Annotated in this window: 45 protein-coding genes (1 of these 45 running past the window's edge); 28 read left to right on the top strand and 17 right to left on the bottom strand. The window is 40.8% G+C overall.

Annotated elements, in window-relative coordinates; all coding sequences use genetic code 11:
- Positions 1-834: transcriptional regulator HexR (gene hexR / locus MED121_RS06155; RefSeq protein ID WP_009832768.1), on the bottom strand; the 834-nt coding region annotated here is incomplete at its 3' end.
- A gap of 88 nt (positions 835-922) precedes the next feature.
- On the opposite strand from hexR, the gene MED121_RS06150 reads away from it, so the two are divergent.
- Positions 923-1,819 carry a choline kinase family protein gene (locus MED121_RS06150; RefSeq protein ID WP_009832767.1) on the top strand — a complete coding sequence of 299 codons (897 nt, stop codon included), beginning with the start codon at positions 923-925 and terminating at the stop codon, positions 1,817-1,819.
- 37 nt (positions 1,820-1,856) lie between these two features.
- Positions 1,857-2,564 carry a uracil-DNA glycosylase gene (gene ung / locus MED121_RS06145; RefSeq protein WP_009832766.1) on the top strand — a complete coding sequence of 236 codons (708 nt, stop codon included), beginning with the start codon at positions 1,857-1,859 and terminating at the stop codon, positions 2,562-2,564.
- 15 nt (positions 2,565-2,579) lie between these two features.
- Here the strand turns inward: ung and MED121_RS06140 are convergent, their stop codons facing one another.
- From MED121_RS06140 to MED121_RS06130, 3 genes are all read right to left on the bottom strand, one after another.
- Entirely contained in the window at positions 2,580-3,485 is a 906-nt protein-coding gene (locus tag MED121_RS06140) for a folate-binding protein YgfZ (protein ID WP_009832765.1), read from the bottom strand.
- Positions 3,486-3,630: 145 nt separating this feature from the next.
- Positions 3,631-6,135 carry an EAL domain-containing protein gene (locus MED121_RS06135; RefSeq protein WP_009832764.1) on the bottom strand — a complete coding sequence of 835 codons (2,505 nt, stop codon included), beginning with the start codon at positions 6,133-6,135 and terminating at the stop codon, positions 3,631-3,633.
- 12 nt (positions 6,136-6,147) lie between these two features.
- Positions 6,148-7,257 (bottom strand): substrate-binding domain-containing protein, encoded by a 1,110-nt coding sequence (locus MED121_RS06130; protein WP_009832763.1) that lies wholly within the window; start codon positions 7,255-7,257, stop codon positions 6,148-6,150.
- A 587-nt stretch (positions 7,258-7,844) separates the two neighbouring features.
- Between MED121_RS06130 and MED121_RS06125 the strand changes: the two genes are divergently transcribed.
- Genes MED121_RS06125 through MED121_RS06110 form a run of 4 tightly spaced genes read left to right on the top strand, consistent with a single transcriptional unit; the run spans position 7,845 to position 10,553 of the window.
- Entirely contained in the window at positions 7,845-8,708 is an 864-nt protein-coding gene (locus MED121_RS06125) for a MotA/TolQ/ExbB proton channel family protein (protein ID WP_242603180.1), read from the top strand.
- Positions 8,698-9,099, top strand: a complete 402-nt coding sequence (locus tag MED121_RS06120) for a biopolymer transporter ExbD (RefSeq protein ID WP_009832761.1) — start codon at positions 8,698-8,700, stop codon at positions 9,097-9,099. The genes MED121_RS06125 and MED121_RS06120 overlap by 11 nt, the downstream gene beginning before the upstream one ends.
- 1 nt (position 9,100) lies before the next feature.
- Positions 9,101-9,523 carry a biopolymer transporter ExbD gene (locus tag MED121_RS23625; RefSeq protein WP_009832760.1) on the top strand — a complete coding sequence of 141 codons (423 nt, stop codon included), beginning with the start codon at positions 9,101-9,103 and terminating at the stop codon, positions 9,521-9,523.
- A gap of 7 nt (positions 9,524-9,530) precedes the next feature.
- Positions 9,531-10,553, top strand: coding sequence for an energy transducer TonB (locus MED121_RS06110; RefSeq protein ID WP_009832759.1), 1,023 nt, complete (start codon positions 9,531-9,533; stop codon positions 10,551-10,553).
- Positions 10,554-10,674: 121 nt separating this feature from the next.
- Here MED121_RS06110 and MED121_RS06105 read toward each other — a convergent pair whose 3' ends face one another.
- Both MED121_RS06105 and epmB read right to left on the bottom strand, forming a co-directional pair.
- Entirely contained in the window at positions 10,675-11,070 is a 396-nt protein-coding gene (locus tag MED121_RS06105) for a carboxymuconolactone decarboxylase family protein (RefSeq protein ID WP_009832758.1), read from the bottom strand.
- 160 nt (positions 11,071-11,230) lie between these two features.
- Complete coding sequence (gene epmB, locus MED121_RS06100; RefSeq protein ID WP_009832757.1) at positions 11,231-12,286, bottom strand: EF-P beta-lysylation protein EpmB; 1,056 nt, start codon at positions 12,284-12,286, stop codon at positions 11,231-11,233.
- Positions 12,287-12,554: 268 nt separating this feature from the next.
- Here epmB and efp point away from each other — a divergent pair, with 268 nt between their 5' ends.
- Together efp and epmA are read left to right on the top strand one after the other, a co-directional pair.
- Complete coding sequence (gene efp / locus MED121_RS06095; RefSeq protein ID WP_009832756.1) at positions 12,555-13,127, top strand: elongation factor P; 573 nt, start codon at positions 12,555-12,557, stop codon at positions 13,125-13,127.
- An 898-nt stretch (positions 13,128-14,025) separates the two neighbouring features.
- Complete coding sequence (epmA, locus tag MED121_RS06090) at positions 14,026-15,003, top strand: EF-P lysine aminoacylase EpmA (RefSeq protein ID WP_009832755.1); 978 nt, start codon at positions 14,026-14,028, stop codon at positions 15,001-15,003.
- Between the two features lie 14 nt (positions 15,004-15,017).
- Here epmA and MED121_RS06085 read toward each other — a convergent pair whose 3' ends face one another.
- Complete coding sequence (locus tag MED121_RS06085) at positions 15,018-17,564, bottom strand: EAL domain-containing protein (RefSeq protein ID WP_009832754.1); 2,547 nt, start codon at positions 17,562-17,564, stop codon at positions 15,018-15,020.
- 212 nt (positions 17,565-17,776) lie between these two features.
- On the opposite strand from MED121_RS06085, the gene MED121_RS06080 reads away from it, so the two are divergent.
- From MED121_RS06080 to MED121_RS06065, 4 genes are read left to right on the top strand one after another with little or no spacing between them, the layout of a single operon-like run.
- The gene (locus tag MED121_RS06080; RefSeq protein WP_009832753.1) at positions 17,777-20,014 is read left to right on the top strand and encodes an ATP-binding protein; all 2,238 of its coding nucleotides are present in this window, start codon (positions 17,777-17,779) and stop codon (positions 20,012-20,014) included.
- Positions 20,015-20,016: 2 nt separating this feature from the next.
- A complete protein-coding gene (locus MED121_RS06075; RefSeq protein ID WP_009832752.1) occupies positions 20,017-21,375 on the top strand; it encodes a sigma-54 dependent transcriptional regulator in 1,359 nt (452 codons plus the stop codon).
- Between the two features lie 17 nt (positions 21,376-21,392).
- Positions 21,393-21,893 carry an ATP-binding protein gene (locus MED121_RS06070; protein WP_009832751.1) on the top strand — a complete coding sequence of 167 codons (501 nt, stop codon included), beginning with the start codon at positions 21,393-21,395 and terminating at the stop codon, positions 21,891-21,893.
- A gap of 32 nt (positions 21,894-21,925) precedes the next feature.
- The gene (locus MED121_RS06065) at positions 21,926-22,705 is read left to right on the top strand and encodes a sulfite exporter TauE/SafE family protein (protein ID WP_009832750.1); all 780 of its coding nucleotides are present in this window, start codon (positions 21,926-21,928) and stop codon (positions 22,703-22,705) included.
- 57 nt (positions 22,706-22,762) lie between these two features.
- On the opposite strand, the gene MED121_RS06060 is transcribed toward MED121_RS06065, so the two are convergent.
- The 3 genes from MED121_RS06060 to nhaC form a co-directional block, all read right to left on the bottom strand.
- Positions 22,763-23,023 carry a hypothetical protein gene (locus MED121_RS06060; RefSeq protein ID WP_009832749.1) on the bottom strand — a complete coding sequence of 87 codons (261 nt, stop codon included), beginning with the start codon at positions 23,021-23,023 and terminating at the stop codon, positions 22,763-22,765.
- A 213-nt stretch (positions 23,024-23,236) separates the two neighbouring features.
- Positions 23,237-24,058, bottom strand: coding sequence for a hypothetical protein (locus tag MED121_RS06055; RefSeq protein WP_009832748.1), 822 nt, complete (start codon positions 24,056-24,058; stop codon positions 23,237-23,239).
- A 77-nt stretch (positions 24,059-24,135) separates the two neighbouring features.
- Entirely contained in the window at positions 24,136-25,584 is a 1,449-nt protein-coding gene (nhaC, locus tag MED121_RS06050) for a Na+/H+ antiporter NhaC (RefSeq protein ID WP_009832747.1), read from the bottom strand.
- 109 nt (positions 25,585-25,693) lie between these two features.
- Between nhaC and MED121_RS06045 the strand changes: the two genes are divergently transcribed.
- On the top strand, positions 25,694-26,629 hold the full coding sequence (locus MED121_RS06045) for a LysR family transcriptional regulator (RefSeq protein WP_009832746.1): 936 nt from the start codon (positions 25,694-25,696) through the stop codon (positions 26,627-26,629).
- A gap of 128 nt (positions 26,630-26,757) precedes the next feature.
- Here MED121_RS06045 and MED121_RS06040 read toward each other — a convergent pair whose 3' ends face one another.
- The 3 genes from MED121_RS06040 to MED121_RS06030 all read right to left on the bottom strand — a co-directional run bounded on the left by MED121_RS06040 (position 26,758) and on the right by MED121_RS06030 (position 30,250).
- Entirely contained in the window at positions 26,758-28,371 is a 1,614-nt protein-coding gene (locus tag MED121_RS06040) for a TRAP transporter large permease (protein ID WP_009832745.1), read from the bottom strand.
- Positions 28,372-28,401: 30 nt separating this feature from the next.
- Complete coding sequence (locus MED121_RS06035; protein WP_009832744.1) at positions 28,402-29,079, bottom strand: TRAP transporter small permease; 678 nt, start codon at positions 29,077-29,079, stop codon at positions 28,402-28,404.
- A 178-nt stretch (positions 29,080-29,257) separates the two neighbouring features.
- Positions 29,258-30,250, bottom strand: a complete 993-nt coding sequence (locus tag MED121_RS06030; RefSeq protein ID WP_009832743.1) for a TRAP transporter substrate-binding protein — start codon at positions 30,248-30,250, stop codon at positions 29,258-29,260.
- Between the two features lie 632 nt (positions 30,251-30,882).
- Between MED121_RS06030 and MED121_RS06025 the strand changes: the two genes are divergently transcribed.
- On the top strand, positions 30,883-31,668 hold the full coding sequence (locus tag MED121_RS06025) for a transporter substrate-binding domain-containing protein (RefSeq protein WP_009832742.1): 786 nt from the start codon (positions 30,883-30,885) through the stop codon (positions 31,666-31,668).
- A gap of 66 nt (positions 31,669-31,734) precedes the next feature.
- Here MED121_RS06025 and MED121_RS06020 read toward each other — a convergent pair whose 3' ends face one another.
- The 3 genes from MED121_RS06020 to MED121_RS06010 form a co-directional block, all read right to left on the bottom strand.
- Complete coding sequence (locus tag MED121_RS06020) at positions 31,735-33,861, bottom strand: GNAT family N-acetyltransferase (protein ID WP_009832741.1); 2,127 nt, start codon at positions 33,859-33,861, stop codon at positions 31,735-31,737.
- 135 nt (positions 33,862-33,996) lie between these two features.
- Entirely contained in the window at positions 33,997-36,036 is a 2,040-nt protein-coding gene (locus MED121_RS06015; RefSeq protein WP_009832740.1) for a methyl-accepting chemotaxis protein, read from the bottom strand.
- Positions 36,037-36,331: 295 nt separating this feature from the next.
- Positions 36,332-38,335 carry a methyl-accepting chemotaxis protein gene (locus MED121_RS06010; protein WP_036178820.1) on the bottom strand — a complete coding sequence of 668 codons (2,004 nt, stop codon included), beginning with the start codon at positions 38,333-38,335 and terminating at the stop codon, positions 36,332-36,334.
- Between the two features lie 687 nt (positions 38,336-39,022).
- Between MED121_RS06010 and MED121_RS06005 the strand changes: the two genes are divergently transcribed.
- The 14 genes from MED121_RS06005 (at position 39,023) to MED121_RS05940 (ending at position 53,138) form a co-directional block, all read left to right on the top strand.
- The gene (locus MED121_RS06005) at positions 39,023-39,772 is read left to right on the top strand and encodes a transporter substrate-binding domain-containing protein (RefSeq protein ID WP_009832738.1); all 750 of its coding nucleotides are present in this window, start codon (positions 39,023-39,025) and stop codon (positions 39,770-39,772) included.
- 86 nt (positions 39,773-39,858) lie between these two features.
- A complete protein-coding gene (locus MED121_RS06000) occupies positions 39,859-40,647 on the top strand; it encodes a transporter substrate-binding domain-containing protein (RefSeq protein WP_009832737.1) in 789 nt (262 codons plus the stop codon).
- 193 nt (positions 40,648-40,840) lie between these two features.
- Positions 40,841-41,101, top strand: coding sequence for a DUF5062 family protein (locus MED121_RS05995; protein ID WP_009832736.1), 261 nt, complete (start codon positions 40,841-40,843; stop codon positions 41,099-41,101).
- A gap of 189 nt (positions 41,102-41,290) precedes the next feature.
- The gene (locus MED121_RS05990; protein ID WP_009832735.1) at positions 41,291-41,644 is read left to right on the top strand and encodes a metalloregulator ArsR/SmtB family transcription factor; all 354 of its coding nucleotides are present in this window, start codon (positions 41,291-41,293) and stop codon (positions 41,642-41,644) included.
- A 19-nt stretch (positions 41,645-41,663) separates the two neighbouring features.
- The gene (locus tag MED121_RS05985) at positions 41,664-42,674 is read left to right on the top strand and encodes an ArsJ-associated glyceraldehyde-3-phosphate dehydrogenase (protein ID WP_009832734.1); all 1,011 of its coding nucleotides are present in this window, start codon (positions 41,664-41,666) and stop codon (positions 42,672-42,674) included.
- A 22-nt stretch (positions 42,675-42,696) separates the two neighbouring features.
- Positions 42,697-43,998, top strand: coding sequence for an organoarsenical effux MFS transporter ArsJ (gene arsJ, locus MED121_RS05980; protein WP_009832733.1), 1,302 nt, complete (start codon positions 42,697-42,699; stop codon positions 43,996-43,998).
- 300 nt (positions 43,999-44,298) lie between these two features.
- Positions 44,299-45,426 carry an ABC transporter ATP-binding protein gene (locus MED121_RS05975; RefSeq protein WP_009832732.1) on the top strand — a complete coding sequence of 376 codons (1,128 nt, stop codon included), beginning with the start codon at positions 44,299-44,301 and terminating at the stop codon, positions 45,424-45,426.
- Positions 45,419-46,567 carry an ABC transporter ATP-binding protein gene (locus tag MED121_RS05970; RefSeq protein ID WP_009832731.1) on the top strand — a complete coding sequence of 383 codons (1,149 nt, stop codon included), beginning with the start codon at positions 45,419-45,421 and terminating at the stop codon, positions 46,565-46,567. The genes MED121_RS05975 and MED121_RS05970 overlap by 8 nt, the downstream gene beginning before the upstream one ends.
- Positions 46,568-46,624: 57 nt before the next feature.
- Positions 46,625-47,491 carry a sugar ABC transporter permease gene (locus tag MED121_RS05965; protein ID WP_009832730.1) on the top strand — a complete coding sequence of 289 codons (867 nt, stop codon included), beginning with the start codon at positions 46,625-46,627 and terminating at the stop codon, positions 47,489-47,491.
- A gap of 97 nt (positions 47,492-47,588) precedes the next feature.
- Positions 47,589-48,365, top strand: coding sequence for a carbohydrate ABC transporter permease (locus tag MED121_RS05960; protein ID WP_036179483.1), 777 nt, complete (start codon positions 47,589-47,591; stop codon positions 48,363-48,365).
- Between the two features lie 9 nt (positions 48,366-48,374).
- Positions 48,375-48,647 carry a DUF2160 domain-containing protein gene (locus MED121_RS05955; protein ID WP_009832728.1) on the top strand — a complete coding sequence of 91 codons (273 nt, stop codon included), beginning with the start codon at positions 48,375-48,377 and terminating at the stop codon, positions 48,645-48,647.
- Between the two features lie 97 nt (positions 48,648-48,744).
- Positions 48,745-50,490 (top strand): ABC transporter substrate-binding protein, encoded by a 1,746-nt coding sequence (locus MED121_RS05950; RefSeq protein ID WP_036178813.1) that lies wholly within the window; start codon positions 48,745-48,747, stop codon positions 50,488-50,490.
- 255 nt (positions 50,491-50,745) lie between these two features.
- On the top strand, positions 50,746-52,122 hold the full coding sequence (locus MED121_RS05945) for a glycine--tRNA ligase (protein ID WP_009832726.1): 1,377 nt from the start codon (positions 50,746-50,748) through the stop codon (positions 52,120-52,122).
- Between the two features lie 455 nt (positions 52,123-52,577).
- Positions 52,578-53,138, top strand: a complete 561-nt coding sequence (locus MED121_RS05940) for an outer membrane beta-barrel protein (RefSeq protein WP_009832725.1) — start codon at positions 52,578-52,580, stop codon at positions 53,136-53,138.
- A 307-nt stretch (positions 53,139-53,445) separates the two neighbouring features.
- Here the strand turns inward: MED121_RS05940 and MED121_RS05935 are convergent, their stop codons facing one another.
- A protein-coding gene (locus tag MED121_RS05935; RefSeq protein WP_009832724.1) for a methyl-accepting chemotaxis protein crosses the window boundary here: on the bottom strand, positions 53,446-54,270 show its 3' end. The gene runs 1,296 nt beyond the window's last position; the window shows 825 of its 2,121 coding nt (coding positions 1,297-2,121); its start codon lies off the right edge, out of view; it ends in the stop codon at positions 53,446-53,448.

Raw genomic sequence — 54,270 nt, 5'->3', positions numbered from 1 at the left:
CTTTACGCTAGATTTTAACTTACGTAGGTGAGCGTTAAACTCTGGTCCACGTTTTAGTAATACACCCGTTGCAAGTGCGTCTATCAAGGTGAGATAGACAATGCGAGAACTCATCGGAGTATAAATATCCGTATCTTCAGTTTCTTCAATTGGCAATACAATGGAGCAGTGCTCAGTCAAAGGTGAGTTCGGGTTAGTTAATCCTATTACTGTTGCCCCAGCTTCACGAGCAACGCGCGCGGTTTCGATCAGAGGTAAAGTACGACCGGTATAAGAAATAACGACGACAGCATCCCCTGGGTGAGTTCCTGCTGCTGCCATACGTTGCACCAAAATATCTATGTAGGCGACAACTGGCATGTTTAATCTGAAAAACTTATGGTGAGCGTCTTGCGCTACAGGACCTGATGCACCTAACCCATAGAATTCAATGCGACGTGCTTGAGCTAGAATATCTACCGCTCGGCTAATTAGCGAGGGCGGCAAAAGTTCTTGAGCACGTGTTAGATTGCTTTTCGCAGCTTCGAAAATTTTATTAGTCACCGCCCCTGGTGCATCGTCTGGCTCAACGTTTAGGTTCACATAAGGTGTACCTGTTGCCAAACTTTGTGCTAATGCGACTTTAAAGTCAGGGAAACCACTACCGATTAAGCTTCGACAGAAACGGTTTACAGTAGGCTCACTCACTTCTGCTCGCGCAGCCAGTTTTGCAATACTGGAGTGAATGGTCGATTTAGGATCTGATAAAATTGCTTCTGCAACTTTGCGTTCAGATTTACTTAAGGTGTCCAGTTTTTCCTGGATTTTACGAATTATGTCTTCGTGTTTATTCATTGCTCTGTTTAGGCCTGTCTATTGACTCAGATACGACTATTAGTCATTCTGACAGCCGTATCTAAATCTGGCAATAAAATGATTGAAAATGACAACATTATTAGAACATTTAGATAAAATTAAACATCTTATTCCGCCTGCAGCTGAACTTAGCATTGATGTTCTTGAGGGTGGCTACTCAAATAAGGCTTATTGCTTGTCATGGCAAGGACAAGCTAGGTGGGTGTTACGCGTACCTGGCCTTGATGCTGACGATTTTCAAATATCTCGAATTTCTGAAAAAATTGCCTTAACTAAGGCTCAAGAAGCGGTTATTTCACCTTCTTGTCTTTATTTTGAGGAAAAAACGGGATTGATGGTGAGCCAGTTTGTCTCGCAAAAGCCATTTGAATGGCAGGTTAATCATCAGGATTTTGATGTTTTACGCTTAGCAAAAACAACTCGCTTGATTCATGAAATGCCTTCTAATCAAAAGCATTATGACCTTAAAAAAGTGCTATTGACCTATCTTTTAAATTGCAAAAAAAAGTTATCAAAAGATAGTTTATTACGACAAGAAGTGGATTTTTTAGAAGAATTGTCATTTTCTTACCTTGAAAATATCTCTGCTTATGACCCTGTTATGTGCCATAACGATATCAATCCTAAAAACTGTTTAGCAGATGATTTGCATTTTTGGGTGATTGATTGGGAGTATGCGGGTTTAGGGGATGCTCTTTTTGATATTGCTCTTATATTCTCTTCACACAATTTAAATCATGATCAACAAGTGCTTTTCTTAAAGCATTATGATGCTTCTCTTGATGCGAACCAGCTCAAAAATGATTTAATCAATTATCAATTGCTTTATAAAATGAGAGAAATGGCTTGGCTGTTACTAAAGCATCTAACAACCGCTCAGGATGTGGAAGCGATACAGTGTTATCATGCTTTTAAGCAGGAAGTCTTGTCGGATATTGAGCAGATTAACCAAGCTCAGTCATAAGGTTTTATTCGTTTTAGTTGTTTTAGTAGGTTTGATTATGCAATTGGCAGCAAAATGGCAGGCCAAACTCGCATCTGAATTAGATGCTGGGTATATGCAAAAGTTACTGAGCTTTATCGCTCAGCAAAGAGCAAAAGGCATTGAAGTATTTCCTCAAGAAGAAGAGTGTTTTAGTGCATTTAAGTTAACTGATTTTGATCAGGTGAAGGTGGTTATTCTTGGTCAAGATCCTTATCACGGGCCGGGTCAAGCCCATGGTTTATCTTTCTCGGTAAAGCCTGGGGTAAAAATTCCCCCTTCTTTAATGAATATGTATAAAGAGCTTAATCAGGATCTTAATATCCCCATTGCTGATCATGGTAATTTGCAGGCCTGGGCGCAACAGGGCGTGCTTTTATTAAATAGTGTGATGACTGTTGAGCGGTCTAAACCAAATTCGCATCAGAAAAAAGGCTGGGAAACTTTTACCGATAAAGTGGTTGAATTGCTAAGTCAGGAGCATGAGGGCTTAGTTTTTATGCTTTGGGGAAGTTATGCTCAGAAAAAGGGCAAGGCCATCGATCGAGATAAACATCTGGTGCTGGAGGCTGTTCATCCCTCCCCATTATCCGTTTATCGTGGCTTTTTTGGCTGCCAGCATTTCTCTCTTGCTAATCATTATTTGAAGCAACAGGGTAAAACAGAGATAGACTGGCTGATTCCGACACAAACGCCACAACAGGGACAGACATTATCCCTGTTCTAGCGGTTTGTATACAGGTTAAGCGTAAGGAAGCGGTTCTAATGTGAGAGGCGTATCTTGCCAAAACAGTTGGGTTTGAGCCGACTCATCCCCAACAATGGCATAGATTAGGTAAGCCTTTCCAAGTTTGCTGCTCGTGATGACCTCAGCTACTTCTTTTCCATCTTGATTAGTCAGTTTAGCTAACACTGGAATATCCAATGTATTTGCTGCGCTAAATAGATATAGATGCTTTTTTAGGTTACCGCGATATTGCATGCGAGCCACAATTTCTTGCCCTGTATAGCATCCCTTTTTGAAATTAACCCCATGAGTAAACTGCATATTCAGCATCTGCGGGATAAACTTTTCGCTGGTTTCTTTGTTGATGATGGCATGCCCAGAAATTAAGTTTAAACCTATTAGTTCATCATTTAGATCTGGAAGACCTAAGGCTCTAGAGGATTGCGTTGGGCGAATACTGAGATATTGATTAACATTAGCCTCACAAATCTGTATGAGAGAGTGATTATGTTCTAATTCCTGGCATGGATAGGGAAAATCCTCTTGCGGTATTAATTTGTCTTGGCTGAAAATATACTCAATTTGATAGTCTTGAGTTGCATTTACCAGTGCTGTCTTAAAAAATACCGCATATTTTTTTAAATGAGATTGCAGTGTTTCAACAAGGTCAGAGGCCAATATTAATAAAATATCATCAGCTTGTTGTAGCGCATAGAAGTTAGCAATCACACGGCCTTTTATATTGCAGACAGCACCTTGTAACCCTTGCGTTTGGGATAAGGCGCTAAAGTCACAGCTTGTTTGACCTTGTAAAAACTTGACGGTATCTGCTCCCGAAAGCTTAAGACAAGCGAGATCATTCGCTTGTGACGCTGCAGGAAGCTTAGGGGTGATATCAGATAGGAAAGAAACTGAGTGCATAAAAGTCGCCAATATTAATCCCGTAAAACGCCACTAATAAAGCAAATTTCAACTCTCTATTAAGGCTGAGTAAGGTGAGTGGATTGTTGATTTATATCAAATAATCCACCGACCTTAGACTATATGTGGCATGTTAAGCACTTTTTCAAGCGCTTTTTACATTATTTCCCATTAGCTCGCTTAGTTCGCTGGCTGAAATTGGGTAGCTCAAATGATAACCTTGCCCCCTTGAACAGTCCTGTTGAATCAGCATCTTTTGTTGGCGCTCATTTTCAATGCCCTCTGCAATGACGGTGAGCGACATATTGTTGGCAAGGTTTATGATGGCGCTAATGATGGCGGAACCTGAATTAGAGTCATCTGCATCAAGGTCTGCTACAAAGGATTTATCTATTTTCAAGCACTGAGCAGGTAAATTTTTCAAATAATTTAATGAAGAATATCCCACGCCAAAGTCATCTATCGCCACCTTAAATCCATGGTATTGCAACTCAACAATAGCCTCTGAGCATAATTCCAGATTAGTGATTAGATCTTGCTCTGTAATCTCAATAATGATGCAGTTAGACGGACAGTTACTCTCTTGTAAAATATGACTGAGTTCTTCTGCTAGGTGGGGGCTTAAAAACTTACGAGCAGAGAAATTAATTGAAAACTCTTTACCTTTGAGTTCAACGCCTTGCTCTTTCCATTGGCTAATTTGTTGGGTTACATGTTTAAAAACCCAAGTATCAATATCAGTAATTATGCCCGTTTTTTCAGCAATGGGTAAAAAGTTATCTGGTTGGATGAGGCCCATTTCAGGGTGTTCCCACCGGATAAGGGCTTCGGCGCCAGTTATCTCATTGGTGCTAATATCGTATTGCGGCTGATATTGAATAAAGAATTCATTTTTATCCATTGCTTTGCGCAGGCCAGCGCTTAATTGCAGTAGCTTATGTGCATCGGATGACATTTTACTTTCATAAACGCTATAGGCATTTGGTCCTTTACGTTTTGAGTGATACATGGCTACGTCAGCATTACTGACCAAGGTTTCAAGTGTGTCGCCATGTTGAGGATAGAGACAAACCCCTATGCTACTACCTGCTAACACGCTCGTCATATTAAGCTCAAATGGCTGATTTAAAATGTCATTTAGTTCTTCGGCTCTGTCTTGTAGTGTTCCTAGGTGGTCTTCATCAGGGTAAATAATCATGAATTCATCCCCCCCAAGACGGGCAACGATGCCATCAGATGCGACAGTTTCTCGTAAACGTTTGGCGATTTGTTTAAGCAATTGATCGCCCATGGCATGGCCTAGGTTGTCATTAACATTTTTAAACTGGTCGACATCTAAGAAAAGTAAGCCGAATTTACCTTTATCTTGTTTGGCCTTATTGATGCAATGCTCTATGTCTTGGTAGATTTGCAGACGGTTTGCCAAGCCTGTAAGTACATCGTGATGAGCTAAATGATTAAGCTTTATTCTTTCTGCTTGAAGCTCTTGATAAGTTTCATCCAAGCGCTTACTCATCTTATTGAAGGCTTTTTCTATCGTGTTCCACTCATCATTTCGTTTGAGTTGAATTACCTGGTTAAACTGATCGGCTTCAACCTCATTGAATCGAGTAATGATGGTTTTGATTGGTGTCTTGATATGTTTGTGTATTTGGCGAACAAATATGATGCCACTAAAAATGAGAATGAAGCCTGCAAAGTAAATAACTTCCAGTCTTAGTGTTTGGATTTCAGTTTTTAGCTGATTTTTTAATAGGATAGCACTGAATTTAACACTGCCTTCTGTTTTCTCGACCTGAGCTAGTAGTTCATTTTCTGATTTTGCTAAGGAAGATAAAATGCGCCAGCGTTGAGCGAGTTTATTTTGAAGCTTGCTAAGAATTTCTCGGTATTCTTCTAGGCTTTGCCTAGTTTTTAATTTGTTTTCTATGATAGGAGAATATAAGCCATTTAAGTTAGATAAATGAAGTTCAAAGATATCAAGCTGATTTTCAATTTCAATAATCAGCACTTCTTCAGTATCAGGAGTAATGCGGCTACGTATTGTTGCTGTCAATTTACCTATAGTGAGATAGGTGACCTTTAACCGTGTAATGGCACCTTCAAGAACATTGTTGCTGGTATGAAAACTATCATCAGGGTTGGGCACATGCGTGCTCTCATGCTTAAGTACTTGTTGTAGGTGATTTTGACTAACAGATAAATCTAGCGCTTCTAGTATGTTTAATAATTCTTTATCTGCTGCTTTTAACTCTCTTAGAATTTGGTTTAAAGATAATGAGTTATCAATAAACCTGTGAAAGTTTCTTATAAAAACATCCGTTAATTGAGAGAAATTTGTAGAGTCAGATAGGGCTCGAATTTCGTTCAGTTTTTGCTCAATAAACACCCCTTCCTTATTTAAAATTTCTTTGTCATAAAGCAGTGATTGTTCAAGCAGTTGTACTCGGTTAGACAGTAAAAACATTTCACGGCTAACGGATGAGTTAATGGCGAGTTTATTAATGTGCTGATTGGATTGGTAATCAATAATTCCTTGAATATTTGCTAAAGAATTAATGACATAAAAGCCAAGCGAACATAGTAGTGCGAGTATCACCATTGCTGAGGTGATAAATCTAAAACCAAGCGTAATTTTAGGTGTATTCATAAATCGTAAGCCTTAGTGCCAAAGCTGCAAATATGCTTTGCGATATTGCTGGTCAGGATCATAATTGTTGCTTTTATCTACATGCTTTTTGATATTTTGACGATTAATTATTTGAGCTTTTTCAATATAGCCACTTGGTTGTGCGTGGTTAAAAGCTCTATTTAGCTCATCTACGATTTGCCAACCTTGCAAGGTTAAAGGCTCAGGGACTGTCGCTATTTGCAATGTATTTGTGCTTATCCTCTTATACGCTGCTTTACTGCCATCACCCGCTGAGATACTTCTTGGTAGGTATTGAGCAGATAATTTAGATGATAATAAAGAGGGAAGAGCGTAATCGATATAAAGGTCGTTAATGACAATGAAGTGGGTAATCTTATTATTGTACTCTTTTATCAAGCGTCCAATGGTTCTTGGCATTTGCTGAGGAATTTCAGCAATCGGCATATCCTCAATAGATAAAATATTACAGCTGGCACAATAATCTTCTATTGTGCTGATAATGGCATCGGACTTAGTTTTAGCAATGCTAAAGCTAGTATCGGTAAAAACGACAATATTTGATTGGCCGTTTCCGTCAATGATGGCGTAGTGGGCGGCTAATTCTGCTACTTCAACGGGCTCTGTTGAAACATTATAAAAAATATTTTCATTATCAGCGCCTGCTTCATCGCCAATGTGCCAACCGACAATTGGAATATTAAGCTTATTTGCTGCTTCTAAAAGTGCTTGGCGTTGTTGCGTATCAACACCACCTAAGATTATGCCATCCGGTTTGCTGGAAATGGCTTTTGTTAACATGCTCGCTTGACCATTCTCTGAGCCATAACCGTCAAGAAACCGCACATTCCATCCAATGCTATCAATCGCATCAATAACTCCGTGGGCTAAACTTTTAATACTGTCATTTCTAAGATCTGCAGCGACAAAAATAATATCTTTATCCGGGATGGCTTTAGGGCCTGAAGTAGGTCCTTGCCAATATTGGCTAGCAAGTTGGCTGGCTTGGTTAACTCTCTCTCTGGAATCTTTGAGGGAGTCAGGCATCTCTGTCTCATCAGCTTGAGAAAGGCTGCTAACAATAAAGATGAAGGCTAAAAATAGTGTTTTCACTAAAATCATAAGTTCTCATTTAACGTATTTTGAAACGCCCCAACGAATGTAAATCTCCTTATTACCATCTCGTTTTTTAATCCTATGAATCGAGAGTAGGGGGTTAATTTTTATGGTATTTACGTCTTCGGGTTAAGTTTAAATATAATAAAAGTCTACTCTTTTGCCTTGGTTATTATGTATCTTTGCTTTTTTAGCTGAAATTTGGCAATGCAAATAAACTTACATACTGTTATTAAATGTAATTATCGGCTAAATAACCATAGGTATTAACACTTTAGCTAACCTCATTTGAAAGCTAACTGTTAAGTTTTTGTAACAAAACTTAATAATTGCACATTATCTTCATATTGTAATGGAATTAAATGTTCGATTTATAGTGGATTTTTCTAAAAGATATAAATCTTCACATTTGCAGTTGGAAAATAAAAAACGCTCTTTGTTTCCCTTTAGATAACTGAGTGCGCCTCATTAAAAATGACTTATAAAATATAGGGTTATGTTTTCTTTGCTTTCATCTTGTATATTTGATATTGCAAATCTAGGTGATAACGGTTATCGTTTGCGTAATTGTTATCATAATGGAACCCTTAAGTATGGCTGATTCAGTTCTAGAGTCCGAACCACAATCTGATATGACAGCTAGTGTGTCTGAAATACCTGCTAATACCACAGAATCAGTGATACAAAATGTAAATGAAGTCGCTCCTGAAGCAGGCGGATCTTTGTTAAATGAGTCCTTAGCTAGCTTTCAAATTCTGCTTCAACATGAAGCGTTAACGCCAGTGATCGATTTTCTTCAAACAGGTGGGCCTGTTGTTTGGATTCTTTGTCTTTTTTCTGCTTTTGCATTAACTATCATTTTTCTAAAAAGCTGGCAGTTTGTTAGTCTTAGGGCCGAGTCGAACAAAGATGTAAAGTTGGCCTTGTCTCATTGGCGGAAAGTTCATCCAGAGCAGGCTATCGAGTCACTAAAAACTAAGCGTCCTGTTTCCGATGTTGTGGCTTATGCTATGACTGAGTTGTCTAAGAGTGACTATGATTTAGCCTTAGTTAAAGAGGAAATAGAGCGTCTAGCAGATGAAAAAATCCAAGCACTAAAAGCCTATTTAAGACCGTTGGAAGTGGTCGCCACACTGAGTCCATTACTAGGTTTGTTAGGGACTGTATTGGGTATGATAGTGGCCTTTCAAAATATGGAATCAGCAGGAAGTCAGGTTGATCCTTCTGTTTTATCTGGTGGTATTTGGCAAGCATTATTAACCACTGCAGTTGGTCTGGCCGTTGCTATTCCTGTTGTGGCTATGCATGCTTTGTTTGAGCGTAAGGTTGAACGTATTATTTTTCTCATGAGTGACTCTGTGACTCAAGTCTTTACCCATAAAGGTGAAATAGAGGAAGCCAAACTTAACCTACTTGAACAGCCTGAAATCATGCCAGAGCAAGATTGTGCGGCTTAATCAGTCTCATTCAAAACGTCGTCAAGCCATTAGTCTTACCCCTTTGATTGATGTGGTATTTATTCTTCTGCTTTTTTTTATGTTGTCGTCGAGCTTTATACCATGGCGACAAATCAATGTGTCTATGCCAACGGCAAGTGGCCAATCACAAACCGATGTAATGCGTTTAGAAATTTTGGATAACAAGGGTCACTTTGTTGCGGGTAATAAAGACTTCTTCATGTCTGACCGAGCCAGTCTTAAAGTGTTAGTCACGGAAAACCCTGATGTAGTCTTTTTGATTAAAGCGAAGCCTGAAATAGAAACAGGCATCTTGGTCGGCTTACTGGATCAATTAACCTTGGCTGGCGCGAAATATGTGTCCATTGCTGCCGCGTTAAAAGGACATTAGCGTGAAATTCAACCGCCTTGATACGGACAAAAAAAACTCAGACGATAATCTGGTCCCCCTGATTAATGTGGTTTTTCTCATGTTGATTTTCTTCATGGTAGCAGGCCAGATACGTGCGACAGATGCTGTACCTATTACCCCGCCAGACTCTTTAAGCGAAATCAAACAAGCTGAATCCCCTGCTAAAATTCTTGTGAGTACAGAACTTGGTATCTTCCTAAATGGGGAAGAATTAAATCAAGAAGCATTATCTAAACGTCTAAAGCAGCTGTACCTTGAATCTCAATCTCAGGATGACTTTTTAGTGCAGATTAGTGCGGATCAAGATTTACCCGTGGTTCGTTTACAGCAAGTATTTAAACAAGTTGAGTTAGCTGGATTAACGCGAGTTTACCTTGTAACTAAACTGAAGCAGGCTGGTTAGTGTAAAGATGATGACATGGAAACATATTTTCAGTGCCTCTTTTTTTGCTTTAATCTGCCATGTTTTAATCTTGGCGCTTATTTTGAGGCCGACCACACAAGGTGTTCAAGCGGCCGGTGAGGTGGGGGTTTTAATCGATATTGGCATGTTGGGTGATTTAGGTGAAAGCGAAGTAACAAGTCTTGCCAAAGCTGAAACCAGTCTAATTGAAACTCAACCTAAAGAGCTTCAGCCAAAGGCAGACATTAATTCGCAACTTGAAAATGAAATTCCAAGTGTGAGTGAGGTGATCCAGCTTGCACAAGTGGAAGTTAAACCAGAGCCAGAACCAGAACCAGAGCCAGAGCCAGAGCCAGAGCCAGAGCCAGAGCCAGAGCCAGAGCCAGAGCCAGAGCCAGAGCCAGAGCCAGAGCCAGAACCAGAACCAGAACCAGAACCAGAACCAGAACCAGAACCAGAACCAGAACCAGAACCAGAACCAGAACCAGAACCAGAACCAGAGCCAGAACCAGAACCAGAGCCAGAGCCAGAGCCAGAGCCAGAGCCAGAGCCAGAGCCAGAGCCAGAGCCAGAGCCAGAGCCAGAGCCAGAACCAGAAGAGAAGTCAGAGGTCAGTACAAGTCAAACGCAAAACCCGCTGTTAGATACGAGTCCAGATGGCAACGCCAGTTTGACTCAAAGTAAGATGACTACAGGAATCAGTAGTAATAGTTTTGCCGCAGGGGGTGGCAGGGGGGCTAAAGGTGATGTTTCTTATGGCAGTCTCGTAAAGGCTAAAATTGCCAGTAAAAAAGTTTACCCTAGGGCATCTAAGAAACGAAACGAAACAGGTTTAGTCTTGGTACAAGTGACGATTTCACATAAAGGTGATTTAGTCGAAGTGAAGATATTAAAAAGCTCAGGGTTAAAGCGTTTAGATAGGGCAACATTGAAAGCTGTAAAAAGAGCGGCACCTTTCCCTGCGCCAACACACCTAGCCTCAGGTCAGAACTTTATTAGCAGAATTCCAATAGAGTTCTTATTAAAATAGTGAGTAAGTGCTAACCTGTTGTTCACTTTAATATCTTTTAACTGGTTTTTGTTAAGACATAAAAAAAGCACTTGTTTGTAAGATGTTAACAAGTGCTTTTTAAGAATGCTAAAGCGTGAGTTTATGGCGAATCATGATTAGTCATGTCTTTTGGAATCAAGTCCATTTCGGTCAAGACTTCGTTAGCCGCACGAAATGCCTGTTGCAACGCAGGTGCGCCACAATACACACCTGTGTGTAGTAGGGCTTCTTTAATTTCGATTAGGGTACAGCCATTATTAATTGCGCCACGAATGTGACCTTTAAGTTCTTCTGGTGCTTTTAAGGCGACTAAACAAGACAAGGTCAACAAACTTCTCGTTTTACGATTAATCGCGTTGCTTTGCCACACACTGCCCCAGCAATGTTCATTGATATAGCTCTGCATATCTTCAGTGAACAAATTGCTTTGATTCATTGCTTTATCGACAAAAGCATCACCCATTACTTCACGACGTGTTTGTTCACCTGAATTCATTCTAGCCACCACTTCTACTTAATTAATTTCGTTCTGTTATAAGTATTAATAGCATTAATGTTGTGGTGTTTGATAATAGATATTTGTGATGTTTAAAATAATTAAAATTCATGTTGCTGATAAGTGTTCATTCGTTTTTGGTATGTGAAATACAAACAGTCTAATTCGAATTAGCTAAGGTTGGTGCAAACAGGGTTTTAGCCGTTTTTCCTGGAATCTCTTTGGCTAATTTTGGCACGAGATAGCCAGGTAGGTTTGCCGCAACTTGGCCCATCAATTGTTGGGCTTGATCAATGGTGATATCAAAATGAGATGCCCCTTCGACAGGGTCTAAAGTGAACATATAATAAGGTAGGATATCTGCATCAAATAAGGCTTCACTGAGTGCGATTTGGGCCTCTGCTGTATCATTGACATTTTTTAGTATCACGCCTTGATTTAATAGTCTGACCCCTATTTTTGCTAGCTTAGAGCAGGCTTCGATTACCTTACCATCAATTTCATTTGCATGGTTGATGTGTAAAACCATGATAACTTTTAGGCGAGTTTGAGAAGCCCAATTGAGTAATTCATTATTGATTCTAGAAGGAATGACAATAGGGAGACGAGTGTGGATGCGCAAACGTTTTAATTGAGGGAGTGCCTCTAAACGTGAGATGAGCTGACTTAACTGTTTGTCTTTCATCATTAATGGATCGCCGCCACTTAATATCACTTCATTTATTTGAGGGTGAGTTTGAATGTAACTCAATAAGGAATCCCATTCTGCAGGAGCTAAATGATTGTTTGCATATGGGAAATGGCGACGAAAGCAGTAGCGACAATTAATAGCACAACTACCTGAAGTAATAACCAATATACGGCTGCTGTATTTATGAACTAATGCTTTTTTAGGGTTGTGATCAAGTTCTGCTAATGGGTCAGTGACATAGCCTTTAACTTGTTTCATCTCTTCATCAATGGGCAGTATTTGACGTAATAGGGGGTCATTTAAATTCCCTTTTTCAATGCGCTCCAAATAGGGCATTGGCACCATAAGCTGAAATGCCTTGTGTGCATGCTTACCGGTTAATACAGAAGTAAGATTAAGGTTTAATTTTTTTGCTAGCGTATCTAGGTCTTTAATTGCATGTTTAATTTCTAATAGCCAATCATTATCGTTGGTGATTGAGGTGGCAGGGATCTTATTAGTAACAAGATTGGATGAGTTAAACATAATTAAGCATTGCTTCTTGGTTAGATGGCGGAATTATCCCCGTAGTAAGAGTAAAGAGGCAAGCAGAAGTTAGAATTGCTAGATGAAAGAGGCTGATTTATCTATTGCTTATCTCATTTATAGGAGTAAACCTAGGGTTATCTATAGCCTGTTATCTAATGTATAATCGCCATCAACTTGTATGTGGTGCCTTTCGTTTTGCTAAGGTGGCCCATCTTAATATTAACTGCCAGCAGTAACAGCTGGGTAATAGAGAGAAGAGAACCTAATGGGAATTTCTGCCAGTGATATGCGTAGCGGTACTAAAGTCATGGTTGATGGCGATCCATGTGCTGTTTTAGATAATGAACATGTTAAGCCTGGTAAAGGCCAAGCTTTTAACCGCTTAAAGTTACGTAACCTTAAGTCAGGGCGCGTTTGGGAGCGTACCTTTAAATCAGGTGACTCTTTAGATTCTGCTGATGTGATGGATACTGATATGGAATATCTATACACAGATGGTGAGTTCTGGCACTTCATGGCGACAGATGGTTCTTTTGAGCAGCATGCTGCCGATCAAACTGCGGTAGGTGAGAATGTTAAGTGGCTGAAAGAACAAGAAAAGTATGTCGTTACTCTTTATAACGGCGCGCCTTTGGCGATTACGCCACCAAACTTTATTGAGCTTGAAGTAACGGAAACTGATCCAGGCCTTAAAGGTGATACTGCCAATGGTGGCTCTAAACCTGCTTATTTAACAACGGGTGCTATGGTTCGTGTCCCATTATTTATCAATATCGGTGAAGTGCTAAGAGTAGATACACGTACGGGTGAATATGTTTCTCGTGCAACAGGTAAATAAGATATTTTTACCTTAGTAACAGACAAAAAGAACGAGTGTATAAACACTCGTTCTGGATGTTTAATTTAGTAGTTCAGCAATGCATCCCTATCTATTAATACATCGTGATTGATAACTTATTTAGGTGATAGACGATCTTTTTTAATCGCCTTTTAAAACAATACACATCTAGTATTGTTCTTTCGTTTTTTCAACTTTGTTTGGCATGGCCATATCTTTTAAAACGCTATCAAGCTTGGCTTATTTAGCCTTATGCTTGCTGTCTCTGAAGGCGTGCCTATTAAAATTATTTTGGATGGTTAAACCTCACTGTTTTTATTTACTTGATCGTTGCTCAAGTAGTTTATGGTCCATCAGCAAAATTTATTATATTCACGACTTACTGGATAAATTCTTGCTGAAAATTTGTTATTCGCAAACTTTATTTACCCGACTTGTTTGCATAAAAGTAAGTTAACTAACCTTACTTTTCTTAGACGATAAAACAAGCTTAGTTAGCCTTGTTTTAGTATTCCCCTGTCAATCGATTTAATGATGTTAACAGGGTGTCAACGCATCATGTGAACCAAGCTACTCCTAAGATGCGTCTAATTTTTAAATAAAAAAGCAAAGCTCTGAATTAACCAGAGCTTCGCTGGGGGGAAAAGCATAGAGCGGTCAATAGGCCATCGACCCTATGTGCTTTTCAATGCACAATTTGTCGCTGTGCAACTTCAGTATAAAGGATTATTCAATTTTTGCAGCTATAAGAATGTGAATTTCTATAAATTCATAGGCTAACAAGCTAGCCTTATCTCTTTTGTATAAACTTAAGCCTCATAAGTTTTTGTTTTCGATGATTAAAAAATAGATGTTATAATTTTTGACACTCCTAATAGCTTATTTAAGAAGTGTCTTTATGTCTCAGCCTACTCTTTGGCAGCCTAGTGCCAATATGCAAATGTTACAAGTTAGAGCAAAACTGCTGCGTGATATACGAGAGTTTTTCTGGCAAAGAGACATAATGGAAGCAGATACCCAAGTTTTGTCCTTATCCTCTATCAGTGATCCTTATATTGAAGTCTTATCTACCCAAGCAAAATGCCTAGGCCTGGAGCACACTTATTATTTACAGACTTCTCCTGAATTCGCCATGAAACGGTTATTAGCGTCAGGTTCAGGTTGTATTTATCAAGTTTCAAAAGCCTTTAGAAAGGAAGAGCAGAGCAAACAACATAGCATAGAGTTTACTATGCTTGAATGGTATCGAGTTGGACTTGATGATTGGCAGCTAATGGCAGAGGTGGAAGAATTTTTAATTAATGTCAGTCAAGATCCGAGCCTTAGGTGTGACTACAAAAGTTATCAAGAAGCGTTTTTAACTTATGCTGATATTGACCCCTTTAATGTCACCTTAAATGAATTGCAAACCCTCGCGGTAGAAACCTCAGGTTACGGCCAAGAAGAAACAGATAAAGATATCTTACTCGATGTGCTTTTTAGCAATCTGATTGAACCAAAAATAGGTCAAGATCGACCCTGTTTTATTCACAGTTACCCCGCCTCCCAAGCTGCGCTAGCAAAAATTAAACACAGCTTTGAAGGACATGAAACAGCAAAACGTTTTGAGTTATATTGGCGTGGAATGGAATTAGCGAATGGGTATCATGAGCTAACGGATCCTATAGAGCAGGCTCGTCGTTTTGAAAAAGATAATGCCTTAAGGTCAGCTCAAGGAAAAGAGGTTAGGGCGTTAGATAAAAACTTACTTGCGGCACTGGAATCTGGATTACCCAACTGTGCGGGTGTGGCGCTAGGAGTTGATAGGCTACTTATGGCGCTTAACCAAGTGGATGACATTGAAATGGTCATGCCTTTTGCTAAGCAGAGAGTGTAAATTTCATTGTTGATTTAGGGTTTAATAAGGGAATCAGTAGAATACTGATTCCAAGCTTGTATCGAAATCGGCTTGCTTAAATGGAAGCCTTGTAAATAATCAACTCCCATATCTACCAATATATCTTGCACCGCTTGGTTATGTACAAATTCTGCCTGTGTTTTTATGCCAAGTGAGTGAGCTAGGCTATTAATATGTCGCACTAGAATTTGTAGTTTAGGGTCGACATCTATGGTGCGTATGATACTGCCATCAAGCTTTAAAACATCGGGCTGAAGCTCAATCAACTTTTCCAGATTAGAATAACCTGAGCCAAAATCATCGATAGCCAGTAAGGCGCCCGCTTCTCTAAACTCAGAGACAATGGAGGTAATCCATTGATAATCATGAATACTTTCAGATTCTGTAATTTCTAAAATTAGTCGACCTTTAACATCATTTTCTCTAAAGAATTGCCTGAGTGCCTTTAAAGTGCTGACGTGTTTAAAGTCCATTACCGAAAGGTTAAGTGCAAGATGGCTATTTGGGTCTCTTCTAAGCAACTGACCACAAGTTTCTAAAACCTTAATGGTTAATTTGGGATAAAGTTGGGTTTGTTTAATCAAGTCAAGAAAGCTTGCTGGTCCGATGATTTCATTATCAATCTTGGCTCGAATTAGGGCTTCTCCTCCAACGCACTTGCCTGTTTTAGCGTCAAAATAGGGCTGAATATAGGGGAAAATATTGCCCTCATCTAAGGCTTGCTTGATTTTAACAATCCAATTTAAATTGTCTTTTTGCTGATCAACAAGATCCAAGTCCCCGTTCCAAAAAGTCAGATGGTTGGTTTCATGGGCCTGTCTTCTTGCCTCATTTGCTTTTATTAACAGATGCTCTTTTTTACAAAGTAAGTTGCCTGTACTGCTAAAAATAGAGGCAAGACCGACTGATAAGCTGATACTGATTTCGTCTGTTGCTTGGCTAGTGGTGAAAAAAGGGCTGCTCTCTACATCTTCACTGAGCTTTTCCATAAACTTATTTACTTTTCGCGGCGGCATATCTGTTTGTAGAAGTACGGCGACTTCATTGGCGGATACCCGATAACATGAAAAGTCGAGTGATAAGAAGGTGTCGCCCATGCGATTTTTTAAATAGAGGGAAAGCTGGGCTAATAAATCATCGGCAACATCATAGCCATATTGTTCGTTAATGAGGCGAAAGTTACGAATCCTAAAGAGAGTGAGATGCGTTTTATGGTCATTCTCTTCTGCGGACTGTAGACGGCTTAATAATGCAAAGCGATTCATAAGACCTGTTTGAGGATCATATAACCAATCATTTGAATCACTGTCTGTGTGTTTTGATAAATGGATTAATGCATCTCTTTCTTGTGACAGATCATTAAAAACATTGTTCATCAAATTAAAGATAGCGCTTAAAGAGTCGTCGCTGGCTTGTGCTTTGATACTGCCTTGTTTTTGCCTAACTTCATTAGGTGTTTCGCTTAACCCGATATAAGTTAGGGCATGTTGTAAGCTTTTGGTGCTGGTGTCGGATGTAAAAAACTCCCCATAACAGTAGGTGCCATTCAGTTCTTGAACTTGTGACAGTAACTTGAGTTTGCTGTTTTCGTTAAGTATTGGATCCTGATCACGACTGATGCAGTTAAAGGTAAAAATGCTTTCAGGTGGGTGCTGATATAATAGGTTCAACTTTTCCAGTGAGCCCTGCAAAGAGGGCCAAGGGTGGAAATAGACGAACTTTATTTGAGCCCCTACGGGTAGAGGTTCACTCATAATAATGCCACCATTCTCAGCGAAACTTAAAGGCACTGAATGGGTTTCTTTATGGCTTGTTTTGTATTTTAGTGCAAAGAGGTTCATCACCTTAATATCGGTACTTGAGCCATTACCAAGATAACGATTAAAAACTTGTTGGGCTGGCAGGTGATCAATTTGCTGTAGAATATTATCTTGCATAGCGGTCACCCGCATTTTTTTGCCGATATCTATGCTATCAACAAAAGCATCATTTTCAATAACAAGCTTGTCAGAAGCAAAAGCCACTAGTACGGCGTGTTCTTGCAATAATTGATCTTGATACAGTACCCAAGTCTGATTGCTACTATGAAGACCAGAAAGGCCGCCACAAAATTTAGTTTTATGGGTATTTACTTGGCTAAAAAGGCTTGAGGAGCTGATGGATAAGTCATCGGCTAAAACTATCCCTGCGGGAATGGCTTCACCCTTATGTTCATTTACAGGCTCAAATAAGGTGTGACAAGATTGATTAAGTTGGTCTTTACCAATAGGGGCGCAATTGTGAATCAGTGTTGTTGCGTTAAAATAGCTGCAAATCAAAGTCACCCCTTTAGTTTGAGGTTGACCGTTGAAAATCTGTTTTTCACTGGACATGCCAATACGACAAGCATTTGGGCAATAGTGAGTTAAAAGGTTAACCCAGTCTCTTGTTTCGATAATATCTGTATTCGCATAAAACTGTATTAAATCAGGCTGCTCTAGGCCTGTTAAAACAGTCTCAAGTTGTTGAATTGAGATACAATGAAAACTCTTACTATGCATGTTTTCTCTATTAGCTAAGTGTGAAATTTGTTTTAGGGTTAATGGCTATACAATCACAATATAAAAAAGAGCGCTAAGTTTTAATATAAGCGTTTAGTTGAACATGAATCTAATCGAGTTGTCTATTTATGTCCTACCTCAATCATAAAAATTCAAAATTTACCTTATTGCGCTGGTTATATTTTGTTCTTTTTTTCCTCAGTTTAGTCCTTATGTGGAAGGGTGGTGAGGTATTAAAGCAGAAGCAAATTGAAAACTTAAAGCAGTCTTCCAGTGCTGAATTAGCACAATTAACCAAGGTAATTGTTAGTGCGATTGAAAAGTATCAACATATGCCAACATTACTGGCAAGCAACAGTCGTGTCATTCGAGTGCTTGAACAGAGAAGCCCCCTAGATATTCAACAACTTAATGCTGAATTGGCGCAAATAAGTCGTATTACAGAGGCTTCCGAGAGTTATATTATTGCGCCCACAGGCGTCACTATTGCAGCCTCTAACTTTGATCAAGACACCAGTTTTATTGGTAAAGACTTTTCTTTTCGGCCGTATTTTAAACAGGCAATGGCTGGCTTATCAGGTCGCTATTATGCTTTAGGTACCACAACGAATAGGCGTGGATATTACTTTTCATACCCAGTAAAAAGTAAGCAAAGTATTATTGGAGTCGCTGTTGTAAAAGTGGATTTGAGTCAGTTTGAGTCTCGCTTGAAGAACAATAAATTTAACTTTTTGCTACTAGATCCTGATGGCATTGTCTTTAGTAGTTCACGTAAAGAATGGCTATATAAAACCATTAATCAGCTATCCCATGAAGAGCTTCAGCGTATTGTTGAGAGTCGTCGATATAAAACCCAAGCATTTGAAAAACTACCTATTGTTGCCGAAGAAGCGTTTGATGATGACTCAGACTTACTACAGCTATTAGATGTAAAAGAGACCCTAAAAGGTGAGGAGAAAATCGATAGAATCAGTTATTTACATCTTTCAAGTTCAATCTACTCGTTAGGCTTTAAAGTTGATTTATTGATTCCAATAACCCTAATTGAAGAAGAGATTGCTCTTTGGCGTACCATATTTATGGCCTGCTTAATGATCTTGATTTTGGTGTTAATTACCGCAAGATTAAGGCGTCGAATGCTAAGTGAGCGCTCACAAGCATTGGAAATGAGCCGACATAATCAAGCTTATATCCGTGAAATTATTAACAACACTCAAGCTGGCCTTATTACCTTAGACGCAGAGCAAAAAGTAGAATCCTATAATCCTGCGATGGAAACACTGATAGGTCACTCTTTAACAGACTTAATTGGAGTGCCTTTTCATCATTTGTATCAACCATTTTCAGGTGAACCTGGGCGGCAAACTCAACCTTTATTTGACAATGTCTCAGGGCCTCTTAATGTGACCGCTTCAGAAGGCGTGCTAAACCTTTATAGCGATGAAGGTGTTCATGACTTTAAGCAGGTTCCGGTTGAAATGACCCTGTGTAAGATGAACTTGCCCAATAGCCTTAAATATCTCGTGACTTTCCATGATATGACAGAAAGAAAGCAGTATGAGCAGGAGCTAATGCTGGCACGAAATGCCCTTGAGCATAGGGTTGTTGAACGTACCTCTGAACTAGAGCTTGCTAACCAAAGGTTGAGGGATGAAATTCAACACCATAAGGAAACCCAACAAGAGTTGATACAAACGGCAAAGTTGGCTGTGTTGGGGCAATTAAGTGCGGGCATTAACCATGAACTAAATCAGCCTTTAACAGCAATGCGTGCTTTTGCTGAAAATGGACTGACTTTTATAGAGCGAGAGAATATTCCTCAAGCTAAGGGGAATTTGAGCAAGATAGTTGGCCTTTGTAGTCATATGTCAGACATTATTTCACGGTTTAAGGTTTTTGCGCGTAAAGGTAAGTTTCAGCATTCAGCTGTCTCGTTAGATACTGTGTTGCAAGGGGCCATGACCATTATGATGCAGCGTCTTAAAGAATGTGAGATTGAGTGTATTTTGCCTGATATAGGTGAAGAAAAAGTAATGGGTGATGTGGTCTTGTTAGAACAAGTCTTGGTTAATCTGATTGCAAATGCAATCGATGCCATCATGGAGTCTGAGCATACTCAAAACCGCATTGAGTTGGTCATTGAAGCCCTTGATAGTGATAAAGGCAAATCTGCCTCATGGTTAACAATTAAAGTACGTGATACTGGTAATGGTATGGATGATCAAGTGCTGGCATCCTTATTTGAACCCTTTTTTACCTCCAAGGCAGATGGGGTTGGTTTAGGCTTAGGTTTATCAATCAGTCAACGAATTGTTGAGTCTATGGGTGGCAGAATAAGTGCCTGTAACATTACCCAGCGTCCGCATTCAGTGGGCCACAAAGATGTTAATATAGGCGCCGAATTTAGTGTGACGTTAAAGGCAGTATCATTCATTAAGGGGATAAGCTAGGCATGAGCAGTTCAGGTACAGTGTTATTAATTGATGACGAAGCAATGGTGCGATCTGCTATTTCACAAACATTAGAGCTTGAGTTATTTGAGGTGCTTGAATATGCCAATAGCAAGGGGGTGATTGAAGCGCTCTCAGTGGACTGGCCCGGCGTTATTGTTTGTGACATTAACCTTCCTGGGTTAAATGGTTTGGACTTGTTTGAGTTAGTTAAACAGGTCGATGACAGTATCCCCGTTATCTTTATTACCGGCCATGGCGATATCAGTATGGCGGTAAGTGCGATGCGTGATGGGGCCTATGACTTCATTGCAAAGCCTTTTTCAAATGACGATTTTTTAGATGTGATTCGCCACGCCATGGAAAAGCGTAAACTCACCCTAGAGAACCGCCGTCTGAGGCAAGAGTTGCAAGCGCAAAATGCGCCAGGACCTCGTATTATTGGCAATACGTCAGGCGTTAACCGTCTGCGACAAACTCTGATTCATGTGGCAGATACAGCGGCAGACATACTTATTAATGGTGAAACAGGTACAGGTAAAGAGCTGGTGGCCCGTTATATACATGAGCATAGCGGTCGTCAGGGAAAGCCTTTTGTTGCTATCAACTGTGGAGCGGTACCAGAGTCCATCATGGAAAGTGAACTGTTTGGCCATGAAAAAGGGGCTTTTACTGATGCTAAAACCCAGCGTATTGGTAAATTGGAGCACTCAAATGGTGGCACACTCTTTTTAGATGAAATAGAAAGCATGCCCATGTCCATGCAGGTGCGTTTATTAAGGGTGCTAGAGGAGCGTAAGGTTGAACGTCTTGGTTCTAACAAAGGTATCGATCTTGATCTGAGAATTCTTGCGGCCACCAAGGTGGACTTAAAAGAATTAAGTGAAACCGGGGTGTTTCGACAGGACCTTTATTATCGCCTAAATGTCGTGAGAGTGGATATTCCAAGCCTGAGGGATAGAACAGAAGATATCCCTCTTTTATGGCAGCATTTTTGTTTGGTGGCAACTGCCCAATATAAGCGTGAGTCTGAACCCGTGACGGCCTCGCGCATGCATAGCCTGATTAGTTATGAGTGGCCTGGCAATGTGAGAGAGTTGCGAAATCTGGCTGAAAGGTATGTACTGATGGGGGAGACTTGCACCTTTGAATTTGATCAAATTATTACGACCAATGAGCATAACCCTGGTGTCATGACCTTGCCTGAGCAGGTGGAAAGGTTTGAGAAAACACTTTTAGAACAAGAATTAACTCACCAGAAAGGCTCAATCAAAGGGACTATGGATGCTTTAGGGCTACCAAGGAAAACCCTATACGATAAAATGAGAAAATATGGTTTAGATAAGGACTTTTATAAATAAACCATCAGGAGTTATGAATGGTTAGCATTGTAACATTAGATGATATTGCCAAGCTTAGGGAGTCCTCTGAAGTGGAATGCAAACTTGCTCAAGGAAGAGACGGCAAAGGGCAATTACCCGATGATATTTGGGAAAGCTACAGTGCGTTTGCTAACACAGAAGGTGGCGACATCTTACTTGGGTTGAAAGAGCTAGAAGACGAAAGTTATCAACTTGCTGGTATTGAAAATACTGAAAAAGTAATCGATGAATTATGGCAAGGGCTAAATAATAAAACGGTCACTAATGCGAATCTCATTCCTAAAAACTGGATAAAAGTCGTTACCATTGCGGGTAAAAATATTATACATATTTTGGTTCCAAAAGCGGCGCCATCTCAAAAACCCATTTATATTAAATCAGACCCGCTTAAAGGCACTTATGTCCGCTTAGGCAGTGCCGATATGCAGCAAGATGCCATCACTGTGAGTCGTTTGTTAGCTGAACAAGGTCAAATTATCGACGCAGGGTTAGTGTAAAACTCAGTTGAATTTATCGCTTTAGGACACCTATGGATCTTGTTTCACATTTTCACTCTCTTGGGCAGCTTATTAGCGCGACAGCGTCAGTTCAGTTGTCGATTTTTCTCATATTAATCGCTTCTTTTACTTCATTTGTTACCGCAGTATTTGGTGCGGGTGGAGGGGTAATGATGTTAGGGGTGATGGCTCAGGTATTGCCACCTCAGGTGATTATTCCTTTACATGGTGTCGTGCAGCTTGGTTCAAATAGTGGGCGTGCATTAATGAGTTGGCGCTATATTGATTGGCGCCTCATGACACGTTTTTTACCCGGTGCAATATTAGGTATTGTGTTGGGCAGTCTCTTGCTAGTGAGTCTCTCACCCGCCGTGATTTATCTTACTATTGCGATATTTATTCTTTACCTTTGCTGGGGCCCCAAGTTACCTAAGTTGATTTTAGGCAGTTTAGGAACAGGCATTGCAGCGGCGGTCACCAGTTTTATTACCTTGTTTGTAGGAGCATCTGGCCCCTTGGTCGGTGCTTTTATCAAGCAATTACATACCTGTAAGTTCACCACAGTCGCCACCTTTGCTGCCGCAATGAGCTGCCAACACCTATTAAAAATTTCTGTGTTTCATCAAGCTGGATTTCCGTTACTTGAATGGCTTCCTTTGCTGGTATGCATGATATTAAGTGGCGCTATTGGCACCTTTATTGGCTTGAGAATATTGCAATATATTTCAGATAAAAGCTTTGAATTAACCTTTAATTTAATATTAACGGCTTTAGCTTTAAGAATGGTTTGGCAAGCTTGGGAGGCTTTTTAAGTGGGTTTGTGCTGCTTTTTTTTGGATTTACTTTAATAAGTAAAACCCTAACCTGAACTACCTCTCTTTAATCAATAGCTGCAGAATATAGTTAGGCTTAAACAGTAACATCCAATAATTAAATGCCAAGCTCGCAAAGCCAATTAAAATCAGGTGGTATTGCATATTTTGCCAAAGCGCTGCTTGTTCAATTGAAACGGCACTAAAGCCTATGTAAATGAAGCTAAATGGAAGAACACAACAGATAAGAAACATAAGCGCGCTTCTGCTTTTACATATATGAGTCGCTTGCTTTTGTGATGTTAGTGTATTTTGCATATTCAAACCTTCTCTTCATTTCAGGCACTCTACCTGCTCTTTATGACGACTCCATCCGTTGGACACTTAATGTGTTTTAGTCTTAATGAATATAACGGCAGCTTATGTCGTTACTTTATTAATCAGTGTGATATTTATAAATAAAAATAAAGGAGAAAAAATGGAGCCATTGTTGAATTAGGGTGATTCCACTCTTTCTCCACTTTTTGGATATTAGGGGGAAGCGGTAAATTCTATGTTAGCCAGCTCTCCATTCTCCTGTCTGACGATAACGGTTGAGAACTCTGGTGTGGCTGAGTAAATCACCATAAAGCGACCCGTAATATAGGCATCAGCGTGAATCGCCCAAGGGGCCATGTGAATCCCATAACCAAATGGCACCTGAAAGGCGGATACTTCATCAAGGCCTTCTTCATTGCGTTTTCCAATAATGAGATAGCCTCCACAGGTTTCATCTAAGGGCATATGAAAGTGAGGTCTATCATGGACTTCAAGGTAGGCACCACCACCCAACTCAGGTTTAAGCAAATAGTCTTGAGGATAATCTTTACCAACAGAAGTGACGGTTAAAGGAAGGTTGCCACTGGCATTAAACTGGATAGCGTCGCCAATTTTTACTAGACGAGAATGATAATAAGCCAGATGCTCTGGCGTCGCTTTCGCTATGGCAATGTTAAGGCTCTTCTCACCTTTGTTTAATAAATATCGTCCATTACCGCCTAAGATATTGGCATCATCTATGGTGAGGTCGACTTTTGTTTGCCAGTCACCCGTAAGCTTGCTTCTAGGGGGAGCAATAGGGCTAGGTAAAGGCATAACGGCAAGTTCTTCGGTTTCATACATGCCATCAAGTTGTAATTGATAAATCTTGTTAGGCTGCACATATCCAAGGTAATTCTCTGTTCGCATATAAGATTCAGGGCTAGCCCCTTGGCGATTTACCGTCAAAATAGGTACATCTTTTTGTAGGTCTTCAGGTAATGATCTTAAACCTGATAAGACATCTTCTTGAACAGTCCAATGGGCTGTTTTCATATGGAGGCTCCTTGGGAAATAAAGTGGCGCAACTGATGCGCCACCTGAGTAAAGACATTAAACCTTTACGAGTCGTTTTAGTTTGCCGCTTGTTTTAACTGGTCATCCGCTGTTTGAACTTGGCTTTTGGTCTCTGTGGTGCTGGTTTTAGCTCTGAATAGCGCAATCCCTAAATAGGCCAGCAGAATAGAAAGTAGTGGGTTAAACCAGTTAAGTAGGGCGTAGGGCGCGTAATCCAATACACTCACACCTAGAGTAGAAGCAAAGAAAGCGCCGCCTGTGGTCCAAGGAATCAAGGCCGTCGTTAAGGTTGCTCCTTCTTCTAGAGAGCGTGACATCAGGCTTCTATCCAGCTTATGTTTATCATAGGCATCACCGAATAACTGGCCGCCTAGAATGATAGACATATAGGCTTCACCCATACTCATATTGCCAAGGAAGCAAGCGAGAATGGTGGTTGTGACTAGACTGGCAGCCCGTTTCACTCGGCTTAGGATGCTGGAGATAAGCACGCGTAAAAATCCGAACTGATTTAATATGCCACCCAGTGCTAACGCCATAAGCGCCAAAGATAAAGTCCACATCATGGACGAGATGCCACCACGACTAAATAATTTGTCTAATGTACTAATACCCGTTTCAAAGGAACCGCCAGAAAAAAGTGAGTTTAAAACCGTCGTAAACTGAGCACCTTGCATCAAGATAGCAATCAAAACAGCAACTACGGCAGCGCTCATCATGGCTACTTCGGCGCTGATTTTTTTAAGGCTCATCACTAGCATTACCACAAAAGGCAGTAGGCAAATTAGGTTAATGCTGTAGGTGCTTTCTATGCCAGCTAACATTGCATTAAGTTCTGACGCCGGTAGACCATGCTCGGCATAGCTCATTCCCATGAAAGAAAAGACGACAAGGCAAACAAGGTAGGCGGGGCCTGTGGTGTAGAGCATGCCTTTAATATGGGTATATAAATCTGTACCAGAAGACATGGCAGCTAGATTGGTTGTATCAGAAACGGGTGACATCTTATCGCCAAAACAAGCACCAGAGACAACAACACCCGCCACTAGCGGTAGTGGAATCCCCATGGCTTCACCTATTCCCATAAGCACCACACCAGCAGTGCCCACAGTGCCCCAGCTAGTGCCAGTCGCAACCGACATAAAACTGCATAGAATCAGGCCTGCGGGTAAGAAGAGCGCGGGAGATATGATTTCAAGGCCATAGTAAATAAGCGCTGCGACTGTGCCGCTTTGAATAAAGGCAGCAATCAGGACGCCGATGAGAATGAAAATATAGATGGCGGATAGGGCGCCTTGTATGCCTGAGTTCATGGCATTACGAATAGACTTAAAGCCATCTTGGCTGAGTTTAAGTGCGCTAATACCTGCGATTAAAAGACAGATAAGCATTAAGCTGTGCAAACTGGTCTTTAAATAAAACAAACCTACCCCTATGACGCAAATAATTGCGCCAAAGGTTAAAAAGGATTGCCTAAAACTTGGACTTTGTAGCTGGTTAGACATCTGGGTTCTCCCACATTATTTTTATATTTAGAGCGCTAAGGCTAGCAAAAGAAAATGCTATCCCCTATCCTAATTTGCTAAACAACCTATTAGAAAAAACTAATGCCTTATGTTTATTTTACCTTCATTTCAATCCTTAAAAATATTTGAATCTGCCGCTAGGTTAGCCAGTTTTACAAAGGCGGCGGATGAGCTGGGAATCAGTCAAGGTGCGGTGAGCCAGCATATTAAGAACTTAGAAGTTCGAGCAGGTTTTGAGGTGTTTGAACGAACTGGACGACGGGTTATTCTCACCTCATCTGGGCAAGTATTATTAGATGCCGTAAAGCATGGATTAGGGCATATTCAACAGACTATTGAAGTTGAAAAGCGCAAAAAACAAACGAATGAAATCGTCATATCAAGCCAACCAGGTTTTGCGATTCGCTGGCTGTTACCGCGTATTATGGCGTTTAATCAGGCTCATCCTAAACTAAAAATCAGTGTGAATACGGTCACTAGCCCACTGGATTTTTCTTTGTATCATGCTCAAGCTGGGCTTTATTATGGCTCAAAAGAAATTAAAGAGGGTGAGACAGCCAAATTGTTTGATGAACACCTTATTCCTGTTTGCTCGGCTAAGTTTGCTGAGCAGCATAAGTTACAACCACCGTTAAATAAAAAACAGCTTGAGAAGTTGGTTAACTTGCCTTTATTGGGTGATTTAAGCCCTGTGCCACCGCCTTTTGATGATACCTGGTCCTATTGGGCTAAAGCAGTCGGAATAGACTTGTCGCTGGATCATATTGACCGACAATCCCAGTCTAATATCACCCTGCAACTGGCTGAGTTAGGCCATGGGATAGCGATAGGGCGAACCTCGTTAGTGATGGATGCGATTCAGGCTGGCAGTTTGATTGCTTTAACTCAGGCTGAGGTAAAGAACCCTTGTTATTATCAATTAGTCTCTAATCCTGCTATGCCAAAAAACAAAGCATTGAACAGCTTCGCCGCTTGGCTTGAAGTGCAATTAAAAGAAATAAGTGAGTTTAAGTTACTGATTTAAAAGTATTAACTTAAGCAAGATTCAAAAGAGCGAATATAAAAAAACGCCATGACAGGGCAGTGTCATGGCGTTTTTATTGCTTAACCAATGATTAAACTCACCATTGGTTAGAGACGATTTGAATAGGACTAATTGATGAGCTCTGGCCCCATAATGCTGTAAGGCAAGTAAGTTGATAGTGCTGGAACATAAGTCACTATGATCAGGAATACCATTAGTACAGCAACGAATGGCATAGCCGCTCTTACGACTTGCGCTAGACTCATACCGGTAATACCTGAGGTCACAAAGAGGTTGAGGCCGATAGGCGGCGTGATCATACCGATTTCCATGTTCACGACCATGATAATACCAAGGTGGATTGGGTCTATGCCAAGTTGCATCGCAATTGGGAAGACAACCGGTGCCACGATAACTAATAGACCCGATGGCTCCATGAACTGACCACCAATCAAGAGAAGTACGTTGACAGCAATCAAGAAGGTGAACCAGTTAAAGCCTACCCCAAGCATCCACTCGGTAATCATTTGCGGAATACGCTCAGAAGAGAGGGTGTGAGCAAACAACAAGGCGTTGGCAATAATGAACATCAACATGATGGTGGTTTTTGTACCATCCAGCATCACCTTACGAGATTCACCACCAAGCAAGGCAGGGAAGAAAGCACGACCCATTTGACCTAGGTTTCTTGCCCAGATAGGTAGACCTGCTAATAAACATTTGAACAAAGGCGCGTTGATCGCATGACCACGTTTGTAAATGTAGAAAATGGCAAGGGCGACACCCATTATTAGACCCCAGATAGCTCTATCACCCGAGGTAATGGTTTCGCTATCTGCTAGTGCGAAGAAGGAAAGAATTTCCCACACCAAGAAGAAAGAAACCCCATAAACACTGCCATTAAAGCCAACACGGGCAATGGCTGAATCCGACTCTTCTACCCAAGGGGTATTTTTAAGTGGCCCCATATCACGGTAAACAAAAAGCGCGATAAAGATAGAGTAAATTGCCGCAACGACCGCCGCTTCTGTTGGCGTGAAAACGCCCCCATAGATACCACCCATGATAATAACCACAAGGAACAAGCCCCAGCCCGCTTCTTTACCGCCGCGAACAATATTGCCAAACCCTTTCCAAGGTTCTGCTGGAAGTCCTTTAATACGCGCAACCACATAGATGGCAAGCATCAACATACCGCCGGCTAATAGGCCTGGAAATACCCCCGCTAGGAACATACGACCAACAGATACGTCGGTTGCAGCCGCGTACACTACCATTACGATAGAAGGTGGGATCAAAATACCCAAGGTACCTGCATTGGCGATAACACCTGAGGCGAATTCTTTTGAGTAACCTACTTGGCGCATCCCCGCAATGGCGATGGTACCGATAGCCACTACGGTTGCAGGCGATGAACCTGATAAAGCGGCAAACATCATACAAGCGAGTACCGATGCCATGGCCAAACCACCACGGAAGTGACCCACTGCGGCAATCGCAAAGTTAATCAGTCGTTTCGCCACACCACCTGTAGACATAAAAGACGATGCCAAGATAAAAAACGGGATCGCAAGTAAGGTGTAATGCTGGCCTGCTCCAAATAAGGATAGGGCGATTGATGATAATGAATCGTGAGAGAAAAAGGTCACGAATAAGATAGAAGATAGACCTAAAGATATACCAACAGGTACCCCGATAAAGAGTAACCCTAGCACTAGGCCGAATAAAATTAATGATTCCACAACGAGCTCCTTAGCCGCAAGTTAGATAGGTTAGTCTTTTAAAACGTCTTTATTTTCGTCAACCAGATCTTGTGCTTCATGACCACTGATCAGCATGTCTCTTTCGCCTTTATAAATGGCGATGAAAGCTTGGATCGAGCGGAAGCAAAGCATGGCTAAACTTATGGGTAAGATCACCAAGACTAACCAGCGGTGAACACGGGGTTTAATGTCTAATAACTCTTGCAGGAACACAGGGTATCTTAACTCTTCAGAGCCAATGCCGATCTTGAACATCTTGCTCCAGTATTCGATGGCGCCGCCTCTTACTTCAACATTCAGTAGGGTTAGCCAGGTAGAATCTAGCAGGATAAAACCATACATCATGGCGGCGAATGCACCTGTGAGAGAGAGCACTTTACGGGCTTTTGAAGGAACCGCATTAAGCACAATATCCACCCCTAAGTGTAAACCGGTTTTGATGCCGTAACTCATGCCCAATAGGATTAACCATGAAAACGCGATGGTGGTAAATTCGAGTGCCGCATGCCAGCCAGTATTAAAGCCATAACGGGCAATAACCTGTCCAAACGAAACGAGCATGATGGAGGTAATAACCAAAACCATGAGGTTTTCTTCAGCCTTATCCACGGCGTTTGGATAGCGCTTCTCTAATCCCCAGAGAATCAGAATAAATAGTAATAGATAGAAGTGTGGCCAATATGCCATGACAGTCTCCAGACTCGTATTCAGATAGACGGTAACTTAAAACGGACCTTACCCCACGGATCGAGTCAGCATGGGATAAGGCCAAACATGTGTGTACTTTTAGTGCTTAATGGAGATAAAACAGTACACAAAACTGGGTGAAAGGTAGGAGATGAAGGCCCTACCTTTCATTAGCAGGTTAGGATTCAGCTGCTGCTTTGACTAGGTCTTTACCGATATATTTATCAAATTGAGACCAAACTGGCTTCATAGTATCAACCCACTCTTGACGTTGAGCTGGTGTAAGGGAGTTAATCTTACCGCCTGCTTTCAAGATGTTGGCACGGTTAGCTGCTTCTTTTGCTTTAACCGATTGGTTTGCTTCTTGAGTGACGTCATTGGCAATTTGCATAAACTGAGTACGAGTGCTGCTATCTAGACTGTCCAGGAACTCAGAAGAGGTCATGAACAAGTAAGCCAATAGCTGGTGGTTGGTTTCAGTGACACTGTCTTGTACTTCAAAGAATTTCTTAGTGTAAATGTTAGACCAAGTATTTTCTTGACCATCTACAACGCCTGTTTGTAGCGCGCCGTATACTTCTGAGAAAGACATCGCTTGTGGTGAACCACCCATTGCCGAAATCATCTGCTTAGCAACATCAGAGGTTTGTACACGGAATTTCAAGCCTTTAGCATCACTTGGTACTTCAAGTTTTTTGTTGGCTGAGAAGTATTTCATGCCAGACATCCAGTAACCTAAGCCAACAAAGCCCGCGTACTCATCCATTTCGGTTAGTAGCTCTTTACCTTCGGTTGATTGGGTGAAACGAATAGCATGGTCCATATCTTTAAAGATGAAAGGTAGATCGAAAACCCCATACTTGTCTGTATAAGAACCGAATTTAGATAGGGAAGGCGCTAATAATTGAACATCGCCAAGTAGCAGTGCTTCTAGCTCTTTACTGTCACCAAACAAAGTCGAGTTTGGATAGAGTTCTACGCATAGTTTACCGTTCATTTCTTTGTTAACACGGTCTGCGAACTTGTTAGAGGCAACCACTTTAGGGTGAGTTGTACCGCCTGTTACATGGCTAAACTTTACAACACGTTCACCTGATTCGCAGCTTGCTTGAGCACCAGTGGCAGCAAGTGTTAGAACGGCAGCAGAAAGAGCAAGATTAAATTTTTTCATTTTTATTAGACTCCGACAGGATACTTATTATTGTTTGTCTGTATTGGTCAAAAGAGACATAAGACGCCTTCTCTATTTGGCCATTATTGCCTTATACATCTGTGTAAATGGCAGATAACTTTCTGTGTTACGTCCTGTCTATAGCAGAATAAATGCCAACTTTTTAACATCTTATTAACCTATTGAAAATAAAGGAAAATATTATTTAAGTAGGTTAAAGGTTATATTTTTTAATGGCGGGCTTGGGTGTAAATTGACTCATCTAGATTATTTTAATGGGTGGAATGCCACCCATGATAAAAATATATTCACGTTCATTTTGTTATTGGTTGGTAAGCTATTGATTTGATAGCTTAAAAAAATGTATTTAGAAAAGGGAGAGTTGAATCTCTTGTAAATACTAATGGGGAACTGAACGTTTAGAGGCCATGGATTATGGCAAGGTAAGTAATGGGGGTAAATTCACCCAAAAAATTATTATAATAAAATCAATTGTTTAAGGTTAATGTTTTGAACTTTCTTAGTTAATTTTAATAAACTGAGTATCAATCTAATAAAACATTAAGTTTTTACATAAAAGGCTAATTTAGTCTTAATGGTTTTACCTTGAATTGACTATGCTTTAAGAGAGAATGAAATTGATTAGTGGGTTTTCTATGAAAATGTCTCGTATTACTCGTTTAATTTTCTGCAAACTATTATGTGTGTCGGTATTGAGTTTAGGGCTAGTCTCTTATAGCAAGGCAGACCCTTTGGTACTGCTCGCTGATCACTTTCCTCCTTATGAATTTGCTAACCCCATGGGTAAAGCATTAGGGTTTGATGTTGAGGTGATCGATCAAGTTTTCAAAGCTATTAATGTGGATGTGCAGTTTAAATTTGTACCTTGGAATCGAGTCATTAATACAGTTAAAAAAGGGGACGCTGCCGGTTACTTCTCTTGTGCCTATAAGGCAGAGAGAGAGGCTTACTCTTATTACTCAGATGTTCTAAGCACAGCAACACAGGGTATTATTGTTAAGCGAAGTTATGATGTATCTGGGGTTCGTTACGTATCGGATTTAAAAGACATACGCATAGGTTCTGTAGAAGGCTATGCGGCAAATAAATATTTAGATGAAGCGGGCATTAAATTTGAAAAAGTAGGGCATATTAGTAATGCTTTTCCCATGCTCTCACGTGATCGTATTGATGGGTTATTTTTAAGTCTAGAGGCGGCAATGTATCTAGCATCTGAAGCAGGTCTTAGTGATCAATTAGCCTATATTCCAATGCAAGATATTCCTGTTAGAAAGTATTACCTCTGCTTTAGCAACCAGTTAGAAAACTATAAAGAAATCGCAGCGAGATTTAATCAAAAGCTAGCTGAGTTTAGAGAAGATGGGACCTATGAAATGATTCATGACAGGTACCGTTAATCAAAACTGGTTTCTTAACAGAATCGAAAAAGTTTGAGTTGAACGTTGTTAACGTTCATGTTGAGTTTATAGAAGGTTAAGCGCCACAGACTGCCTAAGCGCCTTGTCTATGGCCTTTTTCGAGAGCAGATTAAATTGAGTAAAGTTAGCCGCTCTTATTGGCTTTAATGCCGCTTCCTCCAACAGTGCCATTTCTTGGGCTTGGCCCATTTCTTTTTTTGCTATAACGCTACGATACAACTGAGCTCTAATGGTTTCATAGGGTCTGTGGTGATGGGCAAAGAGGTTAAGGTCTTGTATATCTTTTGCAGCTTCAAGTGCTTTAAAAGTGCTCATTTCTAATGGTGAAAATTGGTAATGGCTAGCACTGTTTTGCTTTAAAGCTTGGGCAAGTTTGCCATCAATTTCAGGATAATCTCTTTCTAAATTTTGCTTAAGATTGGATAGATAGAAAGCGTGATAAAGACAGGCTTGCTGTTCTGCTTTGCTATTTAACGGTTTTAGCATCATCACTGAATAACAGCCACTTGCTTGATCTCTTGCTGTTCCTAAGCGAACGCAAATAAATCCATTTTTTTGCCAAAAATTCACTACATCAAAAGTGGCGGCAAAACTCGCTGATAAAAAGTCGATCTTATCTTCTATCCCTGTCTGGCCGATTTTCGTGAGTAGCTTGCTGGCATACCCTTGCTGTTGTAAATGGCTTTGGCTGGCAATACGACTGATACGCCAGTAACTATAATCACCCGCATCTAAATGACCTTCATGGGCTAATAAAGATTGAGGTAGAAGGTGTCCTCTTGGTCGTCTAATTCCCTCTGCAACGGCTTTAGCCAGAGTTGCTTCTAATAGACCTTCTTCACTGATGATAGCTGTAGAAATAAGCTGGTTTTGATCTTTCATTAACCAGGTGTTAACACTGGGGTCATCCAAAATCCACCTTATATCATTAGGTGAGGTTTGGTAGTGTGCACTTACTAACAGATTGAAGCAGCTTTCTAGGCTAAGGTAATATTTTTGCCAATCCTTATGATGAATCTGTTGATATAGAGGGGCTTTATGCACAGCGTTTGTTTGGGGTGAGTCGCTATCCTGCTGTAGTAATAGTTGATTGATAAAAGCTTCTAACGGATCGTCGCTTTGCCAGCGTATAGGTTTAGTTAGTTCAAGCTGTTCAAAGGACTGACTCTTCGTTTTGAGGTAAGTTTTAAATTTAAGGCCAAAGCCTTTGCCAGCCCCTTCATAACCATGGTCGGTTGATGAAAAAACTAGCTGATGATAGTGCTCAAATAAGGCTTTAAGCATAGGTAAAGGAAGGGCTGCTGCTTCATCAACAATTAATACATCTATGTCTTGCGGTGTGTGTATCAAGCTATCAGGTGAGTAGAATAATCCTTTGTGTGTTTCTGCTTGAAGGGCTTTTTGATAGCTTAATTCTACTTGGGTAAGAGCGGCCTTGTTAGGGCCTGTTATAGCAAGCTTAATATCACCTTTAGTTTGATGTATTTTAGCTAACGCTATACCCAGTGCTGTGGACTTTCCTCGTCCTCGATGGGCGATTATTAAGCGACTTGAAAACACTGGCTGATTGGCTTTCTTTTTGGCATGTGCATTTAGCGAAAACTCAACAAGCGCTTGAATCAGTTTTGTTTGCTCATCAGTGGCAACTAACCCTTGATTGGCTGCTATTTTTGGAAGAGGTGAGTCAGGTAAATCATTAGCAGATACTTTTCGCAGCTGAACATGGCTAGAATTTAATTTATGCCAAAAGACGTGTTTAAAATTTGCGAGAGCATCTTTTGATGTTAATGGCCAAGGCAAATATTTTGCCTGTTCAATATCCTCTTGATTGAACCAAGTTTCTTGGTTTCTTAAGGATAAAACTAACACACCACCTCCCTTAATTGTGCCTGCTATCAGGCTAATGGCAGAAGCGGATAAGCCTTCTTCTATATCTAGAAAAACTGCTTCGTGGCTTTGCCCTAAAACTTGCTTAAGATTTTTGTTGGGAATACGAAGACAAGTTTCTAACTTAGGATGCTTAATTGGATTAAATACATCAAGATCCGGTGCGGCTAAAATAGGCTGGCGCGCGTTTTTACTCAGGCTGAAAAAGTACGCAAGACACGCATCAAGATCGCCTTCAAGGAGTAAAAAGTGACGATGATGTTGAGCAGGGTTGATGTCTGGCATAAGGCAGGAGTTAGTCGATAAGCATAAGATGCCTAATCATACTCGCCCATCTAGCTTGTGCTCAAGCAAGATAAGAATCTAAATGCGTAAAGAAAAGGCCTAGCACAATAGTGAGCTAGGCCTTAGTTCTATCTTTTATTTTAGTTTGAAAGAGCTTAAATCTTGTTGTAATTGCTGGCTTAACGCTTTGATATTTTGACTGTGTTGGCCTGATATCTCAGCTTGAGTGAAGGTTTCGCTGGAGCTGGTTTTCATTTCAAGACTACTGCTACGTATTTGGCCTGATGCCGCGCTTTGTTCCTCTGTGGAAGCTGCTACAGAAGACATTCTCGCTTCAACCGTACTAATAGAAGATTGAATTTGAGCCAGTAGTTGACCTGCTTTACTGGCTTTTTCAACACTGTCAGCCACTTGTTCACTGCCAGAGGCCATGCTGCTAACTGCCGATTGGCTGTTTTGTTGTAGGCTATCCACAACTTTGCGAATCTCTTCGGTAGATTGTTGTGTTCTCTGAGCTAATACTCTAACTTCGTCAGCAACAACGGCAAAACCTCGACCTTGTTCACCGGCACGCGCGGCTTCTATCGCCGCATTCAAAGCCAGTAGATTAGTTTGTTCTGCAATCGCATTAATCACATCGACCACATCACCAATGCTTTTACTATTCGCTTCGACTTCTTGAATAACATCCGAAGCATGGGTGAAGGCATTAGCAAGCTCTCCTACCGTGGTTTTCACCTCTATCATGGCATCATTACCATGATTAGTGACCACACGGGCATTGACAGTTTCTTCGGATACTTCATTCGCTGTATTCGCCACATGTTCAATTGAAGTGGCAACCTGATCAATCGCAGACGCAACCTGTAAGCTTTCAAGCTCGTTTTTACTGGATTGTTGTTTGAGTTGGTGGTTAGCCTGGTCAATGGAATGAGAGGACTCGATCAACAATTCACTTGAGTTTCTTACCTGAGTAATAACGCCGATAAGACCATCTCGCATAGCCGTAATATCTCGTTTTAATAGGTCCATTTCATTTTCACTGGCGCGGCTATTTAAGGCTTTAAAGCGGAAGTCTAGCTGGCCTTTACCTAGCTGCTCTAAACCTTGGGTGATTTCTTTCATAGGTTTAAGTGAGCGGCGAATAATGAACCAAAGCAGCGCTGAAAGCAGCAAGGCACCGATAGCAGACAAAATACCTAGCTTAATGATATTGCTTACAATAATGCCTTGATATTCATCACTGTAGAGTTTGATCGCCACTACCCAGTTCCAGCCTTCTACTCTTTGATAGACGGCTTTCGCGTTTTCTACTTCTTGATCTCGTCCTGCTATTTTTGCCTGATAAGTGATACTGCCATGCTCATCTTGATACATTTTTGCAAAGGTTGTTTTTAGATCTGGTAAAACTTGATATAAGTTTTTGCCCGCTAATGAAGGGTGTAGAAGCAATTGTGCTTCATTTTTACCCGTATCTGTTATAAAAACATAGCCAGATGAGCCAAAGGTGAGCTTGCCAAGGGAATGGTTTATTTCATCTAAGATATCATCATAGGCAACGCCAATATAAAGAATGGCAATGGTCTTACCGGCTTTAACAAGGGGAAGGTATTTGGTCATGTAATTCTTGTTGAACAAAAAGGCTTTTCCCACATAAGCTTGACCGGAAATTAGCGCTTGATAACCCGGGTGTTGTTTGCCTAAATAGGTGCCTATCGCTCTGTTTCCATTCTCTTTTTTAAGCGAAGTTGTTGCCCTTAGAAAATCATCTCCATCACGTACAAAAATTGTTGCAGTGGCGCCTGTTGCTTGGGTAAATTGATCAATTTTTTTGTAGTTTAGGTTAAGGGTTTCACCGCTTAAGCTAACAAGAGGGCTATCTATTGAGCCAATTTTGATCGTTTTATTAGGATTAACGTCTATGTCTTTAAATTCGTTATTCAATACGGCAGATAAGGTGTGCGTCATTTGCATTATTGCTTCAAATCTTGCTTCAAGCTGTGAGGCAATTAGGCTAACTTCTTTTACTTGATGGGTATCTGAAACCTGATTAATTTCTTTATAAAATACAATAGAAACAACCAGTAAAAAGATTGAGATGGCGAGAACAACACTTAAAAGCGCACTAACGCTTAGCTGTCTTGGCAGTGACCAGCGAGAGTAAAAATTAAACATTACCTATCCTTTGTATGATGAATATCGCTTTAAATGAGAATGATTATCAACTAATAATTTATATTGAATTCTTCTAACTGTAAATAACAAACAGTTACAAAATAGGGGCAATCTTACATTTTTGATTATTTATTGCACTATAAAAACGATTAATTTTAATAAAAATTTCTTTTAGAACAATAAGGTAAGTTTTAGGTAAGTATTAAGAGAGGAAGACTGCTTGTTAAGGAAAGAAGTTAGATATCATGTTTGGAACAGCTAAAGGTCTTTATAGAAGACCCTTAGCTATGTGTTGTTAGCTGATTTCAAAAGTACTTAAATCCCTTTGCAATTGATTCGTAAGTTGTTTGATATCGGCTGTATGTTGAGAGGATGACTCCGCTTGGCTAAAGGTTTCGCTGGCACTATTTTTAAGCGAAAGGGTGCTCACCTTAATTTGTGAACTGGCGACGCTTTGTTCTTCGGTGGAAGCGGCAACCGAGCCCATACGTACCTCAACTTCGCTGATAGAGCTTTGAATCTGAGTTAATAATTGCCCAGCGTCAGCCACTTTATCTATGCTTTCTAATACTTGTTGATTGCCCTTAGCCATATTATCAACGGCTGCTTGAGTATTGGTTTGCAGCTTTTCAACCACTTGGCGTATTTGCTCAGTGGAAGATTGAGTACGTTGGGCCAGTACTCGAACCTCATCTGCCACCACAGCAAAACCACGGCCTTGTTCGCCTGCCCTTGCTGCTTCTATGGCTGCATTGAGTGCAAGCAGATTGGTTTGTTCTGCAATACCATTAATTGTATCCACAACCTCTCCAATTCCTTGGCTGTTTTCTTCCACCTCTTTGATGATATCTGATGCTTGATGAAAGGCCTGGGATAATTGAGCTACGGTCGTTTCAACTGCTTGCATAGCCGTATTGCCTTCACTGGAAATGATACTGGCGTTAGTGGTTTCTTGGGATACCTGATTCGAATTGTTTGCGACTTCTTCAATCGATTGGGCAACTTGAGCAATGGCAGATGCTACATGCAAGCTCTCCTGCTCACTATGGCTTGCTTGGCTTTTTAATTGGGAATTTGCATTATTAATAGAGTCTGAGGATGAGATCAATCTTTCACTGGAAGTCCTAACCTGCTTAACCACCATAATTAGACCATCTCGCATTGCTGTAATGTCTCGTTTTAATAAATCGATTTCATTACGACTTGAACGGTGGTTAAGGGATTTAAAGCGAAAAGTAAGTTGTCCTTTACCAAGTTTATAAAGACCTTTAGTAATCTCTTTCATGGGGGCCAATGCGCAGGCAATTTGCAAACATAAAGCCAAGCTTAAAAGTGCAGCGCCGATAATGCTGATAATGATGATGGGCATAAGCTTTTCTTGGATGGTGGCTGAATATTCATCTTCATAGGTTTTAAGTACAGCGACCCAGTTCCAACCTGCTACTTGATGAAAAAACACCTTTGAAGGCCTTGCTGTATCACCTTTGCCTGTAATTTTTAATGAATAAACGGTACTGCCTTTTTCTGCTTGATAGAGTTGTGCGAAGGTGTCTTTTAGGTCTGGGAAAAGGCTATAGAGGCGCTTGCCAACTAAACTTGGATGTATGGTGAGTAGCGATTCTTTGTCGCCTGTATCTGTGACATAAATATAACCAGATAAGCCTATTTTTATAGCACCAATTTTTGCTTGAATATTGGCAAGTGCATCCGAGTAATCGAAGTAGGTGACAAGGAGTGTATTTTCTTCAATTTTGGGTGACTCAAGTCGTTGAAAATTAACTAAATAATGAGATTGGTTAAAAGACAGTTTCTTTTCAACCTTATTGCCTTGGGATAAGAGGCTAAGCTCACTTTCAGTTAAATTAAGTGTTTTTAAGCTGGCTGGAAGATCAATATTACCCAGAACCTCTTTATAGGCATTGTCTTTATATGCAAAGAGGCTGAGCTTTAGCTCTGTGCCCTTGGTTATTTGATTTAAATATTGCGAGTCGAGAGGGGCTTGGTTTAACCAAAAGATTGGGCTGTTGCCTTGCTGCTTTATGATTAATGGCGAAAGACCTTGGATAGCGGCTTGTGTGAGGAGGTTCGCACTTATTTGGATCCCCTTAAAATCAGACTCTAATTGTTGTGCAATCAGACTAATTTCTTGAGATTGATGGTCATTGGCAATTTCATCAATGGCGTGATTAAAGACCCTTGAGATCAACAATAATAATAACAAAATAAAGAGTGACACTGAGATAAGCGCACCTAAGCCTAACTGCTTGGGTAATGACATCCTTTTTAACGAGAAATTCATGTGGTCTTCCATTTTGGTTAAGTAAGAAAAATTCACAGCGCCAAGTTGGGTGACGCCATTGCAAAATCAGTGTGTCATTTAGGCTCATTTATCCACTCTTGTGCTGGGGCTGTTATCTTTCGATAACATCGTGGGGGAATAAGCCTTGCCTTCGTTGTTTATAAATTAATTAGTTGTCTATAAATTAAACAGCAATATAAGTGTAATCTTCCTTATTGAAGCTCTCATCGTATATTCATTTTTTGTGTTATTTGATTGATCTTAATCATAAAATCAGCGGATTAATTAGCTTTTTTTTACTTCTTTTATCGTCTCAATCAAGGTTGGGTTTATTGACAGAAGAGGCAAAATTTAAAAGAGAAAACCAACGATTTTTTAAGAATGATTAATCGTTATTTTTGGTTACTAATGGCCCAATAAGGCTGACAGCCTCTATACCTATTACTTATGCTAGACGTACTCAAAGGTCGTCTGTGAGTAATTCGCAGCTTCCTTCGGTTGCGCGGTTTATAATTGATGTGTCGCTCATGAATACCTTGCTAAGCGAGAGTCATCTTTGCTTAGTTTTGAATGAATAGCCGTTTTTTTGATAATTAATAGATATAAAAGGCATGGGAAATACGAGATATCCAATCTGAAAAACGACAGGTTAGGTTTATAAAAATTGGTTTTTAAAGGGCAGCACCTATGAAAGGTAAACAGAAATCTATTTGCTTAAGTGTTTTTGTTTTCGTCTTAATGACCTTGCCAATAGCGAGTAAGGCTCAGTCTTTGCTGGTAGGAACAGGTGAATTCCCCCCTTATATTAGTGCCACTGAAGAAGGTGGAGGGCCTATTGCTCAAATTGTTAGACAAGCTTTTTTAAACGTTGGCATTGATATACAAGCCCGTTATTTACCATGGAACCGCTCTTATGCAATGGCCCGTGACCTTAAGCTTGATGCAAGCTTTCCTTGGTCTCCCAATATCCAGCGTAGCAGTGATTTTTATTTTTCCGATCCTCTCTATCGATTTCAACGAAGAGGCTATGTACTGGCTGGCTCAAAGTTAAATATCTTTAAGGATGACAATATTCAAATGTGTCATCCCATTGGTTATGAGCGTTTAGGCTATGAAAGTGAACTATTAAAGGATAATCGCGCCAGCTTAATCGAAACGCCGGATATGGCTCAATGTTTTGTCATGCTTAAAGCAAAAAGAGTGGATATCGTGGTGAGTGAGACAAGAGAGAGCCAAGAATATATTAAGAAAATTTTTGCGTCACCTGATGACGTCATTCGTTTAGAGCAGGTATTTCATGAATATGATAATCACCTTGTTGTTTCTAAAAAGCACCCTGATGCTGCAAAAATATTGCAGCAGTTTAACCAAGGGTTGCAGCAGCTAAAGCTGTCAGGAAGGTATCAAGAGATAATCCAAGCCAGTAAATTAAATTGATAAAATAGGGACATTTGTCAATTTTTTTGAGAGAGTAATAGCTTAAGCGAGTTTTTAGGTGTTCATTTTTTATCACTGAGGAAACCATGTTTAAGTTCTTTGTTGGCAAATTAAAGCCTTATCTATCTAGTTTAAGACGCCGCCTCGGTCTCTTTGTTTTCTTTTGCTTTACCCTTAACCTACCCGTTTCTGCTTCCTCGTTAACATTAAGTACAGGTGAGTTTTTACCTTATACTTCAGAAAGTCTCAAAATGGGAGGTCCCTTATCCCAAATTGTCATTGCCGCGTTAGCAAAGAGTAATCATAAGGTAGAACTGCTTTTTACCCCTTGGAAACGGACATATAAACTCGCCGAAAATAATCGAGTTGATGGGTCCTTTCCTTGGTCAGTTAAAGCTGAGCGACAGTTGCATTTTTTATATTCAAAGCCGTTATTTATCTTCGAACATAGAGCATTTTCTCTTAGTGGAACTGAGGTGAATTTAGCGAAAACGGCGACCAAAGGAAGTATCAATCTGTGTCGACCGCAAGGTTATACGCTTCATGGGTTAGCAGAGGAGCTTATTGCAACAGGCGTTGCTCAGCATTTCGTGCCGCCTGATGTCGAAAACTGTTTTGAAATGCTTAAAATCGGTAGAGTCGATATTGTGGTCGTCGATCGATTGGAAGGGATTGAAATGATAGGCAAACTCTTTTCTAATCCTGATGAAGTCAAAATGTTGGACAAGGTTATCCATAAATACTCAAATCATTTCATTATTTCTAAACAACACCCTCAAGCAAACGCATTAATAAAGGACTTTAATAAGGGCCTAGATCAAATGATGGAAACAGGTGAATATCAAACAATACTCTTTGATGAATTAGGTTTGTAATTTTGCTTTAGTGCCACAAGAGCTTCATTTATGAGGCTTTTTTCATTTAGGCCTGAGTGTAATCTATTCTATAATTATCTTTATCGGTCAGTCGAAACTCGATAGAGTATCAACTAAGGAATGATTAACTTATTGTTTTTAAGTTTGGTCTAAATGGATTCAGTAAATAGCGTTGCCTTTTGGAGAGTACTAAATGAAAAAGATTAAAAATGAGGCCCAATTAGCGAAAAAAGCGGTTGAAGTGGGCGAAAAGTATGCTCTAAAACGAGGTTATTCAGGCTTTAGCGCCACTATGTCAGCTAATGAAAAAGTGGAAGCCTTATATCGCTTATTAGTATTGGATAAATTGTTAGTGGCTTTGCCACCAGATAAAGAAGACCTGCCTAACATGAAACACAAACTCGCACTTTGGATTCAAAAAGTGCTACCTAAAGATGACCCGTTACTTGCCTAGCCAAATTTTAAGATGATCTGAGTTGAACTTGGGTCATCTGCACTTTCCGCTCATTCCTCAATTAATCACTGCTTTTATCTGATCTTTATTGGGTATTTATCTAGTTCGTATTTAATTTCTCTTGAATATATGTTTTTACATATATATGATAATTCGAATATCTGAAAAATCATATATAAGGAATCGCATTTGGATGCCATCACATTATTAAAGTGTCTAGGGGACTCGACTCGTTTACGTATCTTACTACTGACGCTAGAAGAGTCGGAGTTATGTGTGTGCGAACTTGTCGAAGCCTTAGAGCTAAGCCAGCCCAAAATATCTAGGCATCTTGCCCTAATGAAAACAGCTAACCTTTTGAACGATAGACGTCAGGGGCAATGGATTCATTACCGCATAAATGACGCTTTACCTAAATGGGCATTAAACATTATTGATAATGCGGCAGAAGGTTATCAAGAAGAGTTAGCATTTGATAAAGCACGGTTGGCAAAAATGGGTGATAGACCTGAACGTGTCATAAAGTGCTGTAACAATGATTAAAAACTAAGTGAGAAAAGTGATGACGATTAAAGTAGGTATAAACGGTTTTGGACGTATGGGTCGCTTAGCACTGCGTGCTGCTTGGGATTGGCCCGAATTAGAATTCGTGCAAATTAATGATCCAGCAGGTGACGCGACAACCTTGGCTCACTTGTTAAATTATGACTCTGTTCAAGGGACTTGGCAGCATACCGCTGAGGTCGAGGGTGATGAGATTCACATTGGCAGTAAGCTGATTAAAACTTCACAAAATAAAACGATTGCAGAAACAGACTGGTCTGCTTGTGATCTTGTCATTGAAGCATCCGGTAAGATGAATAAAAAAGCACGTCTTGAAGCTTATCTTGAACAGGGTGTGAAGCGTGTTGTTGTGACGGCACCGGTTAAAGAAGAGGGTGTACTCAATGTGGTGATGGGGGTAAATGACGAAGCCTATGACAAAGACATTCACAAAATAGTCACCGCAGCGTCTTGTACCACTAACTGCCTTGCCCCTGTGGTAAAAGTGATCCATGAATCACTGGGGATTAAACATGGCTCAATGACCACTATCCATGACATTACCAATACCCAAACTATCTTGGATGCGCCCCATAAAGACTTACGACGTGCCCGTGCTTGTGGTCAAAGTTTGATTCCGACAACAACCGGTTCTGCAACGGCAATTACTCACATTTTTCCGGAACTAAAAGGTAAGTTGAATGGCCACGCTGTGCGTATTCCTTTGGCAAATGCATCTTTGACTGATTGTGTTTTCGAAGTCAATAAGGCGACTAACCAAGCAGAGGTCAATCAATTACTGCAAGCCGCAGCGGAAGGCGAACTGAAAGGCATTCTTGGTTACGAAGAAAAGCCATTAGTATCAGTTGATTATAAAGGTGATAAGCGCTCAGGCATTATTGATGCGTTATCCACCATGGTGGTAAATGATACTCAGGTAAAACTGTATGTCTGGTACGACAATGAGTGGGGTTATGCCAACCGAGCGGCTGAGCTTGCCTTGAAAGTTGGTTTGTCTGATCAATCATAAGTGAGTTAACCCAGAGTTTTTGATGATGCAGATGATAGAAAAATTCAAACAATTGCCTGAACTATTCAGGCAATACCTTTTGGTTACGACAAACTATTGGTGCTTTACCCTGACTGATGGTGCTTTACGAATGCTGGTGGTGCTTTATTTCTACCAGCTTGGTTATGGCGCATTAGAAATAGCCTTGTTGTTTGTTTTTTATGAGTTTTTTGGCGTGATTACAAACCTGTTTGGTGGTTGGTTAGGGGCGAGAATTGGCCTTAATCGAACCATGAATATTGGTTTGTTTATCCAAATTTTAGCCCTTGGTATGCTGCTTGTTCCCCAAGTTTATCTCACGGTTGCTTGGGTGATGGCGGCACAGGCGTTATCAGGTATTGCCAAAGATCTGAATAAAATGAGTGCTAAGAGTGCGGTGAAATCTCTGGCGAACTTTAAGTTTGATGATAAAGCGCAAACCTCTCTTGCATTGAATGCCGCAGCAGAAGCGCGTTTGTTTAAACTGGTTGCTGTGTTAACTGGCTCAAAGAACACCCTGAAAGGCGTTGGCTTTTTTCTGGGTGGTGTTTTACTGGCTTGGTTAGGCTTTCAGGGTGCTGTGCTTGCCATGTTGTTGCTTTTGGTTGTTATCTTGATTGTGAGCTTGGTGCGTCTTAAGCAAGATCTAGGTAAAGCGAAAAATAAACCTAAGTTTAAACAGATTTTTTCCAAAAGCCGTGCGATTAACATTTTATCAGCAGCCAGATTGTTTTTGTTCTGTGCACGAGATGTTTGGTTTGTTGTGGCTTTACCTGTTTATCTTGCTGCAGAGATAGGTTGGGAGCATGAATGGGTCGGTGGCTTCTTAGCGACCTGGGTGATCATTTATGGGTTAGTGCAATCGGGCGCACCTAACTTGATTAACCGCTTTTCAGCAAAAGCGGTAAACGCTGCCAATAAAGAAGCCAAAATGGCTTGCTTCTGGGGGCTGGTTTTAACCCTAATTACTGGCTTAATTGCATTAGGCTTAGTCAGTGATGTCTCCGCATTTTGGGTATTAATGATTGGCTTGGCAGGCTTTGCTGTTGCCTTTGCGATTAATTCTTCTTTGCATAGTTTTTTGATTGTGCATTATGCCAGTGATGATGGTGTTTCATTAGATGTTGGCTTTTATTATATGGCCAATGCTATGGGCAGATTGCTCGGTACATTAATGTCCGGTTACCTTTATCAAAGTTATGGCCTAGAAGCCTGTATTGGTTTTTCTGTAGGCTTGCTATTCGTCGCAAGCATGATAGCGATTGCGTTACCCAATCAAGCAACAAAAGCTAAGCAAGCCGCTTAGTTTTTACTAAAAAGCGGCTTTGGCTCTGATTAAAAGCCGCTGATTCCCTCCTAAAAAACTGTTCATTCGACTGTTCAACTGAACAGTTATGAACAAGGTGAACACTGATTAGCTGTTCACTTCTTATTTCAAATCTAGCTTGTTAACTTTCTTAAAGTCTAAATAAACTCAATAAAAACATATGTTTATTTCATTTTTGTGACTTTTGGCACAAGCCTTGTATTAAGTATTAAACACGTTTTACACAGTGCAGTACTTTTTGCACACAGTGACAACAACAATAAATAAACTGGAAATACCATGTCTTTGACTCTTGAGAAGATAACCAAGGTGGTTGATGGTGAACTGCACATTAATGATGTGAACCTCAACTTTGAACCTGGATCCTTTAATGTTTTGCTTGGTCGTACACTGGCCGGTAAAACCACTTTGATGCGTTTGATGGCGGGTCTAGAAAAGCCCACTTCAGGCCGCGTATTAATGAATGGTGCTGATATGACGGGCGTACCTGTACGCCAACGTAATGTCTCCATGGTGTATCAGCAATTTATCAATTACCCCAATTTAAGTGTCTATGACAATATTGCTTCGCCGTTACGTCTGGCGGGTGATGACAAACAAACCATAGATAGAAAAGTGCGAGAAACGGCAGAAATTCTTCGCATTGAAAACTTTCTAACCCGTATGCCATTAGAGTTATCTGGTGGTCAGCAGCAGCGTACTGCTATGGCCCGTGCCTTGATTAAGGATGCGGACCTCATCTTATTTGATGAGCCCCTAGTTAACCTTGACTACAAGTTACGTGAAGAACTACGCCAAGAAATGCGCGAGTTATTTAAGGTACGCAATACCATCGCTGTTTACGCAACGACAGAGCCAAATGAAGCCCTCGCGCTTGGCGGTACGACCACTGTGTTACATGAAGGCCGTTCGATTCAATACGGTGAAACCGCTGAAGTTTATAACTTCCCAGATACGGTGGCTTGTGCCGAGCTTTTCTCTGAGCCGCCATTAAATCTGACCAAAGGCGAAATTTCAGACAGTGAAGTGACATTAGACCAAGCGACTCACTTCCCACTTAATGCTGACCTTGCAGGCCTTGGCCGTGGTAATTACATCTTTGGTGTACGTCCAAGTCATTTAGCACTCTTCCCTGTTAATGAAGACGATTTAGAAATTTCAGTACGTGTTGAACTGGCTGAAATTAGTGGTTCAGAAACCTTCTTACATGTGCGTAATAAACACTTGTCTTTGGTACTTCACCTAACGGGTATTTATCAATATGAAGTGGATGCTTCCATCAAGGTTTACATGCCAACCCATAAAATCTTTGTCTTTGATGAAGATGGCAAGATTCTCAAGGTGCCGACGCGTTTACCCATAGTGAATCAAGCTGGCCAGATTTCAGGAGGTGTTCAACATGGCTGAAATACATCTAAAACAACTGGCACATAGTTACAGTGATAATCCACAAGGCCATAAGGATTATGCCATTCGTGAAATGGATCATGTGTGGGAGAAAGGTGGCGCTTATGCACTCCTTGGCCCCTCTGGCTGTGGTAAATCGACGCTTTTGAACATTATTTCAGGTCTAGTAACCCCTTCAGAAGGCCAGATTTTATTTGATGGTCACGAAGTGAATGCCCTGACACCGCAACAACGAAATATCGCTCAGGTTTTCCAGTTTCCTGTTATCTACGACACTATGAGTGTGTATGACAATTTGGCATTCCCGCTACGTAATGTGGGCAAGTCAGAAGATGTCATTAGCGCCAAAGTCAAAGACATCGCCTACATGCTTGAGCTTGAAGATGTACTCAAGAAAAAAGCCAAAAACCTAACGGCTGATGAGAAACAAAAAGTGTCTATGGGCCGTGGTTTGGTGCGTGATGATGTGTCTGCCATCTTATTTGATGAGCCATTAACCGTTATTGACCCTCACTTGAAGTGGAAGCTGCGTCGCAAGCTTAAGCAGATTCACGAGCAATTCAATATCACCATGGTTTATGTGACCCATGATCAGTTAGAAGCCTCTACTTTTGCTGACAAAATCGCCGTTATGTATGGCGGTCAGGTGGTGCAATTTGGTACTCCAAGAGAGCTGTTTGAAAAGCCGGAACATACCTTTGTGGGTTACTTTATTGGTAGTCCTGGCATGAACTTTTTTGAAGGCAGCTTTCAACAAAATGAGCTTTATCTTGAAGGCCATAAAGTGGCGTTAGATAACGAGATGAAGAGCAAGTTGTCTATCACACCTTATAACCAATTAAAGCTAGGTATTCGACCTGAGTTTGTTGAAGTTTTAGAAGCTGACAGTCCATTGCTAAGTAACTTAGGCAAAGACGAAAAAGGTGCTGAAGCTTTATTGGCAAGCTGTGAGAACTGCTTTAAATGCGAGGTTCTTTTGGTCAGTGATTTGGGTACTTACAAGATAGTCTCGCTTAAGTTAGGTAATACCGAATTTAAAGCTCGCCTACCAGAAGAGCAATCAGTCCCTAAAGGTTCTGCCTATGTGCGCTTCCCAGGGAACTGGTTAAAAGTGTATGCGGACGAATATTTGGTTGATTAATTAAGCGATTAATCACGTTACAACAATGACCTTGCAAAAACTGCTGAGACTTTTGAAATGAATAAAGTAGAAAATAATAAAGCCTGGTTTTTAGTGTTGCCAGTATTCTTACTGGTGGCCTTTAGTGCCGTCGTGCCACTGATGACAGTGGTTAACTATTCGGTACAGGACATATTTGATGCCACCAACCGTTACTTTGTTGGGGTGGAGTGGTTTAAAGAAGTGTTACGTGACCCTAGGTTGCATGACTCTTTAATCCGTCAATTTATCTTCTCATTTTGTGTATTACTGATCGAAGTACCGTTAGGTATTTGTGTTGCACTTATGATGCCTAAAGAAGGGCGCTGGTCAGCATTATGCTTGATCTTGCTTGCCATTCCTTTGCTTATCCCTTGGAACGTTGTTGGTACTATTTGGCAGATCTTTGGTCGTGCTGATATTGGTCTAATGGGTTACTACCTCAATGCCATGGGTATTGATTACAACTATGCAGGTAACTCAGGTGATGCTTGGGCAACTGTATTATTAATGGACGTATGGCACTGGACATCCTTGATCGCTCTGCTTTGCTATTCAGGCTTGCGCGCTATTCCAGATGCTTATTACCAAGCGGCGCGAATTGACCGCGCATCAGGCTGGGCTATCTTCCGTTACATCCAGCTTCCTAAGCTACAAAGTGTACTGCTAATCGGTATTTTATTGCGCTTTATGGACAGTTTCATGATTTACACAGAGCCCTTCGTATTAACGGGTGGCGGCCCGGGTAACTCAACGACTTTCTTGAGCCAAACTTTGACAACCATGGCGATTGGCCAATTCGACCTAGGTCGTGCCGGTGCATTCTCCCTTATTTACTTCCTAATCATCCTATTGGTGAGTTGGTTGTTATACACAGCAATGACACATGTAGAGAAAGGGGAATAATATGTCGACTAAAACCCTCAATAGCAGCAATGATTTTGCGCAAGCTGCAAAGAAGAACAAAGGCATCGCCCTACCTTTTACCAAAGGTCAATTTGGTATGGTGTGTTACCTGCTGTTTGTTTTAGTGCCTATCTATTGGTTGTTGAACATGTCGTTCAAAACCAACCAAGAAATTTTGGGTGGCTTATCGCTTTTCCCACAAAATTTCACCTTGGATAACTATCGCGTCATTTTTACTGACCCGACTTGGTACAACGGTTATTTAAACTCAATTTACTATGTGTCACTTAATACTGTGATCTCATTGTTGGTTGCTTTGCCAGCGGCTTATGCCTTCTCTCGCTATAAGTTTGTCGGTGATAAGCATTTGTTCTTCTGGTTACTGACTAACCGTATGTCACCGCCAGCGGTTTTCCTACTGCCATTCTTCCAGCTTTATTCAAGCGTGGGCCTATTTGATACCCATATCGCTGTGGCGTTAGCCCATTGCTTGTTTAACGTGCCACTGGCGGTGTGGATCTTAGAAGGTTTTATGTCTGGTGTACCTAAAGAAATTGATGAAACCGCTTATATCGATGGTTATAGCTTCCCGCATTTCTTTGCCAAGATCTTTTTGCCAATGATTCGCTCAGGTATCGGTGTAACCGCCTTCTTCTGCTTCATGTTTAGTTGGGTAGAGCTGTTATTAGCGAGAACTTTGACCTCGATTGATGCCAAACCGATTGGTGCTGTCATGACGCGGACCATTACCGCCTCCGGGGTCGACTGGGGCGTTTTAGCCGCCGCCGGTTGTTTAACTATCGTACCAGGTGTCTTGGTGATCTGGTTTGTTCGTAACCATGTGGCTAAGGGCTTCGCCCTTGGTCGAGTATAGGAGAAGCACATGAACTGGATGGCTTGGACCTTACCTGTTGCAATCTTTTTCGCCTGTATTGCGGGCATTCTTGTACTCATGACGATTAATGAAATTCGTCATCCTGCAGTCGAACGCAAAGGTTTCTTACCGATTATGACGACACCTGGAGACAGGTTGTTTATCGGTTTGTTAAGTAGTGCTTTTTTCCATCTATTCGTAGTGGGAGTTAGCGAAATCAGTATTTGGTATCCCTTTGGGATCTCAATCGTTTGGCTTTTGTTTGTACTTAAAAAAGGTTAACCCAAGTACATATGCGGCATCTCTTATGCCTTCTTAAGGGATGTCAAAAAATTTCAAACACAATGAAGCAAGTAGTACGTCAACTAGTGAGGATTATATGAAATACAATAAAAATAAAGTGTATAAATCGGTGCTAATCGCCAGCGCTATTGGTGCCTGCAGCGCGAGCTGGAATCTCTATGCAGACCAATATCAAGATGCAGCGAAACGCTGGATCAGTGACGAGTTCACCGTCTCTACTTTATCGTCTGACCAACAAATGAGCGAATTTGATTGGTTTACGAAAGCAGCAAAACCTTACCGTGGTATGGAAATTAACGTTGCTTCTGAGACGATCGCGACACATGAATATGAAGCGAAAGTGTTAGCTAAAGCTTTCTATGAAATCACAGGGATTAAAGTTAACCATGACTTGATTCAAGAAGGTGATGTGGTTGAGAAACTGCAGACTCAAATGCAGTCAGATCGTAACATCTATGATGCTTATGTGAATGACTCTGACTTGATTGGTACTCACTTCCGTTACGGTAAAGTGGTACCTATCAGTGATTTCATGGTAGGTGAAGGTGCGCAAGTAACCAACCCTGACTTGGATCTAGATGATTTTATCGGTATCAGTTTTACCACAGCACCTGATGGTAAAATCTATCAACTACCTGACCAGCAATTCGCTAACCTTTACTGGTTCCGTGCTGACTGGTTTGAACGTGAAGATCTAAAAGCCCAGTTCAAATCTATCTATGGTTATGAGCTAGGTGTGCCACAAAACTGGTCTGCATACGAAGATATCGCTAAATTCTTCTCTGAAGATGTTGGCACTATCGACGGCAAAAAAGTTTACGGCCACATGGATTACGGTAAAAAAGACCCATCATTGGGCTGGCGCTTCACTGACGCTTGGTTCTCTATGGCAGGGGCTGGTGACAAAGGCATTCCAAACGGCCTACCGGTAGACGAATGGGGTATCCGCATGGAAGATTGCCGCCCTGTTGGTTCAAGTGTCGCTCGTGGTGGTGCAACTAACGGTCCTGCGGCTGTTTATGCAACCACTAAATATGTTGATTGGCTACGTAAGTACGCGCCACCAGAAGCGCAAGGTATGACCTTTGGTGAAGCGGGCCCTGTACCTGCACAAGGTAGCGTTGCTCAGCAAATCTTCTGGTACACAGCCTTTACTGCGGGTATGACATCACCTGATCTGCCTGTTGTAAATGCAGACGGTACGCCAAAATGGCGTATGGCACCTTCGCCAAAAGGGCCATATTGGGAAGAAGGTATGAAGTTGGGTTATCAAGACACAGGTTCTTGGACTCTGATGAAGAGCACACCACTTGATCGTCGCCAAGCTGCTTGGTTATACGCTCAGTTCACGGTTGCTAAATCCGTTTCTTTGAAGAAAACACTGGTTGGTTTAACACCAATTCGTGAGTCTGATATCAACTCGCCTGAGATGACAGCGGCAGCGCCTAAACTAGGTGGTTTGGTTGAATTCTACCGTAGTCCTGCTCGTGTAATGTGGACACCGACTGGTGCGAACGTGCCTGATTACCCTAAGCTAGCTCAGCTATGGTGGCAGTACATTGCAGAAGCGGCTAATGGTGAAAAAACACCGCAAGAAGCTCTGAACGGTTTGGCTAAAGCGCAAGATAAAGTACTACAACGTCTTGAGCGTGCTAAAGCGCAAAAAGTATGTGGACCTCAGTTGAACCCAATTAAAGATGAGTCTTATTGGTTAAATCAGCCTGGTTCGCCTAAAGCGAAACTTTCTAACGAGAAGCCACAAGGTGTAACCGTACCTTACAACGACTTGTTGAAAGCTTGGTCTGAAGGTCGTGCGAGCTAATCGACCTTGATATAGATTGACTCTTTTAGAAGTAAAGGAAGGGACGTGCCTTCCTTAAACCTCCGTTGGCCCTCTTAGTTTTAAGAGGGCCTTTTTTATGGGGGCTAATTAGGGGTTATCGGGTTTTAAGTCGGCCTTGGCATTGAGACCAGAACCCTCAGCGCGTACAATGTGCGGCTATCGACTCTTTCGTATCTTGAAAAACGTCTTTGAGTCTCATTTTACTTACTAACTTCTATATAGGTGTGTTTAGAAATGCCAGCTAAAACAATGGATGAACTCGTCTCCCTTTGTAAACGTCGCGGATTTATTTTCCAAGGCAGTGAAATCTACGGTGGTATGCAAGGGGCTTACGATTATGGTCCGCTTGGTGTGGAATTAAAAAACAACCTTAAAAACGCTTGGTGGCGTGCCATGGTGTATGAGCGTGATGACGTTGAAGGTCTAGACGCGGCTATCGTACAAAACAAGCTTGTTTATAAATATTCAGGTCATGAAGATACTTTCACTGACCCTATGGTTGATTGCCATGAGTGTAAAGCGCGTATGCGTGCTGACCATATGAAAGACATCAAGGTATGTGACAACTGTGGTTCGTCTGATGTGACTGAACCACGTGACTTCAACCTAATGTTTAAAACGAACGTGGGTCCTATGGTGGATGAAGAGTCTTATACTTATCTTCGTCCTGAAACCGCTCAAGGTATTTTTACCAACTTTAAAAACGTGGTGGATTCTACCTCTCGTGCGCTGCCTTTTGGTATCGCTCAAATTGGTAAATCTTTCCGTAACGAAATCACACCACGTAACTTTATCTTCCGCGTACGTGAATTTGAGCAAATGGAATTAGAATTCTTCTGTAAGCCAGGTGAAGATGAAAAATGGCACGAGACTTGGGTCGCTTTGCGTAAGCAATGGTGGCTAGATCAGGGTCTTGGTGAAGAAAATATCGAATTTGAATATGTGACAGGTGATGATCTGTCTCATTACTCTAAATCAACGGTGGATATCTTGTACAAGTTTCCACATGGTTTTGAAGAGCTTGAAGGGGTTGCTAACCGTACTGATTACGATCTTGGCTCCCACACTAAAGCGCAAGCTGAGTTCGGCATCACAGCGAATGTGAAAGAGAACTCAGATTCTACCGCGAAACTTGCGGTACGTGATTTGGCTGAAAACAAGTGGGAAGTGCCTTTCTGTATCGAGCCTTCAGCAGGTCTTGATCGTGGTGTATTGGCCGTGATGACAGAAGCCTACACAGAAGAAGAGTTGGCTGATGGTAAATCTCGTACTGTGCTTAAGTTTAAGCCGCACCTAGCGCCGATCAAAGTCGCTATCATGCCGCTTAAAAAGAACAAGCCAGAGATTGTTGCCCTAGCGAAAGAGCTGAAGAACAAACTACAGAAACTAGGTCTAGGTCGTATTCTTTATGAAAACACAGGTAACGTAGGTAAAGGCTATCGTCGTCATGACGAAGTAGGTACACCTATCTGTGTAACGGTTGATTTCGACTCTATCGAAAAAGAAGGTGCACCAGTGACTGTACGTGACCGTGACACTATGGAGCAAATCACAGTACCAGCAGCAGAGCTTGCTGGTTATGTTGTGAACTACTTCATCAACCAAGATTAGTTTATATTTTTAAATGAGTTCTTAGTTGAAAAATAGTTGATAAAAAACGTCGCTTTATGCGGCGTTTTTTTGTTTTAAAGAAGAAAACATATAAAAGTTCAGTCCTAGGCATTATAAACTCTCAATTTAAATAAAGTGCCTTATTTCCGTGACTGTTTGTATGATTATTAATTTCGATTCTATTGAAAAGATGTTAGTGACCTTTTTATCGCATGGAGAAAATCACACTCTCTGCTAATGAATTAGCTGGCTATGTTGTGAAATGTTTCATCAACCAAGATTAGTTTATATTTTTAAACGAGATTTTAGCTGATTAAAAAATTGTGAGAAGAAGGAAAGTCTTGTTGAATACCTTAGATATATAATAAAATATTACAGCCTATTACATTGATATATAAAGATATTTACATTAGGTATGAAACGATTAAATAAAAGGTCAATAGGGATTTTAAAGAATGAAAAAGAATTTTATTACTGCGGTAATTGTTGTTGCATCATCTCAAGCTGTTGCAGATAATACGGTTTACATTGGCGCTGGTGGCCAGTTAGGTACATTTGAACAAACGAATACTGCAGATTTTGATGGCGCTGATTTTACAGCGCTTCAACTAACTTTAGGTGCTTATGTCTATGGAAACCATGCACTTGAAGTAAGGCTTACTAGTGGCATGAGTGGTGAAGAGTTTACGCATTCTGGCGATGAACAGACTCTTCAAGTATCTGATGCTATGTCTGTCTTCTATCGTTATGATTTTGAATTAACTAAAAGCACTAAAATTTACCCGTTAGTTGGTTTTACTGAGGCTGATTTTGATGTTGTATATACAAGCTCTAGTAATAGCGATTATACAATTGTAGATTCTTCTGGTTTATCCTATGGCCTAGGGGTTAATACTGAAATTTCAGAAGATGTAAAGATTTATGCTGAATATATTAGTTATTTTAGCGACGATAAAGGCTCAAATACTATTGATTATACTGGTTTTTCTGCTGGTGTGAACTTCTTGTTTGACTAGGTTATCTCTAATACCTATAGGGCTATTTTTATATTAGCCTTATAGGTGTCTTTTTTACTTTCCAGAATATCTTTTTTATCCTTCCAGAAAACTTAATTTCCAGAAAGCTTAACTTTCTAATACAGTTGTCTTAAAAACGGTAACTAAGGGCAAGTGGCCTAACTAAACTAATAGTGAGTTTTAGTATATTAGCCATTATAAATTTCGGTTTAATTATAGAGGTTAAGGCTATCTTGTTTGCTAAAACTATTTAAGGAAATGAAAACCAACTCCACAAAATTACTTGGAAGTTGGTTTTAATTGAAGTTTAAACCTTAAACTTGGTCACTAGTTCCTTTAGCTCATCAGCATGTAGCTCAAGTTGCTGGCTCGTCTCATTTGAACTGGTTGCTCCTGAGGCCGTTTGAGTGGCAACGGATGTGATGTTGTTCACATTAGAACTAATGCTATCTGTCACACTTCGTTGCTGCTCAGCAGCGCTGGAAACCTGAATAATCAAATCATTAACATCATCGATATTATGAATAATATTAACCAGCTTTTGGTTAGCATCCATTGTCATTGATTCAGACTCTAATGCTCTTTCACTGCCCACTTGCATAGAGTTAACTGCTTCTAGGGCACTGGCTTGAAGGCGCTCAATTTTCTCTTGAATCTCAGCGGTTGAATCTTGCGTACGTTTTGCCAAAGAGCGAACCTCATCGGCAACCACGGCAAAGCCTCGGCCTTGTTCACCTGCACGAGCGGCTTCGATCGCGGCATTAAGGGCAAGTAGGTTGGTTTGATCAGCGATATCTCGAATCACATCCATAACAGTGTGTATTTCTTTACTGTCATGGCTCACACGGTTGATGACTTCGCTGGAGTGTTTAACATCTTGCGCTAAGGCTTCAATCGAGCTGCTTGCTTTATTAAGGACATTTTGCCCTTCGGCTGCAATGGCTTTCATCTTGCCAGTTGAATCGGCTGCCGTGACTGTATTGTCTGCTACGTTTTGAGCGGTTGCACTTAGCTCGGTTACCGCAGAAGCCAGCTGCATCACATCACCTTGTTGCTGATTCGCTCCCTCTAAGGTTTCTGCTGAAATACGCGCCGATTGAGTGGCATTGTCTGTGATCTGATCACTGGAAAT

The organism is Marinomonas sp. MED121, assembly GCF_000153025.1.
Taxonomy (GTDB): Bacteria; Pseudomonadota; Gammaproteobacteria; order Pseudomonadales; family Marinomonadaceae; genus Marinomonas.
This window is presented reverse-complemented; position numbering and strand designations above follow the sequence as displayed.

Bases quoted from the DNA above. Each gene is read 5' to 3' on its own strand.
- MED121_RS06150 (WP_009832767.1), top strand. From the start codon at position 923: ATGACAACATTATTAGAACATTTAGATAAAATTAAACATCTTATTCCG.
- ung (WP_009832766.1), top strand. From the start codon at position 1,857: ATGCAATTGGCAGCAAAATGGCAGGCCAAACTCGCATCTGAATTAGAT.
- MED121_RS06140 (WP_009832765.1), bottom strand. From the start codon at position 3,485: ATGCACTCAGTTTCTTTCCTATCTGATATCACCCCTAAGCTTCCTGCA.
- MED121_RS06135 (WP_009832764.1), bottom strand. From the start codon at position 6,135: ATGAATACACCTAAAATTACGCTTGGTTTTAGATTTATCACCTCAGCA.
- MED121_RS06130 (WP_009832763.1), bottom strand. From the start codon at position 7,257: ATGATTTTAGTGAAAACACTATTTTTAGCCTTCATCTTTATTGTTAGC.
- MED121_RS06125 (WP_242603180.1), top strand. From the start codon at position 7,845: ATGGCTGATTCAGTTCTAGAGTCCGAACCACAATCTGATATGACAGCT.
- MED121_RS06110 (WP_009832759.1), top strand. From the start codon at position 9,531: ATGATGACATGGAAACATATTTTCAGTGCCTCTTTTTTTGCTTTAATC.
- MED121_RS06105 (WP_009832758.1), bottom strand. From the start codon at position 11,070: ATGAATTCAGGTGAACAAACACGTCGTGAAGTAATGGGTGATGCTTTT.
- epmB (WP_009832757.1), bottom strand. From the start codon at position 12,286: ATGTTTAACTCATCCAATCTTGTTACTAATAAGATCCCTGCCACCTCA.
- efp (WP_009832756.1), top strand. From the start codon at position 12,555: ATGGGAATTTCTGCCAGTGATATGCGTAGCGGTACTAAAGTCATGGTT.
- epmA (WP_009832755.1), top strand. From the start codon at position 14,026: ATGTCTCAGCCTACTCTTTGGCAGCCTAGTGCCAATATGCAAATGTTA.
- MED121_RS06085 (WP_009832754.1), bottom strand. From the start codon at position 17,564: ATGCATAGTAAGAGTTTTCATTGTATCTCAATTCAACAACTTGAGACT.
- MED121_RS06080 (WP_009832753.1), top strand. From the start codon at position 17,777: ATGTGGAAGGGTGGTGAGGTATTAAAGCAGAAGCAAATTGAAAACTTA.
- MED121_RS06075 (WP_009832752.1), top strand. From the start codon at position 20,017: ATGAGCAGTTCAGGTACAGTGTTATTAATTGATGACGAAGCAATGGTG.
- MED121_RS06070 (WP_009832751.1), top strand. From the start codon at position 21,393: ATGGTTAGCATTGTAACATTAGATGATATTGCCAAGCTTAGGGAGTCC.
- MED121_RS06065 (WP_009832750.1), top strand. From the start codon at position 21,926: ATGGATCTTGTTTCACATTTTCACTCTCTTGGGCAGCTTATTAGCGCG.
- MED121_RS06060 (WP_009832749.1), bottom strand. From the start codon at position 23,023: ATGCAAAATACACTAACATCACAAAAGCAAGCGACTCATATATGTAAA.
- MED121_RS06055 (WP_009832748.1), bottom strand. From the start codon at position 24,058: ATGAAAACAGCCCATTGGACTGTTCAAGAAGATGTCTTATCAGGTTTA.
- nhaC (WP_009832747.1), bottom strand. From the start codon at position 25,584: ATGTCTAACCAGCTACAAAGTCCAAGTTTTAGGCAATCCTTTTTAACC.
- MED121_RS06045 (WP_009832746.1), top strand. From the start codon at position 25,694: ATGTTTATTTTACCTTCATTTCAATCCTTAAAAATATTTGAATCTGCC.
- MED121_RS06035 (WP_009832744.1), bottom strand. From the start codon at position 29,079: ATGGCATATTGGCCACACTTCTATCTATTACTATTTATTCTGATTCTC.
- MED121_RS06030 (WP_009832743.1), bottom strand. From the start codon at position 30,250: ATGAAAAAATTTAATCTTGCTCTTTCTGCTGCCGTTCTAACACTTGCT.
- MED121_RS06025 (WP_009832742.1), top strand. From the start codon at position 30,883: ATGAAATTGATTAGTGGGTTTTCTATGAAAATGTCTCGTATTACTCGT.
- MED121_RS06020 (WP_009832741.1), bottom strand. From the start codon at position 33,861: ATGCCAGACATCAACCCTGCTCAACATCATCGTCACTTTTTACTCCTT.
- MED121_RS06015 (WP_009832740.1), bottom strand. From the start codon at position 36,036: ATGTTTAATTTTTACTCTCGCTGGTCACTGCCAAGACAGCTAAGCGTT.
- MED121_RS06010 (WP_036178820.1), bottom strand. From the start codon at position 38,335: ATGAATTTCTCGTTAAAAAGGATGTCATTACCCAAGCAGTTAGGCTTA.
- MED121_RS06005 (WP_009832738.1), top strand. From the start codon at position 39,023: ATGAAAGGTAAACAGAAATCTATTTGCTTAAGTGTTTTTGTTTTCGTC.
- MED121_RS06000 (WP_009832737.1), top strand. From the start codon at position 39,859: ATGTTTAAGTTCTTTGTTGGCAAATTAAAGCCTTATCTATCTAGTTTA.
- MED121_RS05995 (WP_009832736.1), top strand. From the start codon at position 40,841: ATGAAAAAGATTAAAAATGAGGCCCAATTAGCGAAAAAAGCGGTTGAA.
- MED121_RS05985 (WP_009832734.1), top strand. From the start codon at position 41,664: ATGACGATTAAAGTAGGTATAAACGGTTTTGGACGTATGGGTCGCTTA.
- arsJ (WP_009832733.1), top strand. From the start codon at position 42,697: ATGATGCAGATGATAGAAAAATTCAAACAATTGCCTGAACTATTCAGG.
- MED121_RS05975 (WP_009832732.1), top strand. From the start codon at position 44,299: ATGTCTTTGACTCTTGAGAAGATAACCAAGGTGGTTGATGGTGAACTG.
- MED121_RS05970 (WP_009832731.1), top strand. From the start codon at position 45,419: ATGGCTGAAATACATCTAAAACAACTGGCACATAGTTACAGTGATAAT.
- MED121_RS05965 (WP_009832730.1), top strand. From the start codon at position 46,625: ATGAATAAAGTAGAAAATAATAAAGCCTGGTTTTTAGTGTTGCCAGTA.
- MED121_RS05960 (WP_036179483.1), top strand. From the start codon at position 47,589: ATGGTGTGTTACCTGCTGTTTGTTTTAGTGCCTATCTATTGGTTGTTG.
- MED121_RS05955 (WP_009832728.1), top strand. From the start codon at position 48,375: ATGAACTGGATGGCTTGGACCTTACCTGTTGCAATCTTTTTCGCCTGT.
- MED121_RS05950 (WP_036178813.1), top strand. From the start codon at position 48,745: ATGAAATACAATAAAAATAAAGTGTATAAATCGGTGCTAATCGCCAGC.
- MED121_RS05945 (WP_009832726.1), top strand. From the start codon at position 50,746: ATGCCAGCTAAAACAATGGATGAACTCGTCTCCCTTTGTAAACGTCGC.
- MED121_RS05940 (WP_009832725.1), top strand. From the start codon at position 52,578: ATGAAAAAGAATTTTATTACTGCGGTAATTGTTGTTGCATCATCTCAA.